This is a genomic window from Rhodanobacteraceae bacterium (assembly GCA_016713135.1).
Classification (GTDB): domain Bacteria; phylum Pseudomonadota; class Gammaproteobacteria; order Xanthomonadales; family SZUA-5; genus JADKFD01.
The window spans coordinates 807,400-865,070 of record JADJPR010000023.1; the positions used below are offsets into that span (position 1 = coordinate 807,400).

A 57,671-nucleotide genomic window follows, 5' to 3' on the forward strand; every position below is an offset into this window, starting at 1 on the left:
ACGACGATCTCGCCGAGGGTGGCGCTCATGGCGTGCAGGCGCGCGGCGTGGTCAGCATCTGCACCGGCACGTCGGCGGCAGTCCAGGCGCCGGCCAGCGGCGCCGCCAGGTTGACCGCCAGCGACCAGCGGCTGGCCGGCCCGCTGCCACCGGGGGCGGTGGGATCGAGGGTACGCGCATAGTCGCCGGCCGCCACGCGCGTGGTCGCCACCGCGGCGCAGGACGGACAGAAACCGCGGTATTGGTACATCGTCATCGGCGCTCCGAAGGTGCTGCCCTGGCCGAGCACCCAGCGCGGCTGGCCATCCGCAGCATAGAGGTAGAACACCGCCAGTTCGACCCCGGGCAGCGCCAGCAGGTTGGCGCCGTAGCCCGAGCGCGCCGGCTCGTACCACAGGCCGCCGATGTCCACCGGCGTGCCGCCGCTGCGGGCCACGCAGGCGCTGTTGGCGAGCAGGGTCATCGGCTCGCTGCCGCTGCGCCCGTCGAGCTCCCAGGAATAGACCAGCCGACCGTCCTGGCGGGTCAGCGTGGCGCGCCCGACGCGGGTGCCATGCGCCGACCCGTTGACCCAGGCGTAGCGGTACAGGTCGGTGCTGACCGCCGCGCTTCCGCCAGCCAGTGCGTCCGGGAAGCCGAGGTACCACACCGGCTGGCCGGCGTCGTCGTAGGTGTACCAGACCAGTTGTGCGGCGCCGCCGGCGCGAGTGAAGAACACCCCGTGGCCATCGCGCGCGCCGTTGTAGTAGACCCCGTATTCGAAGCTCGTGGGCGCGCTTGCGACCACCTCGGCGCGCAGGTCCACGGCGATCGGCACGCTGCTCTGGTTGCGTGGCACGACATACCAGCGGCCCGGTGTGAGCTGCGGCGCACTCAGGGTCAGGGTCTCGTTGGCCGTCGGGCCGGCCGCACTGACCGCAGCGGCCGACGGGGGCGGCGCCGACGGCAAGGCGTCGCCGATGGCGTTGCCTGCGGCAGGCGCGAGATAGACATCGGCATTGCCCTCCAGCCCGGTCATGCTGATCTGCAACTGGGTGGCACCGGCCGGCACATCGACGACGATGCGCTCGCGCGCGGCACCCGCCGGCAACAAGAAGCGGCGCACCACGCCAGGCGAAAGGTACTCGCCCGTCTCCGCTGCGACGGCGGTGCGGTCGAGGACCAGCGGGACTTCGCCGAAACTGCTGGCGTCAGCGCCGCGGCGCAGGATGACACTGGCGTAGCCGCGCTCACCCACCTGGATGCCACCGAGGTCGTAGCCAACCCGCAGCGATGCCGCCTGGTCCAGGCCGGGAACCGGGGGCAGGGTTGCGTGCCCACTCAGGTTGACGCCTTCGCTGGGCGGGATGGCCGCATAGTGCACGTTTCCGCTGTCGTTCGGATTCGCCGAGGCGAATGCGAGGATGCGCACGAAGTAGTTGCCGGCAGGCAATTCGGTCAGGCGGCACTCCTCGACCGAAACCGGGCCGATCGATTCGCACAACGCCTCGCTGTCCTCCGCCACCTGGTTGCCATTGCTGTCGCGTCCGACATACAAGTCCCAGTCGGTGGCGGTGGAACCGGCAATCTCCGCGCGCAACTCGCTACCGGCGGCGACCGGCACCCAGTACACGGATGCGGCACCGGGAGCCAGCGTGGGAACCTGGCGCGTCGCGATCACCGGTCCGCGCACGGTGGCGGTCACTTCGCTGCTGGGGCTGGCTCCGGTCACCGGCACGTCGACATGGCCGCGCTCGCGATCGATCGCGGTGGCCAGCTTCGCCGGGTAGGTCAGCAGCGGTTTGCGCACGGCCACCGTGAGCCGGCTGACCGGGATCGTCGGATCGCTGGCGGTCAGTACCACGCCCGCGTTGAGGAAGCGCTCGGCCCAGGTTCCGTCGCTGTTGTCGACGCGAATCGTCAGCTCCTGCTCTGCTCCCGCCGCCAGGCTGAAGCTGGCCGGCTGCACCGTGATCGCTGCATTGGCGGGCACATCCACTGTCGCAGTCCAGTTGCCACTGCGCCAGGCGCGCACGCGGCGAGTGAAGCTGCAGGCGTCGATGCAGCTTTCGTCGTAGAGGGCGGCTGTATTGAGACGCGTCGGGTCGCCACCCAGGCGCGGGTTCTCGCGCTCGTAGTCGCCCATCGTCAACGGCAACACCAGGCCGGCGGTCAACGCGCGATCGATCCTGGCCATGCCGGCACCCATCTCGACCGGCGTTGCGGGGCGTGCGCCGCCGTCGGCGCGCACACCCGGGTCCGCGGTGAGCTCCAGCGCCGACATCAGCACCAGCGGGCCTTCGGCAGGGTAGCGCTGGCGCAGCAGTGCGAACATGCCGGCGACGTGCGGCGCCGCCATCGAGGTGCCCGACAGGGGCACTTCGACCGCGCTGGTGATCGCCGCCGAGTAGATCGAGCTGCCTGGCGCGGACAGGGTTGGCCGCAACATCCCGATCCGGCGCAAATCCGGGCCGGTGGAACTGCTGTCGGACAGGATCGGGCCATAGGTACCGGACTGGCGCACTTCAGTCGCGAGCAAGCGTCCGCGCGCACTCCCCTGGCTGGCGCGCACCCAGGCGATCAGTTGCTCGCCGTCGGTTTGTCCCAGGTGAACCGTGGGCAGCACGTAGGAATCCGTGACCAGGCGCTCGGCGAACTCGGCGTCATTGACCAGGATGACGCCACCGCCGCCGGCGCGTTGCACGTTGGCAATTTTTGCCGCGCGCGCGTAGAAACCCCGCACGCAGACTACGATCTCGCCGTTGAACACCCGGCCGCTCCAGGGATTGCTGACGCCAGTTGCGGAGTTGTCGGGATCGGAGCCCTGGGCACATCCGGCGGAGCCGAACTGCTCACCCAGCACGATGCTGGTCGGGCCGAAGCTGCCGGACAGCCCAGCCCCCGCCAGAGTAGCCGCTGGCGGCGCCGCGCTTCCGCTGAACTCGCCCACCGCCGGGCCTGCACGCCGGTCGGCCGTGGTGTTGCCGACGGCCGCCACCCAGGGCAACGAGGCATAGGTCGTGAAGCCAGCTTGCGCGCCATTGTTGCCGGCCGAGGCAGCGAAGGCGATGCCCGCGCGCACCGCGTTGGTGACGGCCCGGGCGGTGGGCGACTCCGGCTGGTCGCCCAGCGCGCTCCATGGATCGGGCGAACCGCCACCCAGCGACCACGAGAGCACATGCACGCCGTCGGCAATGGCCTGGTCGACTGCCATTACCAACGCGCTCTGGGCAAAGTTCTCGACCCCGGCGCGGTAGACGATCAGGTTGGCACGCGGAGCCACCCCCGCCAGCCGGGTCGCGAGAGAAGACGCGCCGACCGGCAGATTGAATGGACGCAGATTGCCGGTGGCAATGCCGGCAGTGTGAGTTCCGTGACCGTTCGAATCGATGCCGAAATTCGGCGACGAGGAGAAGTCGTAAACCCCGATGCGCTTGCTGTTGCAGTAGCCGGCATTGGCAGCTTGCGCGCAGACACCGTAGAAGCGTCCGCGTGGATTGACATGGGTGTAGCCGTCAGCGTCGATCGCTGCGAAGGCAGCGTGATCATGCCGGATGCCGGTGTCGACGACCCCGATGATGACGCCTTCGCCGCGCGCACCGGTGGCCGTCGGCGGCAACTCCCAGGCAGCAGTGGCACCCACCGTCGCCGTGCTGCCATAGGTATCGGGGTACTCGATCCGGTCACGCATGACCGCACGAACGCCGTCCACGCGCGCCAGGTCAGCCGCAGCAGCGGGGTCCAGATCGATGGCGAATCCATTGAATCCGTAGCGATACTCGAACACCGGCCGGTGGGCAAGCTTGGACCGCTTGGTGAAGCGCGCAAGCACCGCGGAACGCTCGCGGTCGAGCATTTCCACGTATCTGCGCGTGCCTGGATCGTCGCTGTCGAACATCGCCGAGGGATGTGCCTGCTTCGCCTGTTCGTGCGCGAAGGCTGCGGCGGCGGCTGGCTGGTCCAACTCGACGATGTAGCGCGATGTTTCCGCGGCTTGGGCGGCAAATGCCACGGACAGGATCAATGCGGACACAGACACGAAGCGGCCTCCGATGAGGGACAATCAAGCAAGGCGTGGCGCAGGACCCGGGATGCCAAGAGCGATGTCAGGGATCACACCGGGACAGTTGCTTGCATTTTGCCATTCGATCTACGAAGTGAAACGCGGGCTCGGCTGGGAGGTACTCGACGCAGCACCGCCCGCAGAATCAGGCGTACCCGAGGATTCAACCCAGCGCTGGGCGTTGATCAGCGCCTGCAATCCGCTGTCAGCCCTGCTGCATGCGGATGTTAACCGCGCCCGGCATGATCGGCTGCACACAGTCATCAGCGCCGCCGGCGCGACATGTTTCCCGGGCCGCGGCCGCGCGCCGGATTCCAGCTGGAGCGAGGACAGCTGGCTGGTGCACGCGCCGTTGCCGCTGGTCGATGCCTGGGCAACCGCCTTCGACCAGCATGCGGTGTACCTGCCGCCGCAACAGGGCCAGGCGGCGGGCCTGCGCATCTACTCCCCCCCGGCGGACGGGCAACGCCCGCCATTCATGGGCAATCTCCGGCTCGAATGGGTAGGATGCGACCCGCCTTTCGCCACCTGACCCACCCCGCTTGTCGACCCCCGCATCCACCGATGCCGAAACACCGCTGCTCCGGGCGCGCGCGTTGACCTGCCTGCGCGAGGAGGAGCCGCTGTTCCGGCCGATCGACATCGAGTTGCCGCGCGGGCACTTGCTGGTGCTCGAGGGCCGCAACGGGGCCGGCAAGACCACCCTGCTGCGCGCCCTGCTCGGGCTGCACCCGCTGGAAGCCCAGTCGCTGCACTTCCTTGGCGAGGATGTGTTGCAGCAGCGCCACGCGTTGAACGCGGGCGCGCTCTGGCTGGGCCATTTGCTGGCGCTGAAGGGCGACCTGACCGTGCGCGAGAACCTCGAGTTCGCGCTGGCGATCGGTTCGGACGCGGCGCCCGGCGACATCGACGCCCTCTGCGCCGAGTTGGGCATCGCCGGCTACGAGGACACCCCGGCGCGCGCGCTGTCCGCCGGCCAGCGCAAGCGCGCCGCGCTCGCCCGCCTGGCCGCGAGCGGGCGCCCCCTGTGGCTGCTCGACGAGCCTTTCGCCAACCTCGACGCGCCCGGCATGGCGGTGGTCGAGCGCCTGCTCGCGCGCCACCTGGCCGGCGGCGGCGGCGCGGTGCTGACCAGCCACGGCGTGCTGCCGATCACCCTGCCCGCCGTCACCGTGCGGCTGGAGCACGCGCGATGACTCGGGAACGCTGGTCAACAACCTTGGTCCGCAAAGGACGCAAAGGAAAGCGAGGGTTGCGGGGATCGATCGCGACGCTGCTACGGGGTGATGGCGGGCAGCCAGCTTCACTCGAATCATTCCGCTCTTCTTCGCGTCCTTTGCGTCCTTTGCGGACAATGAAGCGCTCTTCCAGCACTGCCCAGGGAGCAGCCGAATGACCGCCCTGCGCCCCTACCAGGCCCTGCTCGCGCGCGACCTCAAACTGGCCTTCCGGCGCCGGGCGGACCTGCTGCTGCCGCTGGGGTTTGCGGTGCTGGTGGTGCTGCTGTTCGGCATCGCGCTCGGCGGCACGCCCGAGCGGCTGGCGCCGGTGTCGGCACCGGTGATCTGGGTCACCGTCCTGCTGGCCGGATTCCTGAGTCTCGATGGCCTGTTCCGCCCCGACGTCGACGACGGCACCCTGGACCATTGGCTGGCAGGACCCACGTCCATCGTCGGGTTGATGTACGCCAAGGCGCTGGCGCACTGGTTGCTGTACGGTGTCGGCCTGACGCTGTCGACTCCGCTGCTGGCAATGCTGTTGAACCTTCCCGTGGACCTGCTGCCGGTGATGCTGGCGGCACTTGCGATCGGTACCCTGGGCGCGACCCAGATCGGCATCGTTGCCGCGGCGTTGACGGCGCGCCTGCGCCGCAGTGGTATTTTGCTGGCCTTGATCGTGATGCCGCTGTACCTGCCGCTGCTGATCTTCGGCAGCGGCGCGGTGGACGCGGTGCGCCTGCGCGAGTCGCCCAAGGGCGCGCTGCTGTTGCTGGCGGCGCAAACCGTGCTGCTGCTGACGCTGGCGCCGCCGGCGGCTGCGGCGGCCCTGCGCATAGGATCGGACAATCCGCCATGAACCCCGTGCTGCGCTGGTTCCATCAACTCGGATCCCCGCCGTATTTCTATGCCTTCGCGACGCGCTGGATGCCGTGGTTCGGCTGGAGCGCGCTGGTGCTCACGCTGATCGGCATGTACATCGGGCTGCACCGCGCGCCGGCCGACTACCTGCAGGGCGACAGCTTCCGCATCATCTACATCCACGTGCCCAGCGCCTGGATGAGCATGTTCATCTACGTGGCGATGGCGGTGAACGGCGCCATCGCGCTGATCTGGCGGATCAAGCTGTCGGAGATCCTGTTTCTGGCCTGCGCGCCGATCGGCGCGATGTTCACCGCGATCACACTGATCACCGGCATGCTCTGGGGCAAGCCCACCTGGGGCGCCTACTGGGTATGGGACGCGCGCCTGACCAGCGAACTGGTGCTGCTGTTCCTGTATTTCGGCGTGATTGGCCTGGCCTCGGCCTACGACGATTTGCGCCAGGGCGCGCGCGCCGCGGCGGTGCTGGCACTGGTCGGCGTGGTGAATGTCCCGATCATCCATTTCTCGGTCAAATGGTGGAACACGCTGCACCAGGGTGAGACCGTGCGCGTGTTCGGCAAGAGCAGCATCGATGGCTCGATGCTGTGGCCGTTGCTGATCATGGCGCTGGCGACCAAGCTGTATTTCGTCTTCGCCGTCTTGATGCGCGCCCGTGGCACGCTGCTGGAACAGGAGCGCGGCAAAGCCTGGGTGCGGGAACTGGTCGGAGGAGCGCGCTGATGCTGGCCTGGCTGGAAAACCAGGGGCACTGGGGATTCATCTGGCTGTCGCTGGCGGTCACACTGGTCCTGGTGCTGGCCGACCTGCTGCCGCCCTGGCTGCGCCAGCGCAAGCTCAAACAGGACATCCGCGCGCGCATCCGCCGCGAACAACACCAAAGCGAGTAAGGCCATGCATCCGCTACGTCGTCGTCGGCTGTTCCTGATCCTCGGTCTCGTGGTCGGCATCGGCGCCGCCACCGGCCTGGCGCTGGTCGCACTGCAGGAAAACGTCAACCACTTCTACAGCCCCTCCGAGGTGCTCGCCGGCAGCGCGCCGGAAGGGCGCAATTTCCGTCTCGGCGGCGTGGTGCTGGAAGGCAGCACGCGGCGCGACGGCAGCTCGCTGAAAGCGCACTTCGTGGTGACCGACCGCTTCAAGGACCTGCCGGTGGAATACGAAGGCATCCTCCCGGACCTGTTCAAGGAAGGCCAGAGCGTGATCGCCACCGGCGTGCTGCAGGCCGGCGGCGTGTTCGTCGCCAGCGAGGTGCTGGCCAAGCACGACGAGAACTACATGCCCAAGGAGGTCGCCGAGGCGATCGCCAAGGGCAAGGCGCAGAAGGACAGCCAGGGAGCGCAGACGCCATGATGCCGGAGCTGGGCCAGGTCTTTCTGATCCTCGCGCTGCTGCTCGCAGCGGTGCAGGCCTGCGTGCCGCTGATCGGCGCCCAGATCAATGATCCGGCGTTGATGCGGGTGGCGCGGCCGGCAGTCTATGGCCAGTTCGTGTTCCTCGCCGCGGCCTACACCATCCTGACGCTCGGCTTCGTCAACCAGGATTTCTCGATCGCCTACGTGGCGCAGAACAGCAACCTGCAACTGCCGCCCGAGTACCGCATCAGCGCGGTGTGGGGCGCGCACGAGGGTTCGCTGCTGCTGTGGGTGCTGATACTGTCGATCTGGTCGGTGGCGCTGGCGGCCCTGAGCCACAAGCTGCCGCAGCGTTTCATGGCGCGTGCGCTGGGCACGCTCGGCGTCATCTCGATCGGCTTCCTGTCCTTCACCGCGCTCACCAGCAATCCCTTCGAACGGCATGTGCCGCCGCTGCCGGACGGCAACGACCTGAATCCCTTGCTGCAAGACTTCGGCCTGATCGTGCATCCGCCGATGCTGTACATGGGCTACGTGGGCTTCGCGATCGCCTTCGCCTTCGCCGTCGCCGCGCTGCTGGACGGCCGCGTCGACCGCCAATGGGTGCGCTGGTCGCGCCCATGGACCAACGTCGCCTGGGCCTTCCTCACCATCGGCATCGCGCTCGGCAGCTGGTGGGCGTACTACGAACTGGGCTGGGGCGGCTGGTGGTTCTGGGATCCGGTGGAGAACGCCTCGTTCATGCCCTGGCTGGTCGGCGCCGCACTGATCCATTCGCAGGCGGTCACCGAGAAGCGCGGCACCTTCGCCGCGTGGACCCTGCTGCTGGCGATCACCGCCTTCTCGCTGTCCCTGCTCGGCACCTTCCTGGTGCGCTCGGGCGTGCTCACCAGCGTGCACGCCTTCGCCAGCGATCCGGCGCGCGGCACCTTCATCCTCGCCTTCCTGGCGGTGGTCGCCGGTGGCGCGCTGACGCTCTACGCCATCCGCGCGCCGCGCCTCGCATCAGCTCCGCCGGTGGAACTGTACTCGCGCGAGAGCCTGCTGCTGGCCAACAACATCCTGCTCACCACCGCCTGCGCGATGGTCCTGATCGGCACCCTGTACCCGCTGGTGGCGGAAGCCTTCGACCTCGGCAAGATCTCGGTCGGGCCGCCCTATTTCGGGCTGATGTTCATCGTACTGATGACACCGCTCGTGCTGCTGGTCCCACTCGGCCCGCTGACCCGCTGGAAGGGCGACTCTGCCGGCGGCGTGCTGCTGGCGCTGCGCACCGCGCTGGCGCTCGCCGCGGTGACCGGCGCGCTGGCGTGGATCTTTTTCCGCGAGATTCCGATCCTGCGCGTGCTGGCGATCACTGGCGGCGTCTTCGTGATGCTCGGCACCTTGGCTTTCGTTGTCCGGCGTATCCGCCAGGCACCGGCGGGACGCCGCTTCACCGCGGAGATGGTCGGCATGTCGCTGGCGCATTTCGGCATCGGCATGTTCGTGGTCGGCGTGATGGTCACCGAATCGCTGAATGTCGAACGCGATGTGCGCATGCAGCCAGGCGACACCGTCGAGGTCTCCGGCTACGAGATCGCCTTCGTCACGCTGCGCCATCATGAAGGCCCGAACTTCATCGCCGACGAGGGCGTGTTCGAGATCCGCAAGGATGGCCGCGTGCTCTCCGAGCAGCACCCGCAGAAGCGCCAGTACCTGCGCGGCCAGGTGATGACCGAGGCCGCCATCGACGCCGGCTTCTTCAGCGACTTCTACATCGCGATGGGCGAGCCGCTGCAGGACGGCGCAGCCTGGGCGGTGCGCCTGTACTACAAGCCGATGATCCGCTGGGTCTGGCTCGGCGCGCTGCTGATGATGCTGGGCGGCTTCATCGCCGCCACCGCGCGCCGCCCGCGCCAGGCCGTGCCTGCGCGCGAAGGCGAAGCGGCCAACCCGGATGTGCTGCCGGTGGCCGCGCGCAGCGCGTCGGAGCCGGCATGAATCCACGTGCGCTGATCCCGCTGGTCGTGTTCCTGGCGATCGGGGCGCTGCTGTGGAGCGGCATCGGCAAGGACCCGACCGTGCTGCCATCGGTCCTGATCGGCAAGCCGGCGCCGGATTTCAGCGCGCCGGAGCTGCGCAACCAGAGCATCACCCACAGCAAGGCCTCGCTCGTCGGCAAGCCCTTCCTGCTGAACGTGTTCGCCAGCTGGTGCCCGAGCTGCCGCGTGGAGCATCCGGTGCTGGCGCGCTATGCCCGCGAGGGCAAGATCCGGCTGGTCGGACTGAACTGGAAGGACCAGGCTGGCGACGCGCTCGGCTGGCTGCAACAGTTCGGCGATCCCTACGAGGAAATCGTCTACGACCCGGATGGCCGCATCGGCATCGATTTCGGCGTCACCGCGGCGCCGGAGAGCTTCGTCATCGGCGCCGATGGATCGATCCTGTACAAGCACATCGGCCCGATCAGCGTGGAAGACATGGAAACCAAGATCCTGCCGCTGCTGCAGGGGAAAGCGTCTTGAACATCCGCCCCTTTATCCTCTGCGCCCTGCTGGCGCTGGCCTGGCTGTCGCCGGCGGCGGCGATCCAGCCGCTGGAATTCACCGACCGTGCGCAGGAGCATCGCTATCAGCAACTGCTGCGCGAACTGCGCTGCCTGCAATGCCAGAACCAGAGCCTGGCCGACTCCGACTCCAACGTCGCTGGCGGATTGCGCCTGGAGATCCACAAGCAGATGCTCGCCGGCCGTAGCGACGACGAGATCAAGGCCTTCCTGGTGGAACGCTATGGCGAGTTCGTGCTGTACCGCCCGGAAGTGAAGAGCGGCACCTGGTTGTTGTGGTTCGGGCCTTTCGCGATCCTGGTCGGTGCCGGCCTGGCCCTGGTGCTCACCCTGCGCAAACGCCGCGCAAAAGCGGCTGCGGTCGCCGAGACGACCCGCGATGAGGAGGATTGGTGACGACTGGTTTCTGGATCCTGGCCGCGCTGGCTGTACTGGCCGCGCTGGCCTTCCTGCTGTGGCCGATGTTGCGCGCGCCGCGCACCGGTGCGGTGGCGGCACAGACCGCACTGCTGCGCGAGCAGCTCGAGGCGCTGAAGTCCGCGCACGCCGCCGGCCTGGTCGATGACGCGAGCTTCCAGGCGCGCCAGCAGGCCCTGAGCGCCGCGGCCCTGAAACTGATCGACACGCCCGAGAGCGCCCGCCCGGCATTGTCGGGCGCCGCGAAGGTGACCGCCGTTCTGCTGCTGCTCGCGCTGCCGATCGCAACGATGTTGCTGTACGAACGCATCGGTACGCCGAATGCGATCGGCTTCTCTGGCCCCGGCCCTGGCACCGTGACCACCGCCAGCGGCGACCCGGCCGCCACCAACGCCCCGGCGCTCACGCAGGCCGCCGAAACTCTGGCCGCCAAGCTCAAGGACAACCCGAACGATGGCGAGGGCTGGGTGCTGCTGGCCCGCACCTACCGCGCCACCGAGAACTTCGCCGAAGCCGCCAAGGCCTACGATCGCGCGCTCTCGCTGGTGCCGGAGACTGCGGACCTGCTCGCCGAGGCCGCCGAGTCCAAGGGCCTGTCGTCTGAGCCGCGCACGCTGCAGGGCGAGCCCTTGAAGCTGATCGAGCGCGCGCTGCAGCTGGAGCCGGAGAACCAGAATGCACTGTTCCTCAAGGGTCTCGCGCTGGCGCAATCGGATGATCCGGCGGGCGCCGAGGCCGCCTGGGACAAGCTGCTCGGACTGATGGATCCGGGCACCCCGGCGCACACCGCGGTGGTCGAGCAGATGAACATTGTCCGCGCGCGCCTGGGCAAGGGTCCGATGGAAGCGGCGCCTGCCGCGCCCGCAACCGCCGGGTCCGCGCCTCCGCCGACGGCGCCCGCGACCGCCAGCGACGCCGCAGGTGTCGAAGTGAGCGTGCGCCTTGCGCCGGAACTGGCCGCGCAGGTGTCGCCCGACAACGTGATGTTCGTGTTTGCCCGCGCCGAGCAGGGCCCGCCCGCGCCGCTGGCGATCCAGCGCCTGGTCGCCGGCGCCCTGCCGCTCACCATCAAACTCGACGAAACCATGGGCATGATCCAGGGCATGTCGCTGGCGCAGTTCCCGCGCGTCGTCATCGGCGCCCGTATCTCCAAGTCCGGCAACGCCGCGCCGCAGCCCGGCGACCTGGAAGGCCTGAGCGCCGCGCTCGACTGGCGCGCCGCGGGCAAGGTTGAGGTCGTGATCGACCGGGTGCGGTGACGCGCGGGAGGGTACGGCGGGAGCGTGGACGGCGGTGAAGCGGAAGAGCGGGGCGGGGGGCAGGGGACCTGCCTTGCGGCATCTGCAAACTGCGCCGCGACGGGTTGATTGACGGGTTCAAAGGCACACTGTGCCTCGCTGCCATCAACGCCCCAGTCCAGTTCCCCTGCCCCGCTTCATCTTCCCCTGCCCCGCTTCACCGGCGCCCCCCGCCCCGCTTCACCTGCCCCCTGCCCCGCTTCACCTTCCCCCTGCCCCGCTCTTACCCTCCATGACTTCCCAGATCCGTCTCGTCCTCGCGCTCCTGGCAACCCTCGCCCTCGCTGCCTGTTCGCCGCCAGCCAACCGCGGCGACACGCGCGCCTTTGAGCCGCAAGCCGCGGCGCAGGCGCTGGTCGACCGGGTCGAGTCGCTCGGGATCGACGGGCTCCCGGATGACGCGCAGATGCGGGCGCTGGCGCCGCTGCTGGCGCCGGAGCTGCGCGCGGATTTCGAAGCTGCGCGCGCATGGCAACGCGGCGAGATCGAGCGGATGCAGCGCGAGGGCAGCGAGGACAAGCCGCCGTTCGTCGAAGGCGATCTGTTCAGCAGCCTGTTCGAAGGCGCCGACAGCAGCCGCGTGCTGTCGCTGACCGGAAACGACGCGCGCAGCGTGGCCGTTGTCGAGCGCGGTTACGGCAGCGGCGGCGACCGCGTGGTCTGGCGCGACCGCGTGGTCCTGCGCCGCTCCGGCGACCGCTGGCTGCTGGTCGACATCGAGTACGGTGGCGACTGGGCTTTCCAGGCGGGCACACGCTCGCTGGCGCAGACCCTGAAAGCCCGCGACTGATCAGGCCGGCTGGCCGACTACCACCACCGGCGCGAAACCACCACCCAGCGTGCGGAAATTGGTGGTCTGCCCGCTGTAGATCCGCGCCGCCAGCAGCAGGACCTCGCCGGCATAGGTGTAGGCGCGCAGATCGAACTTCAGGTCGCTGGCCTGACCGTCGAGATCGATCGCGCGTGCGCCAGGCGGCACCAGTTCCTGGGCAATGAAGCCGCCCGCGAGAATCTCGCTCCACACCCGCCGAGTGAGCTTGTCGCCACGGTAGGCTGCCTTGCTGCCGAAGCTGGCCCAGGGCTTGAAGAACCAGTCGCGCCGCCCGGCCCAGAGCGATTCGGCGTCGGCGGCAGACACCTCGCGGGTGCGCGGCACCACTGCGGCGAGCACGGCGCGATCCGCCGCGGGGACATCATGCGCCGCGAGCCAAGCCGCATCGCCCAGGGTTGCGAGGTTGCGCTTGTCCGCATGCAGCGCGTGCGCTCGCGGGTGCGGCGTCAGCACTACCGCACCGGCCTTCCACGCGGCATGCAGCGAGGCGTGCGCCGGGTCGTCGAGTTGGAAATCGGTGAGCCGGTTGTAGACCAAGTCGAGCGTGCGCCCGCCGGCCCACAGCCGGCCGTCGCGCCATTCCAGCGAACGCGCATCGGCAATCTGCGCGTCCAGGCCAGCATCCGCGAACAGCCGGCGGAACAGCGCGAATTCCGGCGCCAGGTACTGCGCTTCGGGCTCGTCGTCGATGATCGCCCCGCTGCGCACCGGCACCTCCCCCCGCTGCGCCCGCCACTCGGCCTGGAACATCGCGAGCACGCCCGCTTCCAGCCGCTCCAGGGGCACGCCCGCCAGCGAGGCATTGCGCAGCCCTGCGCAGCACGCCGCCTGAGCGCGCGCCAACGCGAGGTTCAGCAACAGCCCGCCGGCATTGGTGTTGATCTCGATGAGCCGCGGCCCTTGCGCTGTCAGGTGGAAGTCATAACCCATCAGCACACCGCGCGGGCCGCGGTCGATGCGCGCCGTGGGCGGTACGCGCGCCAGCGCCAGCGCCTGGAAGTCCGCCAGCGCGATGGTCCGCTCGATCGCAGCGATCGCCCGCCCGATGCCTGTGGCCACCGCCGGCGAGATGAACACGGTGGTCGCCGAGAACAGATGGGGGTGCGACTGCGACAGCCCTTCGCCCCAGCCGGCCCGGCCGGCCTCGGCGTCGAGCAGTCGCAACAGCTCTACGCGATCGAGCGTACGGCAACGGCAGGCCGCATTCAGCTCCTCCGCGGTCGGCGCCAGCAGCACCGGCCCTGGCAGTTCCAACGCCTGCATCAGGCCCTCCCTGCCTCGTACCAACCCTTGCTGCGATTGACCACGCGCACCACCAGCAGCATCACCGGCACCTCGATCAGCACGCCGACCACGGTGGCGAGCGCCGCGCCGGATTCGAAGCCGAACAGGCTGATCGCAGCCGCTACCGCCAGTTCGAAGAAATTGGATGCGCCGATCAGCGCCGAGGGACAGGCCACCGCGTGCGTCTCGCCGGCCCAGCGATTCAGGCCGTAGGCGAGGCTGGCATTGAACAGCACCTGGATCAGGATCGGTACCGCCAGCAGCGCGATCACCAGTGGCTGCTTGAGGATGGCGACGCCCTGGAAGGCGAACAGCAGCACGAGGGTGAGCAGCAGCGCGGCCGTCGACCACGGCGAGATCGTCGCGAGCGCGCGCTCCAGCGCCTGCGGCCCGCGTTTCAGCAGCGCCCGGCGCAGCGCCTGTGCGATCAGCACCGGGATCACGATGTACAGCAGCACCGAGATCAGCAGCGTCTCCCACGGCACGCTGATCGACGACAGGCCGAGCAGCAGCGCGACGATCGGCGCGAAAGCGAACACCATGATCAGGTCGTTGACCGCCACCTGCGACAGGGTGAACAACGGGTCACCGTTGGTCAGCCGGCTCCAGACGAACACCATCGCGGTGCAGGGCGCTGCCGCCAGCAGGATCAGTCCGGCGATGTAGCTGTCGATCTGTTCCGCCGGCAGCCAGGGTGCGAACCAGTGGCGGATGAACAGCCAGCCGAGCAGCGCCATCGAGAAGGGCTTGACCAGCCAGTTGATGGCGAGGGTGATGCCGATGCCGCGCCAGTGCCGGCGTACCTGCCCGAGCGCGCCGAAATCGATGCGCAGCAGTATCGGGATGATCATCACCCAGATCAGCATGCCCACCGGCAGGTTGACCTTCGCGACCTCCCAGCCGCCCAGGGTCTGGAACACGCCCGGGAAGACCTGCCCCAGGGCGATGCCGGCAACGATGCACAGCGCCACCCACAGCGTCAGGTAGCGCTCGAAGCGATTCATCGGCGCGCTCACAGCGACTCCAGCAGCACCTTCACGCGCCGGCTGATTTCGTCGCGCACCTCGCGATAGGCGTCGTCGTCCATGTGCTTGGGATCGGGCAGCGCCCAGTCCTCGCGCCGCTTCGCCGGAATCCACGGACAGTCGTCGCCGCAGCCCATCGTGACCACCGCGTCGAACTCGCCGGACACCGCGTCCAGCGATTTCGACGAATGCTGCGTGAGGTCGTAGCCAAGCTCACCCATGAAACGGATCGCCTTCGGATTGATCACGCCCGACGGGCGCGAGCCAGCGCTCTGCGCATCCACCGCCGCACCGCCGTGGACATGCGCGAAGGCCTGCGCCATCTGGCTGCGGTTGGAATTCTCGATGCAGACGAACAGAACGCGTTTCATGCGCAGGAGCGCTCCTGGTCGGGCGCGCAGGCGAGCGGCTCGCAGCAGACGGCAGTGCCGGCGCAACAGTTCTCGGTGAGGTAATCGACCAGCCCGCGCATCGCCGCGAAGTCCGCGCGATAGCGGATGTAGCGCCCGTTCTGCTCCGCCTGCACCAGCCCGGCGTGCATCAGGGTTTTCAGGTGGAAAGACAGCGTGGCCGGCGCAAATCCCAGCTGCGCCGCGATGTCCCCCGGGTTTCCGCCGGCCGGCCCGGCCTGGACCAGCCAGCGGAACACCGCCAGCCGGGACTTGTGCGCGATCGCCGCGAGCGCGGTGACGGTCTGATCTGCTTTCATATTTTTATAATTATCGAAATATTGGATGATGGCAAGGCCCAACCTATTCAACGCGGAGACGCGGAGAACGCAGAGAAGAGCTTCAAGACGCCTTTCGCGACCCTCGCCAGACCGCGCACCAACGCCCGTTGGCTCTCGCGTAGGGCGGTGTATCGGGCAGCGATTCACCGCCGGGGGCTGGCGGCAGGTACCCGGGGAACGCGCTGCGCGCGTACCACCGGGCTACGCGTTCACCGAAAGGATCGCGGACAGAGTCCGCGCCCTCAGCGCCCGACTCAGGACGCTTTTCTCTGCGTCCCTTTGCGTCCTTTGCGTCTCTGCGTTGAACTGTCCTGCTCAGACCCGTCAGCCACCTTCCCGCGCCGCGCGGGCTTGCGCGCGCGCGCTGCCAGGGCGAGCTCGCGCACGCGGGCGATGTCGGCGTCGCTGAACACGCCATTGACGCCGGAGATGGCGGCGAGCTTCATGCCGTGCTTGAGGCCCATCTGGTAGATCTCGCGCACCTTTTCCCATTCGATGGCGCGGCCGATGGTGAAGTTCTCGAAGCGGCCCTCGAGCGCCAGCACGATGGTCTCGGCGAGGCAGGCGTAGACCACATTCTTCGGCAGGCCGATGTTCTTGACCTTGACGTCTCCCGGCAGTTCGATTTCGCCGGATTCGATGACCAGCACGTCCGGACGCTTGGCGACTTCCTCCGGCGGCAGGTCCAGCGGACGCGCGACATCCGTGATCACGCAGCCGGGCTTGACCTTCATGATGTCGAGCACCTTCTTGCCGGCGCCCGAGGTGGCGGTCACCACCATGTCCATCTGGGCGAGGTGGGTGTCCGCGCGCGCCGACAGTACGATGTTGGCATCCGGGGTCTCCTGCAGGATCGATTCCTTCAGCGCCAGCAGCTTGGCGGTCTCCGGCGAGACCAGGGTGACTTCCTCGGCCGCGCGCACCAGCAGGCGCGAACAGGCCGAGCCGATCGCGCCGGTGGCGCCGACCACCATCGCCTTGAACTTGACCCGCGCCTTGCCCTTCGGCCGCGGCAGCAGGCCCAGCCGCAGCAAGGCATCGTGCGCCGCCCACAGCGCGCCGGAGGCGCTGTAGCTGTTGCCGGTGGTGATCGGCAGGCTGGCGCGCTTGGCCACGGTGACGCCGGCATCGCCCACCACCTTGGTGAACGCGCCCAGGCCCATGATCTGCGCGCCCAGGCGCTTGGCCATGTCGGCCGCGGCCAGCAGGCGGCGGTAGGTGAACTCGGGGCTGTGGCTCATGATCTCTTTCGGCGTGCCGCCGACCGAGATCAGCCAGCCCTCGGCCTCGACGCCGGTGGGCGACTGGATGCCCTCGATCTTCGAATAGACGAAGGGCGGCGCGTAGGCCATCACCTTTTCCAGCGAGTCCATCAGCAGCGGCGGCGACACCCGCGAGAGCAGGTCGACCGGCTTGAGCTTCTTGAAGTACTCCTGCGACAGCGGATGGATCACGAAGGCGAAGCGGTTCACCCGCTTGAAGCCGTTCGGATACAGGATCCGCGGCGCCATGCCGAGGCTGGTGATGATCTCGAGGATGTCCTCTTCGAGGATCTCGTCGGGCGCCTTGCCGGTCGCGGCGATGATCATCGCATCGAGCATCTCCGGGCCGAGCACATGCCCGTCCAGCACCGGGGCGCCGTCGATCACCATGTTGACGCCCTTGTCGCGGAAGCGCGCCAGGCGCTCGTCGTTGACGTTGCTGGTGATGACGGTCTTGCCGGCCAGCTCTTCCAGTCCGAAGTCGTCCAGCTCGTGCACCGGCGCGACCACCATGGTCGCCTTGGTCATCGCCTTGCCGAGCACGAAGCGCGTCCATTGCTTGAGCAGCAGCGCCGGGATCACCCGCGGCGGGGTCCAGTCGGACACGTAGTGCATGCCGCTGGCGTACAGCCCCAGCGCATCCAGCGAGGTCAGCAGCTTGGGCACCCCAAGCTGCAGCAGCGGGTCGGCGAACTGCAGGTTGGCGGTGTACTCGGACATCGACATCGCCAGCTTGTAGTTGGCCATGCCGGAGAAGAACAGCACGTTGGCGTTGTCGAAGTAGCGCCCGAGCTTCGACTGGGTGTGGCGCACCGCCCACTCGAGGAAGATGTCGGCCAGCCGCGCGCCGGTGGTCAGCGGCACGCGCGTGACCTCCTGCGACAGCCACAGGGTGTCCTGGTCGATCAGCCGCTGCGCGCCGATGCGATAGGTGTCCTTGACCACGCCCAGGCCGATGGCATCGGCGCGCGACTCCCAATGGCGCAGCAGCCTGGCTGCCCGCGCGCTGCTGCCATCGGTACCCAGGCGCTTGACCTTGAGCCGCTGGCCGAGAAAGGTGGTCGTAAACTCGAAGTCCTGTTTTTTCGACCCGAGACTGATGCTGATCACGGTCTTCATGGTGTGGGTGCGCCAGAGTAGGTTCCGGATGAATGATGGAGGTGACGCGTGAAAACGACCTTGATCGGCGACATGGCGCGGACCTACGCGCTGCCTGGACTGAAGCGCGCGGCCGGCCTCGCCGTCCGCTTGGTGCCGGTGCCGCAGCCGACCCTGCTGGTGGGCGCAGGATCGAGCCGGCGCCTGGGCGAGGCGATCGGCGCCTTCGCGCACGCCAAGATACTGCTGGTGACCGATGCTGTCGTGCTGAAGCTGGGCCTGGCCCAGGGCTTGATGGCGGCGCTCAAGGCCAGCCGTACGGATGTCGTGGTGTACGCGGAGATCACGCCGGATGCGCCCGTCGCGCTGGTGGAACAGGGCATCGAGATCTACCAGCGCGAGGATTGCGACGCGATTGTCGCCATCGGTGGCGGCTCGGTGATGGATGCGGCCAAGGTGATCGGCCAGGCGGTGGCGAACGAGCGCCATCCGCGCCAGCTGGTCGGCTATTTCCGCGGCTGGTCCGGCCCGCCGCCGATCTACGCCGTGCCGACCACCGCCGGCACCGGCTCTGAGGTCACCGTCGCTGCGGTGATCTCGGACCCTGCGCACCACCAGAAACTGGTGATCGCCGACTCGCGCCTGGTGCCGCGCATGGCAGCGCTCGACCCCGAACTGATGACCGGCTTGCCGCCGCCGATCACCGCCGCCACCGGCATGGATGCGCTGACCCATGCGGTGGAAGCCTTCATAGGCAACTGGGGCACCGAGTACACCGACAGCATGGCGCTGGCGGCGGTCGGCATGATCTACCGCAACCTGCCCACCGCCTATGCCGATGGCGGCAACCTCGCCGCCCGCGAGCAGATGGCGCTGGCCTCCGCCTACGCCGGCATGGCCTTTACCCGTGCGAATGTCGGCAATGTGCATGCCATCGCGCACCAGCTGGGTGGCCGTTACCACACGCCGCATGGCCTGGCCAACGCGATCATGCTGCCGCCGGTGCTGCGCTTCTCGGCTGGCGCCATCGAAGCAAAACTGGCGGTGCTGGCCGAGCGCGCCGGACTCGCGCGCAAGGGCGACTCGCAGGATCGATTGGCGCAGAAGTTCCTCGATTCGGTCGAGGCGATGAACCGACGGCTCGGCATCCCGCAGCAGCTCGATGCGCTGCGCGAGGAGGACATCCCGGCGCTGGCCAGTGCCGCGTGCTGGGAGGCCGACACCAACTACCCGGTGCCGCGGGCGATGTCGCCTGGCGACTGCGAGGCGCTGCTGCGCGAGGTGCTTCCCAGCGGCAACCCGCCCGCCAGGAAAGCCCGCCCGACGCGAGCCGCGCGGCCGGCAGGCGCCGACGGCGCGGCCGCGAGGCCCAGGACCAGGGCGCGCAAGGCGCCCCCCTGAGGCGCGTCTGCGCTGCGAGGCGAACGTGGCCTGCGCCGCGGTCGGTTTCAGGCGGCGACTGCCAGCTCCGCCGGCGCCGAGTGCCGGATCAGGTGGTCGAAGGCGCTGAGTGCCGCCTTGCTGCCTTCGCCCATCGCGATCACGATCTGCTTGTACGGCACCGTGGTCGCATCGCCAGCGGCGAACACGCCCGGCAGCGAAGTCTGGCAACGCTCGTCGATGACGATCTCGCCGCGCGCGGTCAACTCGACGCTGCCCCTCAGCCACTCGGTGTTCGGCAGCAGTCCGATCTGCACGAAGATGCCCTCCAGCTCCAGCGCATGCATCGCGCCGTTGTGGCGGTCCTTGTAGAGCAAGCCGCTGACCTTGCTGCCGTCGCCGCGAACCTCGGTGGTTTGCGCCGAGGTGATCACGCGCACATTGGGCAGGCTGCGCAGCTTGCGTTGCAGCACCTCGTCGGCGCGCAACTGGCTGTCGAACTCGATCAGCGTGACGTGGCTGACGATGCCAGCCAAGTCGATCGCCGCCTCGACCCCGGAATTGCCGCCGCCGATCACCGCCACGCGCTTGCCCTTGAACAGCGGGCCATCGCAGTGCGGGCAATAGGCCACGCCCTTGTTGCGGTACTGGTCCTCGCCGGGCACATTCATCTGGCGCCAGCGCGCGCCGGTCGACAGCACCACGGTGCGTGCCTTCAAGGTCGCACCGCTGGCGAGATCCACTTCGACCAGCCCCTCGCGGCTGCGCAGGGCCTGCGCGCGCTCAAGGTTCATGATGTCGACCTCGTAGCCGCGCACATGCTGCTCCAGCGCGCTGACCAGCCTCGGCCCTTCGGTGTGCGGCACCGAGATGAAGTTCTCGATGCCCATGGTGTCCAGCACCTGGCCGCCGAAGCGCTCGGCGACGAGGCCGGTGGCGATGCCCTTGCGCGCGGCATAAATCGCCGCCGACGCGCCGGCCGGACCACCGCCGACCACCAGCACGTCGAACACGCCCTTGCGCTTGAGTTGCTCGGCCGCACGCGCCGCCGCGCCGGTGTCGAGCTTGGCCAGCACCTGCTCCAGGCTCATGCGGCCCTGGCCGAAGACCTCGCCGTTGAGGTACACGGTAGGCACCGCCATCACCTTGCGACGCTCGACCTCCGCCTGGTTCAGCGCGCCATCGATGGCCACGTGGCGCACGCGCGGATTGAGCACGCTGATCGTGTTCAGCGCCTGGACCACGTCCGGGCAGTTCTGGCACGACAGCGAGTAATAGGTTTCGAACTGGAAATCCCCGTCCAGCGCGGCGATCTGCTGCACCTGCTCGGGGCTGATCTTCGGCGGATGGCCGCCGACCTGCAGCAGGGCCAGCACCAGCGAGGTGAACTCGTGGCCCAGCGGGATGCCGGCGAAGCGCACGGAGACATCTCTGCCGATCCGCGCGATGGCGAACGAGGGCCGGCGCGCGTCGTCGTCGACGCGGCGGTATTCGATCAGGCTGGACAGTTCCGAAAGCTCGCGCAGCAGGCTTTCGAGTTCACGCGACTTGGGGCTGTCGTCGAGCGAGGCACGCAGTTCGATCGGCAGCACCAGCTTCTGCAGGTAGGCCCGCAGCTGGGTCTTCAGGTTGGCATCGAGCATGGCGATCTCCTTGTCTGCGCCGGAACCATGACGCGCGTCGCGTAGCCCGGAATACGCGCGCAGCGCGTACTCCGGGTACTCGCGGCAAGCACCCGGAGAGCCGCTCCGCGGCACTCCGGGCTACGTTCGACCGGGCGTCAGATCTTGCCGACCAGGTCCAGCGACGGTGCCAGGGTGGCCTCGCCTTCCTGCCACTTGGCCGGGCACACCTCGCCCGGGTGGCTGGCGACGTACTGCGCGGCCTTGACCTTGCGCAGCAGCTCGCTGGCATCGCGACCGATGCCGCCGGCGTTGATCTCGACGATCTGGATGCGGCCCTGCGGGTCGATCACGAAGGTGCCGCGCTCGGCGAGGCCGGCTTCCTCGATCATCACGCCGAAGTTGCGCGTGATCGTCCCGGTCGGGTCGCCCACCATCGGGTACTGGATCTTGCGGATAGTCTCCGAGGTGTCGTGCCAGGCCTTGTGGGTGAAGTGGGTGTCGGTGGACACCGCGTAGATCTCGACGCCCAACTTCTGGAATTCGGCGTAGTTGTCGGCCAGGTCGCCGAGCTCGGTCGGGCACACGAAGGTGAAATCGGCCGGGTAGAAGAACACCACCGACCACTTGCCCTTGAGGTCGGCCTCGGTCACCTGGATGAACTCGCCGGCGTGATAGGCGGTCGCCTTGAACGGTTTGACTTCGCTGTTGATCATGGACATGGGGTATCTCCTGTCGAGGTTGGGTGAAGAAGTTGACGGTGACTCTAGCGCGCCATGCTGCAGTGCACCAATCAATTCTATGTGAAACCTCGATAGGCTGGATCTATCGCCCCGCGGCGGATCGCTGCGCCCTCCATTGCGCCTGCGACTGGCCCCAGGCCTCGACCTGAACCTGGTCGTGCGGCGGCGGCAGGCGCGTGGGCCCGAGCAGGGTGGAGCCCAGTCGCTGCGCCAGTTTCTGCGAGCCGAGATTCTGCGGATCGATGGTGTGGATCACCTGTTCCCAGCCGAGCACGTCGAAGGCGTAGTCCATGCATGCCACCGACGCTTCCAGCGCGAATCCCTGGCCCCAGGCATCGCGATGCAGGGTCCAGCCGACCTCATTGCCAGGCCAGCCCTCCGGGCACCATGGGCCGATACGACCGATCCACTGGCCGGTGTCCTTGCGCACCACCGAGAACATCGACACCCCGGTCTCGTGCCAGGCACCGATCATGCACATCAGCGCGCGCCAGACCATCGAGCGCGGCTGGCGCCCGCCGAGGTAGCGGGTGGTTTCGTCGTCTTCCATCGCTTCGGCCCAACGGTCGAGGTCGGCGGATACCGGCACGCGCAGCAGCAGGCGCGGGGTTTCGAGTTGCGGCAGTGTGCTCATCGGATCAATGCCCGGGTGTTGGATCCACCAGCATAGGCGATGGCAGATCGCCGGCTACGACGACCTCGCGCGACGCCGCCAGCCGTCCTGGGCGTAGATCGCCAGCGCCAGCCAGATGCAGCCGAAACCGATCGCGCGATCGCTGCCGAAGGGCTCGCCCAGCAGCAGCACGCCCGACAGCAACTGCAGGGTCGGCGAGATATATTGCAGGATGCCGACCAGCGAGTACGGGATCCGCCGTGCGCCGTAGGAGAAGCCGATCAAGGGCAGCGCGGTGAGCACGCCGCCGAGCACCAGCAAGCCGTCCTGACCGATCGCCCCGGTGAGGAATGCAGCGCGCTGCGCTGACGCCATCCACAGCAGCCAGCCGAGCGCCACGGGCGTCAGGATCAGGCTCTCGATGGCCACGCCCGGCACCGCCTCAACCGCCACCTGTTTGCGGATCAACCCGTACACGGCGAAGCTCGACGCCAACACCAGCGCGATCCACGGCAGCGCGCCCTGGCTCAGCGTCAGCCAACCCACGCCGACGGCCGCCAGCGCCACCGCGCTCCACTGCACCCGGTTGAGGCGCTCGCCGAGCACGCCGACACCGATCGCCACCGACAGCAGCGGATTGATGAAATAGCCCAGGCTGGCATCGACCACGCGTCCGTTGGTCACGGCCCAGATGTACACGCCCCAGTTGATGCTGATCAGCAGACTGCTGGCGATCAGCATGCGTCCCACCCGGCGCCCGGCGAGCGCGCGCCGCAACCAGCCGCGCCCATCGCTCCAGAACAGCCACAGCGACACGAACACCGCGCACCAGAGCACGCGGTGGGCGATGATCTCGAGCGCCGGCAGATGACTCAGCAGCGCCCAGTACAGCGGGAACAGGCCCCAGATCAGGTAGGCCGACACCGCCGCCGCAAGGCCGCGGCGGTCGACGGGCTGGGTTGGACTCATCCGGTGCGTGGCTCGTCAAAAACGGAGCGCGATTCTGCGCGGTCGCAGACTGGTGGATGACTCGGATTGGCATCCGCGGGACGGGCGGTTGTGGCGCCGTTTGGCAAGAGGGCACGAGGGCACGAGGGCACATGCGCGCAAGAGCCGGTTCGGTGCGAAAGTGCGCCCTTGCGTGCCCTCGTGCCCTCGTGGCCTCCGGATTTTTCCGCACCAAATCAATGTCTTATAGATTGTTCGGTGAGAGTCCTGGTCGCCCCTGGCCGGTGTGCTTATTCGCGCATCGAACCGTGATTCTCGCAAGATCGCGGACTGTGTTTTTGGACGCAAAGGACGCAAAGGACGCAAAGGAAATCAAACGCGATACAGCGCTGGGGTATCCCCGGCACTTGCTGTCTTTGCGTCCTTTGCGTCCCTTTGCGTCCTTTGCGTACTCAATCACAGGGTCGTCGTTTCGCACGGGCTGAAAATGTATGAAATTCAACATCTTGGCGCATGTTCGGTGAGAGTTCCGGTCGCCCCTGCCGGTCTGCTTTCTCGCGCATCGAACCGGAGTGCACGAGGGCAGGCGAGAGCCGGTTCGGTGCGAATGAGCGCCTTCGCGTGCCGTCGTTCCCTCCGAATTAACACCTAACAATCAATGCCTTGCGATAGGCTCGGTGGGAGCAGCTTCAGCTGCGAGCTTCTGCCGTCGGCCGCGGGGAGAGATCGCCGACGGAGTCGCAAGGACCTGCGCCTCGACGTCAAGGCCCGCAAGGTACGCGAGGGCGCCCTGTGGAGGCCTGGATCCTCGACCGCTACGGCAAGCGCAACCAGCTGCGACTGGCAGAGGTCGCGACACCGGCGATGCGCGAGACCGATGTCCTGGTCCAGGTGCGCGCCGCCAGCATCAATCCGCTCGATGCCAAGATCCGCGGCGGCGAGTTCAGACCGATCCTGCCCTACCGCCTGCCGCTGATCCTGGGCAATGACCTCGCCCGCGTGGTCGAGGTGGGTTCGCGCGCAAGCCGGTTCAAACCGGGCGACGAGGTCTATGCCCGGCCCGACAAGGACCGCATAGGGACCTTCGCGGAATTGATCGCGATCGATGAGTCTGACCTCGCGCTCAAGCCCGCGCGCCTTTCCATGGAAGAGGCCGCGTCCATCCCGCTGGTCGGCTTGACCGCCTGGCAGGCGCTGGTCGAAACGGCCGGGCTGATGCGCGGCCAGAAGGTGCTGATCCACGCCGGCGCCGGCGGCGTCGGCACGATCGCGATCCAACTTGCCAGGCACTTCGGCGCAGAGGTCGCGACCACCACCAGCACAGTCAATGTCGAATGGGTCAAGGCGCTCGGCGCCGATCACGTCATCGACTACAAACAACAGGACTTCTCCACTGTCCTGCGCGGTTACGACGTGGTCCTGACCAGCCTGGACAAGGGGACGCTGGAGAAATCGCTGCGCGTGCTCAAGCCCGGCGGCAAGCTGATCTCGATCTCCGGCCCACCGGACCCGGCGTTCGCTCGATCGATCAGCGCTTCCTGGCCGTTGCGGCTTGTGATGCGACTGCTCAGCCATCGCATCCGAAAACAGGCCCAGGCACGACAGGTCAGCTACTCGTTCCTGTTCATGCGCGCCGAGGGCGGGCAACTGCGCGAGATCACGCGCCTGATCGACGCCGGAATCATCCGACCAGTGCTGGATCGGGTCTTCCCTTTCGACGCGATCAACGCGGCCCTGGCCTATGTCGAACAGGGACGTGCCAAGGGCAAGGTTGTCGTGCGCACATGAATCCCTGACCGGCGGAGGAGATCGCCCGCACCTTCCCGCAGGCCGAAGTGGTCAAAGCCTTCATTTCCTTGTTCGCGCAGGTGATTGCCGCCGGCCCAGCATTCGCCGACGGCAGGACGGCCACCTTGTTGGTCGCCGCGGACCGGCGCGTGGCGCATGACCGCTTCCGCCTAACCGCAGGGACGGCGCCAACGGTGCGATCAGCATCGCCCGCATCTGTTCGCGCAGCCCCGGGGGCAGGAGGATTTCGGCCTCGCTGCCTGGCGTTGCACGTCCATCAGCAGCTCCCGCACGTGAGTGTTTGGCACCTCAGCTCCAGGCTGCCAACGGGCAGGCGGCGCTGGCGCTGGCGCGAAAGCGAATGCTCATCGGCCACCCAGCGCGCGGCGTACGGGCTGATGAGAATCACCGCCTCGTGCATCAGTCCTGGCAACGATGCCGCAGCCGGCGTCCTGATGCGCATCGAGCTGGGCGATTGGAAGGAGACCAAGAGCGCCCGACACAGCGGGAACTGGCCGAGATTGGATGGGCCGACACAGCCGCCGCGGGGCCGCGGTGGTCGACAGGCTGGCTTGGCCTCACTTGCGAGCAGTTCGTCCGAAGCTGGGCGCGCCAGCTGGGTTGATCCACGCCATGCCCCGGGGCACCCTTGCAAACCCATTCATAATTCTTTACCGTTGACGAACTCATGCGACGCCGGCGTCGTCGAGGGACTTGCGGCGGTTTGAATTCAACGACTGCGAGCAATTGCGCTCCGCGCAAACCTGGCGCCTGGCGCCGCAACAAGCGAGGCTGCGGATGCCCGAACATTCAGCGAAGCCAGCCCTGACGCTCGGAAAGATCGCCTGGAGTGTTGCGTTGGCGATGGCTGCGGCGACCTCGGGCCTTGCGGTGCTGTCCAACGCGACTATGGCTCGCGACGCGTATTGGGCCGGCCAGTTCATCGGCGGATTCATTGGCGCGCTGCTGCTCCCGTTGCTGCTCGCCTACATCGTCTGGTACCTGTCGGGCAGGCGCAATGATGCCGCGCGCGTCATCTTCCTGGTAATGCTCGTACTCGGACTTTTCGCGCAGTTGGGGCGGGTGGGCACGGCGACGTCAGAAGCGAAAACCAGGCGCCAACTCGGCGCGGCGTACATGGAACTGAATCAGTCGATATTGACCGCCGCGATGGACGTAGGCTTCACGCGTCGCGACGTGGCGGCGCGACTGTTGGCTTATGAGCGCCGTTTCGACGAATTGACCTCGCCCCAGCGAGGTATCGATCCACTGCGCGGCGCCATTCGCGAGCATTACCTCGACATCCTGAAGCGGGAGCTGGAATACGCCGCAGTGCTGCACGAAGTGTTTGGCGGCGATGTGATCAATGTTGCAAACCTGTACCGCGACGGCGAACTCGCGCGCTGCCGCGCGATGCTGCGTAACATGATCGAGGCCGGACGCGCCTACGAGCAGCACATAGATTCCTTGCCCGCGCGACTCGAGGCGCGGCTAAAGGACCACAATGTCGACCCCAGACGAGCCTCGGAAATTGTATCTGGCACACGTAACGACCTCCAAAAGCACGTGGCGTCGACCAAGTTGCTGTTGAAGGCGCGCGCGGAGTGGGCCGGCGCGGTGGACGCGCTGTACGACCACGTCGCAAGATCGATGAGCCGCTCACGCGTAGCCGCCGACGGCCTGATCGAGTTCGACGATGAAGCAGACCGATCACGATTCGAAGCGCTCGCCAAACGCGTTGATGCGGGCACAGATGTGCTGGTGAAGCTCGAGGAAGGCGTCATGAAGGAACTCGAGGTGCCGGTGCCGCCAGAGGAACCAGCGAAGACTGTTGCACAGCCACAATCCGTAAAAATCTGACATGTCAAATGGTGGCTCGCGTATCGGCGTCGCGCTGCTCATGCTGTTGGGACTCGCCGTGGCGGGCCATCGCATGTTCGTGGCGGCGACCGAGCACGCGCCGGAGCGCGAACCCACGCCGCCGGCGAAGACCGGGCAACCTGCTCTGTCGAGCGCCGCACGCCTGATCATTGGCTTCGTGGGCGTCGGCGCCAACGGTGACGGTGATGCGAGCGGGCTCGCGGCGCGCGTGCACGGCGTACACGCGGATGCCGTCGCCGTCGACGGCGAATGGAGCCCAAGTGCCGGCTTCGACTGTCGCGAAAAGGCGACGATCGCATTTGAACTCGCAGACGAGGCAGACGTGCGGGTCGTGGCACTTGGCCCGGACGGCGCGGCTGGCGAAACGGAGGAGCTGCGACTGCCGATAGGGTTGCACGTGCGCACGCTGCCGGCCGGCACCGCGACGGTTCGGATCGAAGCCAGCTCAGGCGCCCGTACCGACCGTCACGAAGCCGCCATCTGGCGCCGCGCGATAGCACCGGAAGTGTTGCCGCTGGGGCACACTTTAATCGAAGGCGTGCTGTTGTTCGACGGCCACCTCACGCATTCGGAAACGGACCTCGACTTGGAAGGCCTTGGTCCGGACCTGTCCTTCGAGCGCACCTACTCGAGCACGATCGGCGACGCGGTAGGCACCGTGGGCCGTGGTTGGCGATCGGTTACCGATGCGCGCGTGCGACATGACAGCTGCGGGCACATCCTGGCCGCGGCCGGGGGCACGTATGTGAACTATTTCGAGGCAAAGCGAGAGGGCCGCTTTCGGCCGCTGTACGGTCACCATTCAACTCTCGAGCGTCTTCCGGTTGGCTGGCGCATGACCGCGAAGGACGGCACGCGCTACGAGTTCAACGAGCCAGACGGCGCTTCGTTCCGGCTATCCACGATTACCGATCCGCACGGCAACCGAGTGCTGCACCGCTACGTTTTGCTCGAGGGCTGGACGGTGCTTGCCCAGATCGAGGATGCGACAGGCCGCAAGCTGGAATTCACCTATCGCATGCGGACGCTGCGTGCAGGCGAGCGTGTGCTCGAGCGCCGGCCGCTGCTGACGCAGGTCGACGGCCCCGGCGGCTGGCGCCTGATGCTAGAACACGATGCGAGCGGCAACCTCGTTGCAACCACGGTGAAAGATGACAGCGCACTAGGCACGAAGCAGCAGTCCTTTGCGTACGAGGACTTCGCCGACGCCGACGGCGAGCGCCTTGGTTTCCGCCTCGTGCGCATCGACGATCTATCGCAACAGACCTGGACCGGCTTCGGCTACGAGCGCGCCATGGGCATTGCGAGGGACGCCGACGCACGCCATGCGCTGACGCGCCTGGTCCGGCATCGCAAGCCCGACAATGGCGTAGTTGCGTTCGCCTACAAGGGAACGCCCGGCGCCGGCCCGGTGTCGACCGTGGTCACATCGGCACGAGGTCCCGCGACGACGTACGAGATGGACGTGAACGGTTTGGTCGTGGCGACGCGCAAACCCAGCGGCACCAGCACAAGCGAGTGGGATGTCGGTGAGCGCCTAGTCACGCAGAGCACTGATGCGAATGGGCGCATCATCGAATATGCGTACGACACACACGGCAACAAGCTGCGCGAAACGCTCCGCTTCGGGTCGAGCACTCCGGTGGTCCGCTCGTGGGACTACGTGCCCGCAAGCGAGTTCCAGGTACCGATCCGCAATCGCATCAAATCGGCGACCGACGGTCGTGGCTTGGTCACTCGCTACCACTACGACTCGCGCGGCAATATGTTGTCCAGCGAGCGCGCTGGCACCGCAGAGCGCTGGCGTTACGGCAAGCGCGGCGAGTTGCTCGCCGCGATCGCAATCGACGGCACCGAGGTGCGCTACGAATACGACACCAACGGCTATCTCGCATTGGAGACCGGCGAGGTAGGCGACAAGCGATTTCGCCACGACGCGCGCGGGCGCCTCCTCGAAGAGGTCGACGCAGGCGGCGCGACGCGCACCTGGCGCTACGATGTTCGCGACCGGGTTCTGCAACGTTCCATGCTGATCATCGACGATGAAGACGCCATCGCGTCGGTGATGTTCGACGACCGCGCTCGGCGCAAGGTCGCCACACATCGGAACGGCGGCAAGTCGGTATTCGACTACGACGAGATGGGGCGATTGTTGAAGCTTGTCGATCCCGACGGACGTGTGTACACCAAGCAGTGGGATCTCCACGGCAACCTGCTTCGGGAGATCGACTTCGCGCGCAGCATCACCACCTACCGATACGACGACTCCGACCGACTGGTCGAGCGCAAGGGCCCGGGCAAGGAGGACATCGTCGAGTACGCTTACGACCGCTACGGCAACATGACGGCCGAGCGCACGCGCGGAGCGGACAGGGATGAACTGGCCGAGCAACGTTTCGACCATCCCTTGTACAAGCCGACCTGGTCCCGCTTCACACGCAAGGGCGAGCCAACCGAAGTCTGGTTCAGGGAATTCGACGGCAACGGCAACTGCACTCGCCTGCGCGGCGACGACGGCCATGATGAGCGCTTCGAATACGACGCCTTCGACCGGCCGAGACCGGTCAGTCAGCGCACAACCTGATCGTCGACGACTTCGGCCTCAAGCTCCTGCGTACCCCGCACGACGAGGACTGCCACGAACTCAACGCCGAGCGCTACGAGCGCGCAGCCACCACCCGTCACCAGCAACGTCGACTTCGACGAATGGGCCGACGCCCGGCGGAGCCGAGCAGGTTGTCACCGTCGACCGCCTACGCCACGGCGCCGGCAGGTATCGCGACGCCGCACGCGACACCCTTGATCCGACAGGCGTGCATGAAGCACTCGAATGCCTCGATATCACATGGTTGCAGCCATCCGCGCCCCATCAGCCTTCGCCTTGGTGAAACTTGCCCTTGATCCAGTGGCCAACGACGCGTGGAACACCACCCTTCGGGTAGTGCCACTGCGGCCCGTTGTAGTTCGCGCCGCGCCCCGGAAAGAGGTATAGCCCGGATCGCTCAGCTCCGACATGCTCGAACATCGGATCATTGTTGCTTGGAATGCCGTCGTTGGTGCGGTTGTAGCAGTGGTCCGAGACGATCACGCTGTGGCGTGGGCAGCCACATTCCGCTGAGACCATCTCGGCAAGCTCCGCGCCGCGGAGTGGCTGCCCGGGATGCGCGTCGTTGAGCCGGCGGGCGACTCGTTCCAGCACATCAGCGATCTTTTCCCTGGCTGCCATGGCTCAACTCCGCGGTCATCTGCACGGTGCGGATGACCATGTTACTCGGCATCGATCCGCGGATGCCGTCATCCGCCGCCCCGCCGGATCCCGCGCGGCAGTCGAGGAAGGACGGAGCACAGCCATGCTCGGCCAGCATGGCGAGGCGTATGCTGGGTGCTAAATTCAGGGGAGTGCGGTACCGATGGCAAGACGAGTTGGTCCCGCACTGTCCTGCCTCGCCAGCGCCTTGATGGCGGCTGGCACTTTCGCGCCGGTCGACGGACACGCCCTGACCTGGGCCCTGCCAGCGTCGCTCCAGGCGCTGAGTGTCCAGGATGACGACGCCGAGGATGCCGACTGGCAGGACGAGAGCGGCGAGTCGGAGGGCGAGTTCGAGGAGAACGAATCCGCGGGCGAGGAGGAGCAGGCTGCAGACACCACCGAAGCCGAGGACGCGTCCTGGGAGGACGAGCCCGCGGATGAATCGGCGGAGGAATCCGAGAGTGAATCGGAGGAGTCCGACGCCAACGCGGAGGATCCGGCAGCGGAATCCGTCGACGAATCGAGTGCCCCGGAGGAGGAAGAGGCGGAGGACCCTGAAGCCGCAACACCGGACGAAGCGGCGGACCCGGCCTCGCCGCCGCCGGAGCCCCTGTCGCCACAACCACCTCCGCCCCCGCCTCCGCCAGACCCACCTGCCCCGCCCACTCCCGTGACTGCGGGGCGGGTCGCGTCCCGATCTTGGGATGACCCGGACGACAAGACCATCTACAGGGTCGTGATCAGCCACGATGAGCAGTACTCGATCTGGCCGGCAGACCGGGAGCCTCCCTTCGGCTGGAGAGATGCGGGCAAGACCGGCAGCAAGCAGGAAGTCCTCGACTACATCCAGGAAGTGTGGACGGACACGCGCCCCTCGTCCCTGCGCAAGAAGATGGAAGAGGCGGAGCGCGAGCGGCAGAAGGACGGTGGCCAGTAGTCTCCGGAGCAGTCGTCTTGACTGACGCGGACACGCCCGGCACTGAGAGCTGGGCATGAATATCGTCGGCGTCTCGGCCTTCTATCACGATGCCGGCTGTTGCCTGCTGCGCGACGGAATACTGGCGGCTGCGATCGAGGAAGAACGCTGCTCGCGGATCGAGCACGACGCGCGCCTGCCGGTGCAGGCATTCCGCCAGTGCCGAGGATGGACGTAGTCCGCCGGTACGCGCGCAGCGCATTCCCCGGGTACTTGCCGCCAGCCCCAGGCGGTGAGTCGCTGCGCGACACACCGCCCTACGCAAAATCAATCCCTGCGAGCGTTCACTGACCGCGCTTGCGCGTCGACTCCAGGTACTTGAAGAACTCCGAATCCGCGCCGAGCACCAGGGTGGTGTTCTCACCCATGGCCTGGTAGCTCTCGAGGGTGCTCATGAAGGCGTAGAACTCGGGGTCGGCGCCGTAGGACTCGCCGTAGATGCGGGTGGCTTCGGCGTCCGCCTTGCCGCGGATCTCGGCGGCCTGGCGCTCGGCCTCGGAGCGGATGGTGCGCAGCTCGCGCTCCATTTCGCCGAGGATTTCCTGGCTGCGGCCCTGGCCTTCGGAACGGAAGCGCTCGGCGATCGACTGGCGCTCGGAGATCATGCGGTTCTCCACCTGCGCGCGCACGCTGTCGATGTAATTGATGCGCTTGAGGCGCACATCGACCAGTTCGATGCCGAGTTCCGGCGTCTGCTTGGCGGCGGCGTGCAGGATTTCCTGCTCCAGCTTCTCGCGGCCCTTCTTCGGCTTGTCCAGGTCCACCTCGATCGTGACGCCTTCGTCTTTCAGCACCTTGGCATCCACCGCCCAATCGGCCGAACGCACGATTTCCTCGAGGTCGGTGCCGGAGATGATGTCGCGCACGGCCGAGTCGATGATGTCGTCGAGGCGCGTGCGCGCGCCGGCTTCGTCGCGCACCGACTGCATGAACTTCAGCGGATCGGTGATCTTCCAGCGCGCGGTCGCGTCGACCAGAATGAACTCGCGGCCGAGGGTGGGCACCTGCGAGACATCGCCGTCCCACGGCATGATGCGTTTGTCGAAGCGGCGCACGTCCTGGATGAAGGGCTTCTTCCAGTGCAGCCCGGGCTCGGTGATGACCTCGCCCACTGGCTCGCCGAACTGCACGATGATTCCCTGCTCGGCCTGGTCGATGACGAACATGGCCGGCTTCAACGCCAGCGCGACCAGCGCCAGCAGCACGATGATCGAAAACAGGCGCGTCATTGGGCATTCTCCTTGCGGGCCTTGTCACCCACGTTCATCAGCGGAACAGGCGACATCTGGCCGTCCTTGACCACCATCACGGTGCCCACCTTCGGCAGCACGTTGTAGATGGTTTCCAGATACAAGCGGGTACGGGTCACATCCGGCGCGCTGCGGTACTCGGCCAGGATGGCGTTGAAGCGCGCCGTCTGGCCCTTGGCGTAGTTGATGCGTTCAGTGGCGTAGCCCTGGGCCTCGGACAACGCGCGGTTAGCTTCACCGCGAGCCTTCGGGATTTCCTGGTTGGCCTGCTTGGTGGCCTCGTTGATCATCCGCTCGCGCTCCTGGCGCGCCTCGTTGACCTCGTTGAAAGCTGGCTTCACCGCAGCCGGCGGAACCACGTCCTGCAGCTCCACCGTGACCACGTGGATACCGTTATCGTAGGCGCTCATCGCCTTCTGGATCTCATCGCGCGCCAGCGCGGCGATCGCCACGCGCGCGGTGGTCAGCACCTCGCTGCCGAGGCGGTTGCCGACCACCCGGCGCATCACCGACTCGGAGATGTCGCGCAGGGTGCGGTCCGGATCGCGCTGCTGGTAGAGGTACTTCATCGGATCGGCGATGCGGTACTGCACAACCCACTCGACATCGATGATGTTGAGGTCGCCTGAGAGCATCAGCGACTCGTCCGGGAAGTCCTCGGTGGAATAGGAGGAGCGCTCGTCATCGCTGCCGGCGGTGCGGAAGCCGAACTCCTGCTTCATCACCCGCTCGGTGGCGACCTTCTGCACGCTGTCGATGCCGAAGGGCAGCTTGAAGTGCAGGCCGGGATCGTTGATCGACACCACCTTGCCGAAACGCTTGACCACGGCGCGCTCCTCCGGCTGCACCGTGTAGTAGGAGCTGAGCAGGCCCCAGACGATGAAGCCGAGGACGATGACCACCATCAGGCCGTAGCTGCGCGAACTGCCGCCACCCGCCGTCGATCCCTTGCTGCCGCCATTGGCCGCACCGCGTGCGGCTGCTTTTGAACAGTTCCGCCACCTTGTCGCCGGGATCGCTCATGCGCCTGTCTCCGAATGTGACTGGCGACAAGCATACGCAGGTATCCGCCATTTCGGCCCATGGATGTAGGCACCCTTTGCCCCCGCAGAGCCCAGCGTGCTCGAGTTTTCTCCGCTGCGGAGCCTGCGACGGTCGTGAGGGCACCCAGGCTGAGCAAGCCCGGCTCTACCCCTTGGCCAAGGTCTCAGCGCACCCTTTGCGCGCGCTGTTCGATGCCGCTCTGGTGCAGCACCACGGCGGTCACCTCGCCTTGCGCATCGCGTTCGAAGGCGAGTTCCGCATCGACCACCTTGTAGAAAAATCGGTCGGCGCTGCGCGGGTAGACCGGGAACACCGGTTGCCCCGCCAGCCGCGCCAGCAACTGTCGGTCGTCGAGGCTGACATCAAGATCGACGCCGGGCGCGAAGCGGTACTTGCCGACCAGCGTGGCGAGCGCCGTCGCGCCCACCTCGATCTCCTGGCGCTGCTGGCTGAGCGCCACCGGATGCGTGCGTAGTGCCTTCTGCAACTGGCCGCCCTGCGCCAGTTCGAGCGCCTTCACCTCGCCGCCCTCGCGCAGGAAATGCAGCGCAGCGTCGATCTCGCCGAGCGCATACCAGTCGTCGCCAAGTGCTTGCAGTTCGAAGGCCGGCTGGCCGCTGGCCTGCGCGACCAGCAGGCCCTGCTCGCGGTACACGCCGATGCCGAACTGCGGTGCGAGCTGGTACTGGCCGAAGACCGATTCGTCGACCGCGACTTCGCGCGGCTCGATAGGCGCGACGCCGAGCGCGCGCAGCGCAACGTCGGTCGGATCGGCGTCCCCGCTGACCAGCACGGCGACACCGACGCCGAGGTCGGGCCGGAATCCGACCACGCTGTGGAAGCCGGCGGTGCCGCCGTTGTGCCAGTAGACCGGCTGGCCGTCGGCGCGGGCGACGTGCCAGACGCGGGTGATCTCGAAATCGCCGGCTGCGCCGAGCACGCGCAGGTCCTCGGCCAGCGCGTGCTTGAGATCGTGCTGGTGATGGCCGAGGTAGGCTTGCACCAGCCGGCCGAGGTCGCCCGCGCTGCCCCACAGCGATCCGGCGCCGGCGAGCGCATCGTCGAAGCCCCAGGCCTGCACCGGCTTGCCGCCCTGGATCGCGCGCGCCGCCCGTTCTCCCGGTCGGAAACTGGTGTGGTCCAGCCGCAATGGCGCGATCAGCCGGTTCTCGATCGCCGCGTGGTAGCCCGCGCCATCGTGGCGACCAAGCAGGTAGCCCAGCACGCCGGCGCCGAAGTTGGAGTAGGCGTAGAAATCGCCGAGCGGCTGCTGCGCGCGCGCCATCGCCAGCCCCTGCAGCAACTTCGATTCGTCGTATCCGGCGTAAGGATCGACGGTGTTGCCGAGGTCCAGGTTGGGCGGCAGGCGCGGCAGGCCGCTGCGATGGCTCGCCAGCGCCTCGAGCGTGACCCGCGCGAGCGCCGGGTTGCCGAGTTGCGCGCCGTCCGGCAACAAGGCGCCGAGCGTCGATTCGTAGCGCAAGTCGCCCGCTGCCACCGATTCGGCCAGCAGCAGGTTGGTGTAGACCTTGGTGATCGAGCCGATCTGGAACTGGCTGTCGGCATCGGGCAGCGCATCCTGGCTGCCGTCGAGGCTGCCGTGGCCAGACACCTCGAGCGTGGCGCCATCGATGCGCGCAAGACTCGCGGCCGCCAGCCGACCGCCGGCCCGCTCGGCTTCGATCCAGGCCTTCAGCGAGGCAGTGTCGGGCATGCCGGCGTGACTGGTTCCGGCGAGGCCCAGGCTGCAGGCGACGGTGACAATGGCGATCGGGTTCATGGGTCCTGCTCCTCGTTGAGTTGGGTCAACCGGGTCTGGATCAGATCTGCCTGCGCGCGGAACTGGGTGCGTGCCGCGTAGCGGTTGGCCCAGCCGATCAGCATGCAGAACGCGATGACGATGGCGGCGTAGATCCACTTGCCCGGCGTGATCGGGCCGCTGGAGAAAGTCAGCCCGAGTACCCCGATCGCGCACGGCGCGAGGTACCAGAGCCAGATCGCTTCGAGCATGCGCGCCTGCTCCAGCAAGGCTGCGCGTTCGGCCTGCAGGTACTCGCGGAGCGGCCGGGTGGGATCGGGGCGCGGCCGCAGGCTGCGCGCGCGCCACAGCCGCAGCGGCACCCAGGCCGCCCACACGGCGAGCAGGCTGGCCCATCCGGCCGGCAGCCACTGCGCCTTCAGCCCGTAGCGCAAGGCGATGTAGCCGAAGAACGGCGCCACGATCAGCGCGCACAAGGTCTCCAGCAGGTCGCGTCGCCATACCTGGGCGTGCAACTTGCTCTCGCGCTTGCGCACTTCGGCGAGCGCCGCCTCGAAGGCCGGCGGTGCGCCGCCCTGCTGCCACTGTTGCCGGATCGATTGCCAGTCCATCAGTCGTGCTCCAGAAATCGTGCCTCGAAGAGTTGCCGCAGGCGGGTCATGCGGATGGCCACTGCGTTCACGCTCAGCCCGAGTACTTCGGCGATCTGCTCGCGCTCCAGTCCTTCCAGGTCGAGCAGCAGTAGCGCGCGCTGCAGCGGGTCGAGTTCGGCCAGGAAGTTCTCCAGCACCTGCAACTCGCCGTGCGCAGCGCCCGCATCGCCTGCCTCGGGGATGCTGTCCAGCGCTTGCTGCGGCGGTCGCGGCCGGCGCTGGTGGCTGAGCGCGGTGTTCAGAGCAACCCGGTAAACCCAGGTCGCCGCGCCGCTGCGCCCCTCGAATCCGCGGAAGCCCCGCCACAGTTGCAAGTGCATTTCCTGCAGCAGGTCGCGCACCTCGGCGGGTTCGGCGTAGTGCCGCGCAAGCCGCTGCAGCGTGCCGTGGTTGGCGCGCAGCAACTCGATGTAAGCCTGCTCGTCGGCTGGGGTGCTCATGCTGGGATTTCGTGGTTGCTTGCAGAGGATTGGTCGTAGCGGCGTCCGGATTTTTTCGCGCACTCGGGCATGCTCGTCGATTCACCGCCTGTGCGAACCCGCTGCGCGTGATCGATCTGCTCGAATGGCCGCAGCTCAGTTGGGTGAAGACGGGCGCTTGCGCGCCACTGGCGCGCGCCCGGCTGAACGCCCGGCGGCTGTGCCGACGGGCCGGATATCCAACCCTTGGGCTCGCGCCGGCGGCGTTCATGCGCCCGCGCTATGATTGGCGGCTCACTGCCCCCGTAGCTCAGTTGGATAGAGCGTCCCCCTCCTAAGGGGAAGGTCGCACGTTCGAATCGTGTCGGGGGCGCGCACTTTCGGGAGGGCACGAGGGCACGAAGGCACGAGGGCACGGTAGAGCAGGAGCTGGCCAGCTCTTGCTTTTACGTGCCTTCGTGCCCTCTTGCCCTCGTGCCCTCCTGCACCACGCAGGAGCCCCACCATGTCCCACGCAGTCCTCTCCGCGCTCGGCCTGTCGGCCGACAACAGCGGCACCTACCTCGGCAACGGCGAATGGTCGACGACCACCGATGCCGGCACGCTGACCTCGGTCAACCCGGCCACCGGCGAGGTGATCGCGCGTACTTACGCGTCCAGCCGTGCCGACTACGACACGATCATGGCGCGCGCGGAAGCCGCGTTCAAAATCTGGCGCACCACGCCGGCGCCGCGTCGCGGCGAGGCGATCCGCCTGTGCGGCGAGGCACTGCGCAAGCACAAGGACGCGCTCGGCTCGCTGGTCACGCTGGAGATGGGCAAGATCAAGCCGGAAGGCGACGGTGAAGTGCAGGAGATGATCGACATCGCCGACTTCGCGGTCGGCCTGTCGCGCCAGCTGTACGGCAACAGCATGCACTCGGAGCGCCCGGGCCACCGGATGTACGAGCAGTGGCATCCGCTCGGCATCGTCGGCGTGATCAGCGCCTTCAACTTCCCGGTCGCGGTGTGGAGCTGGAACGCCTTCCTCGCCGCGGTGTGCGGCGACATCACCATCTGGAAGCCCTCGCCGAAGACCCCGCTGTGCGCGATCGCCTCGATGAAGATCTGCAATGAGGCGCTGCGCGCGGCCGGCTTCCCGGACATCTTCTTCCTGTTCAACGACAGCGGCATCGAGCTGAGCCAGGCTTTCGTCGACGACCACCGCATCCCGCTGATGAGCTTCACCGGCTCCACCGCGGTCGGCCGCACTGTCGGCGAGCGCGTCGCCCGCCGCATGGGCCGCAGCTTGCTGGAACTCGGCGGCAACAACGCGATCATCGTCGATGCGTCGGCCGACCTGAAACTGGCGATCCCGGCGATCGTGTTCGGCGCGGTCGGCACCGCCGGCCAGCGCTGCACCACCACGCGCCGGCTGATCGTGCACCGCTCGCTGGTTGCCGACCTGACCGCCTCGCTGGTCAAGGCCTACAAGCAGGTCGAATCGCGCATCGGCAACCCGCTGGAGGCCGGCACGCTGATGGGCCCGCTGATCGACCAGGCCTCGGTGGCGCGCTACCTGAAGGCGATCGAATCGGCCAAGGCGGCCGGCGGCAGCGTGCTGACCGGTGGCGCGGTGGTCGAACGCAGCGGCAACTACGTGCTGCCGACGATCATCTCCGGCGTGTCGCCGGACTGCGACGCGGTGCAGACGGAAACCTTTGCGCCGATCCTCTACGTGATGCCCTTCGACACCCTGGACGAGGCCATCGCAATCCAGAACGGCGTGCCGCAGGGCCTGTCGTCGTCGATCTTCACCACCGATCTGCGCCATGCCGAGCGTTTCCTGTCCGCGGCCGGCTCCGACTGCGGTATCGCCAACGTCAACATCGGCACCTCCGGCGCCGAGATCGGCGGCGCCTTCGGTGGCGAGAAGGAAACCGGCGGCGGCCGCGAGTCCGGTTCGGATTCGTGGAAGATCTACATGCGGCGCCAGACCAACACGATCAACTACTCCGACGCGCTGCCGCTGGCGCAGGGGATCAAGTTCGATCTGTGATGGGCGGTTGCAGGTGATCGCTGCTGGAGCCGAGCAAGCTCGAGCTTGCTCCGCTGCTTCCGCGAGTTCGGAGCCGAGCAAGCTCGGCGTCGGGGTCACGGCAGCCGGCGTCACCGGAGATTCGCCATCCGCTCGCGGTAAACGCGCTCATCGCCAAGGTAGATGGTCTCGTCCAGCGCCGCGCGCATGCGCGCGAGCGCGGCGTCGCGGCCGGCCGCGTCGCCCTCGCACTCGGCGATCCGGACGCGTACCCAGTCGATCTCGAAGGAATGTACCAACCCGGCCTCTGCGCGCAGCAGCCACTCGCGCGCGATGGCCGGATCGTGGTCCAGCTCGATGCTGAGCAGTGCTGCCATCGCCGCGAGCGACTGGCGCAGCCCGTCCGGGATCTGCTGCCAGCCGGCCAGCGCGGGTTCCAGGATCTGCCGCATCCTCCGGTAGTCGCCACGATCACCTGCGACTGTCGCGTGGATCAGCTGCGCCGCCAATTTCTCCATGCCCTGGGCGCGGTCGATGTCGAGCGCGGCCAGGTCTTCCGGGTCAAACTCGCGCGGGCGCAAGCCATCGAGGCTGGCGCGGGCGATCCGCAGCGCGCGCTGACGCAGTTCCAGCGCTTGCCTGTCGGTGTACGCGCGGATCAGTTGCAACCCATCGGTCTGGAAGCCACCGCTGCGGAAGGGCAACAGATTGACCACTCCGAACAGCAGCCCCATCGCGGCAAGCACCGCGGCAAGCACTTTCAATGGCCACCAGGGCAGCAGCGGGAGCATCAGCCACGCGAGGCCTGCCAGCGCCAGGTTGGCAAAGGGCCCACCGAGCAACATCGCCGCGAAGGCACGGCGGAATCCCGGTCCGTCCGGCAATACCGACTGCGCCAGCCCGCCGATCCCCTTGAGCGAGCGCACGCGCGTAAAGCGGAAGCCGCGTGGCACCCGCTCCCAGCGCCACGGCCCGATGATCACCCGCAGGATCTTGCCGCCCATCCACTGACCGACCAGCGCATGGCCGAGTTCGTGCACCAACACCTGGGCAAACATTGCGAACAGCGCTGCGGGCGCCGCAATCAGCGCCACCAGCGCGGCGTTGGTATCGGGCGGCGCCACCAGCGACCCGCCTTTCAGCAACAGGATCATCGTGGCTGCCCCGGCGGCCGCACCGACCAGCATCTGCAGCAGCAGCGACAGCGATTCGCGCAAATTCATCTTCCGCTGCAATTGGGCCTTCATCGTGGCCGGTTCGATAGGTGGCAGGGCGATGCGTTCGCTCATGGCTTGCTTCCTCCGGGCCGTTTGCGGGTAGGCGCGCTGCCGGGACGGGTGGTTTCGGCGGGCGCGAGTTCGGTGGGGTACGCAGCCAGCGCGATGCCGTGGAACTCGCCGGTTTCGGGCGGCGTGGCAGCGCTGATGCGTTCGTACTCGAGGTAGAGGTCGTGCAGGCGCTGGCACAGCCGGTCGCGATCGGCTGGCGTCAGCTTCAGCACATTGCGATAGGCCAGCAGCGCCCCCGGTTGCGGCGGGCGCAGCGCCAGGTCGATGCGTCCCGCCGCGTGGCTGCGTTCGATGTCCTCGCGTGCGCGGTCGAACACATAGCCGAGGATGGTCTGCAGGGGATCGCCGCCCGGGGGCTCGGCACCGAAACTGGCGCGGTCCAGGCGCAGCCGCTTCGCCACCGCGCGGTAGCGCCGCTCGACGATCCCGGACACCAGGCGCTCGGCAACCACCCGGATCAGTCCGTGCTTTTCCAGCAGCTTGAGGTGGTGGTACAGGCGCGTGGTCGGGCAGTCCATCAGCTGCGCCAGTTCGGTGGCCGTGCGTGGCGCGGACACCAACGCCTGGTAGATGAACTCGCGGGTGGGATCGGCCAGCAGCTTCAGATCCCGCGGCTGGATCGCGCGCTCTTCGAGCAGGTCTTCTTTCGGCTTGGGCGACTTTGCTTTCATGATTCGCGAGACATTCAACAATGATTGAATGTTGAATGATCACTCAAAGCACGACCAGCCTGCCAGAGGTCATGGTTAGCCTGCTCGCAGCGCGAGCACGGGCCACCCGCCCGGCGCATCATGGCGACTCCAATCGAAGCAAGCCGCCGGGATGAACCCAGACCCCACCGCCCGCTTCTCCGACCGCGTAACCGACTATGTGCGTTACCGCCCGGACTACCCGATCGCGGTGGTCGACACCCTGGCCGCGCACTGCGGCTGGAGTGCGCCGGTCGATATCGCTGACCTCGGCTCCGGCACCGGTTTGTCGGCGCTCGGTTTCCTCGACCGCGGCCACCGCGTGTATGGCGTCGAGCCAAATGCGGAGATGCGCGCCGCAGCTGAGTCCCTGCTTGCGGATCGTCCGGGTTTCATCAGCGTCGCCGGCCGCGCCGAAGCCACCACGCTGGCGCCATCGAGCGTCGATCTGGTGATCGCCGCCCAGGCCTTCCACTGGTTCGATGTCGCCGCCGCCGCCAACGAAACCCGCCGCATCCTGCGCCCGGACGGCCATGCCGCGGTGGTGTGGAACCTGCGCCGCACCAGCGGCAGCCCTTTCCTCGATGGCTACGAGGCACTGCTCAGGCAATTCGGCACCGATTACGCCGCGGTGTCCGAGCGCTACGCCGATCCACTCGCGCTGGCGCATTACTTCGGCGGCGTCGGCTACCGCGAATACCGCTTCGATCATGTCCAGTTTTTCGACTACGACGGCCTCAAGGGCCGATTGCTGTCGTCGTCCTACACCCCGCCCCCGGGCCATCCGCGCCACGCGCCGATGATCGAGGCGCTCGAAGGCCTGTACGCCCGAACCGCCGTCGACGGTCGCGTCGCTTTCGAGTACGACACCTGCCTGTATGTCAGCGACTAGTGTGGTGTTCCGTAATTAAGTTGAAGAAATTTCCGATGAATTTTGCGGCGAGGCAAGGCGAGAGGAGGAGTCATAGCAGGGCTATGGCGACGACGAGCAACGCCGCATCGGCGCAAAAGGCGCGGAAATAATTCAAGGTAATTACGGAACACCACACTAATGTCCTGTCCCGCAAGTAGCGCGAAGAAGTTCCGGATGGATTTCGTCGCGAGACAAGGCGGGAGGAGGAGCCATAGTGGTTCTATGGCGACGACGAGCAACGCAGTATCGCGGCGAAAGACGCCGGAACTATTCGATGGTATTTGCGGGACAGGACACTAGACCGGGTAGCGCTGGTCCATCGCTTTCAACGACTCGCGGACCAGTTCGCGCAGCACCTCGCGGTCGACGTCCGCGAGGCGCTTGAGATACAGGCAGGATTTGCCGGTGCGGTGCCGTCCCAGTCGTTCCAGCAGGGCATCTCGCCCGTCGAAACCTGGCATCAGGTAGATCGTCAGGTCCTGCTTGCGCGGCGAAAATCCCAGCCGCGGCCACTGCAGCGCGCTTCCCTTGGCGTAAGCGGAGGTGTAGCGCCCGTAGCCGACGATCGCATCGCCCCACATCTCCGGCGCGTAGCCGCTCAATGCCTGCATCTCGTCGAGCAGTTCCAGTGCGTCCGCCCGCCGCTTCGCATCGGTCAGTCCCGCCAGGAACAACCGCGGATCCGCATCCGTCGGCCGCGTCTTGGGTTCACCCGCCATGGCACCTCTCCTGTCGTACCCGGTGGCGATAATGCCTCCACCGCGCGCGACAGACGCGCACCGGAGGACAGGTTCAACGCAGTGACGCGGAGGAACGCTGGCAGGCACAAGTCGTGGGGGACCTCGTGGTGTGGGTCCTTTGCGTGTCATGTTGAACAAGGCCCCCAAGCTTCTACGACGCCCCCAGCTCGGGTATGCTCCGCCGTCCACTCGCCGGAGTGGCGGAATCGGTAGACGCAGCGGACTCAAAATCCGCCGCCCTTAAAAGCGTGTGGGTTCGAGTCCCACCTCCGGCACCAGAGTGGCTTCTGACCATGCCCTCAACGTGCCGATCCACGGGCGCGAGGGCTCCGATGGCCACACCAAGGCGTGGTGCGTTGGACCAGCGCACCGACACCACGTTCAACACTTCGCCTTCGATCGTGCTGGTCTCGACCACGTCCTCGGTCAAGGCAAGCAGGCTGGCCTGATCGCGCAGTGCCATGCACGCATAGCCAATCGGCCAAGCAGCAACCCTTGGGACTGGCTGGCTTCGGCCTGAGGGCCAGTCAGTGCGATCGACCGCTTCCGGGACGCCCCAGGTCTGCGCGCACGGACCACGTCATGCAGCGGTGCTCGTTGCGAAGTCACTGGCCGATGTCAGCCACGCGAACGCCATCGAGCACATCGTGTTGCACAGGGTCGCGATACCGCGGGCGCGTTGGCGGCCGCCCTCGAACCCTGAACGCGGGCCAGCATGCGCTTGCAAGCATCGCTGCGGGCCGCAAGCATCCGATGTCGCTCACGTTCCTCGCCAACCGGAACCAACCATGGGCAGTGCCTCATTCCTGATCGTCGGCGACGACTGGCGCACCGCGATGTACCGCTTCCAGAGCATGGAATACGCGGACCCCCTGAGCCCGTTCATCGTGCCCGCGGACCGGCTCGCGCCCGCGCAGGCCCGCTACGCCAGCGACCTCAGCACGCGCATGCGCCTGGGCAATGGACGCGAGGTCGGCACGGCCGATGAAATCACCTCCGAAGAGATCGCGCAATACGGCGCGCAGGTCGAGTTCTTCAAGCGGCCGACCCGCGAGCTGATGCCATTCCACGAATGGGCGCGCCGCCTGTACGGCGTTGCCCTGCTCGAGGCAGGCGATACGCCGGACCTTGCCGGTCGGCACCGCAACGGCTGGTTCCGCCTGAACGCCGTCGGCGAATGCATCGAGCTGATCGAACGCGTCATCCCGGACGGGTTCTTTTTCCATTTTCGCGGCACTTGTCCGCGGTTCCTGCTCAAACCGGGCGCGACCGGCTGGGACGTCTCCGCCTCCGGAGAGCGCAGCGCCGTGCACGCCGGCCACGCAGGCAGCGCACGGCTCGCCGACATCGACCTCGAAGGCATGCGCCAGGCCAGGCGCGCCGGCTTCGAAGCGTCCTGGGACGCGGTGCACGCAGTCGCCGCCGGCGCGAGCTGGGAGCCCTTCGTCGAGATCCGCAAACGCTACCCGCCACAGACCGATCGCTACGACGAGAGCATCGAACACGCCGCCGTTCGCGAATGGTTCGCGCAAGCGACCTTGCAGAAGCTCTGGGAAGCCCGCTGCGCCAGCGATTTCACCCACGCGGCCCTGGACCGGATGCTGCTGTCGAGGACGGACTACGTGCAGCACTGCGCACGCGACTTGGCCTTCGGTCCCACCGAAGTCGTCGAGGACGGCCGCCTGTACCAGCTGGAAGACGAGCAGGCCTTCCTCGCGAGGCAAGACAGCAACACCTTGCTGACGCAGGTGGCGGTGAAGTGTTGAGGTGGGCTCTCACCGAAAATGTCGCAAAGCATTGATTCTTGGATGGAAAGATCGCGGCTGAAGCCGCTCCCACAGGAGCGCCGCGGGCTCTTGTGGGAGCGGGCTCCGCCCGCGAGCTGTTTGCAGCCGGGTGTTGGATGCGCGAACAAGCGCACCGGCAGGGGCGACCGGGACTCTCACCGAACATGTCGCAAGGCATTGATTCTTTGATGGAAAGATCGCGGCTGAAGCCGCTCCCACAGGAGCGCCGCGGGCTCTTGTGGGAGCGGGCTCCGCCCGCGAGCTGTTTGCAGCCGGGTGTTGGATGCGCGACCAAGCGCACCGGCAGGGGCGACCGGGACTCTCAGCGAACATGTCGCAATGCATTGATTCGGCTATGGAAAGATCGCGGCTGAAGCCGCTCCCACAGGAGCGCCGCGGGCTCTTGTGGGAGCGGGCTCCGCCCGCGAGCTGTTTGCAGCCGGGTGTTGGATGCGCGACCAAGCGCACCGGCAGGGGCGCCCGGGACTCTCACCGAAAATGTCGCAAAGCATTGATTCTTGGATGGAAAGATCGCGGCTGAAGCCGCTCCCACAGGAGCGCCGCGGGCTCTTGTGGGAGCGGGCTCCGCCCGCGAGCTGTTTGCAGCCGGGTGTTGGATGCGCGACCAAGCGCACCGGCAGGGGCGACCGGGACTCTCACCGAACATGTCGCAAGGCATTGATTCTTTGATGGAAAGATCGCGGCTGAAGCCGCTCCCACAGGAGCGCCGCGGGCTCTTGTGGGAGCGGGCTCCGCCCGCGAGCTGTTTGCAGCCGGGTGTTGGATGCGCGAACAAGCGCACCGGCAGGGGCGACCGGGACTCTCACCGAACATGTCGCAATGCATTGATTCGGCTATGGAAAGATCGCGGCTGAAGCCGCTCCCACAGGAGGGCCGCGGGCTCTTGTGGGAGCGGGCTCCGCCCGCGAGCTTTTTGCAGCCGGGTGTTGGATGCGCTTATCCGCGCATCAAAATTCTTCGCGACCCGCAGCCACTTTCTTGTCCGGAAGGGACGCAATGGAAGCCAAGGGGCGGCCGGGACTCTCGCATGAGCCGGAGAACGAACGGCTGTTCGCCTTGCGAGTCGCTGACCAGGTGCGGCGGACGGGCGTCATCGCAGCCATGACGCCCGCCCGCTTCGTTCACTGCTCGAACCCCGAACCGAACAGCGCGTCGGGCAATACCTGCACCTGCACGCTGGCGCTCGACGGCAGGAAGTGGGAGTCGCCGCTGTAGCTGACGGCGAAATCGCGCGCCCCTGCGGTTTGCGGCACAAGGTCGCAATGGTTGGCCGGAAGGACGATCGCGCAATTCTCGGCGCCCACCGCCGCCTGGACGGTGATCGTGCCGCCGGCCGTGCCGGCACCCGGGGCGAGCACGTCGATCGCCACCGGGAAGCGCAAGGGCTCGAACTGACGCGGCGGCTCGGCCGGGAACTGGGGCCAGAACGGCGCCCCTGCCACCGTCGCGGTGCCGGCGCGATCGATCTGGTGCGCGCTGCTGGCGCTGCTGGCGAGGTGGTTGGCATCGCCGGCAAAGTTGGCGTCGAGCGGTACTGAGCCTATACCCGTCGGGATCAGGTTGCAGTTGCCGCTGGCACCCGCCACCTGGCAGGACGCGCCGGCACCGTCGCTGACCACCACCGGCCCGGCCGGGGTGCCGACACCGCTGGACAGCAGCACGCTGACGTTGACCGGCTGGCCGGCCACGCTCGGATCGGGGGTGTGGGCTAGGATCGCGAGCGTACTCGCCACAGCCAGGACCTGGTGCGGCTCGCTGTCGCTGCTGGCGAGGAAGTTGCCGTTGCCCGGGTACTGCGCGCTCAAGGTGAGCGCCCCGCCCTGCGCCGGCGTCAGCGCGCAACTGCCACTGCCGGCGCTGAGCGCCGCGCTGCAGCTGGTCCCCAGCCCGTCGCCGATGGTCACGCTGCCGGTGGGTGTGCCGCTGGCGCTGGACACGCTGACGCTCACCGTGACTGCCTCGCCGAAGCTGGAAGGATCCGGCGTATCGGCAGTGATCGTGGTGCTGCTCGCCGCCAGGCCGATGCTGTGCGCCGCGCTGGCGCTGGCTGCGGCGTGGCTGCTGTTGCCGGCGTAGCTGGCCTCGATGGTGGTCGGCCCGGGGCTGGTGCCGGTCAATTGACACGCGCCGCTGCCGTTGGCGAGCACGGCGACGCAATTGCCGGCGCCGGCGGCGCTGACCGCGACGCTGCCGGTGGCCGGCGTGCCCGGATCCGCGCTGGCCACGCTGACCTGGACTTCGAAGGCCTGGCCGACTGTGGACGGGTCCGGGTCGTCGCTGTCGATGCTCAACGTGGTCGCGATGAGCAGGGACCGGACCGCGCTGAACTCCGAGGTGTTGCCGTCCTCGTCGGTGGCGGTCGCGCTGAGCCACTCGTCCGCTGCGATCCCTGAGAGACTGGTGGAGACGTTCGCGTGACCGCTGCCGTCGGTGCTGACCGCCAGTTCGCCGAGGAACCGGGCGCCCTCGCCATGGCCGCTGGCGTCGGCCTCGTCGCTGGCGAAGAACTCGATCACGAAGTCGGCGTTGGCGGTGCTTTCGAGGTGTCCGGTGACCACGACGGCGCTGCCGGTGTACAGCGCCGATTCGAGCACCGGGAAGTTCTGCAGGCCGTTGGCGCCGGTGTCGGCGTCGCCGGTGTCGTTCGCGGTGACGCCGTCCGCAACCGCGCCGGCGGCCACCAGGTCGATGCCCAGCCCGCCATTGCCGTCCAGGCGGTTGCGGCGCAGGTGCACCCCGTGGGCGTCGCTGGCGACCAGGACGCCGGCGCCCGCGTTGCCGCCCACGTGGTTGCCGTCGAGGTTCACGTCTTCCGGCACCCCGCTGACGACGACCCCGGCACCGGCGTTGTCCCGGATCTGGTTGCCGCGGGCGGTCAGGCCATCGGTCGCCGCGCCGGAGACGACCATGCCATGCGCCAAATTGCAGGCGATCAGGTTGCCCTCGACCCCACCCGGATCGTCCACGTCGGCGCCGACCAGCAGTTCGACCGAGTCGGCGATGATCCCGGCGGTGGCGTTGCCGATGCCGCAGGCGCCGCTGCTGTCCGGGCCGATCCAGTTGCCCGCGATCGCGCCGCCGATGCCGGTGACGTGGACCCCGCCGCCGTCGTTGCCGCTGATCAGGTTGCGCTCGGCGACATCGCCGACGCCGTCGCCGTCGGTCCCCACCAGCACGCCCACGGGGCTGCCGGAGATGCGCACGCCGGCGCCGCCGTTGCCGAGGTCGACGCTGCCATTGGCGCCGGTGCCGATGAAGTTGCAGGCAAGCCGGACGTCGCTCCCGCTGATGTCGACCCCGTCGCCCGGGAAGGAGTGGATCGCGAGACCGCGGACGATGGTGTCCGCGGCACCGATCGCCAGCCCGTCCTCGGCGCCCGAGAGAGCGCTGCCGTCGAGGACCACCTTCAGCGTCGGCGGCCAGCTCGTGCAGTCGGCGCCCGGCTGGGTCGTGCCATCGATCTCGACCGCGTCGGTGATCGCGGGCAGCGCGCTGCCGAGGTGGATGGTGAAGATCGGACCCACGCCCGTGACCGCGGACAGGGCCTTGTCGAGTTCGTTGGCGATCGGAAGCGGGTCGGGGATGGCGAAGACGATGCGATCGCGGGTCAGCGGCTCGCCGGGGAGGTAGGGTTGGCCCCACCCGCAGTCATCGACGAACCAACCCGGCGCGTTCGCGCGTCGGATGGCCTCTCGCAAGGTGCAGACGCCGTCGTTGGCGATGGCGTCGCCGGTGCCGGTGACGACGAGGGTGCGCTGCACGAGGGGGTCGTCGTTGAGGATGGTCCCGGTGGCCGTGGCGTCGCCCAGGACGGCGTTGGTCAGGTCGAACGACTGCAGAACGACGCTGAAGGTCTCGTCGAGCTCGTACAAGGGGTCGCCCTTGAGAATGACGTAGGCTGTGCCCGTGGTCTGACCGACAGCGAAGCTCACGGTCCCGTCGCGAGTGTTGTAGTCCTCGTTGAGCACCGCCGTCCCGTCGGCCGTCTCGAAGATGACCTCGACCGGAAGCACCGGCGGCTCGCTCAAGGTGACGGTAAAGAGCATGTTGCTCACGCCGCTATCGCCCTCGAGGATCTGTGCATCGGCAATCGATACCACCGGCAGCGGGCCGATCGCGGTCGACTCCGTGGCGCTCTCGTCGCCGGGCCAGGCCTCGACGTCGGCCGAGCTGACGCTGGCGGCCAGTTGCACTGAGGGGTTGACGCCGGCGTCCGCGGGCGCGGTCAGCGCGAGGGTCACGGTCGGCGCCGCGCCGACGGCCAGCGTCGCGCGCAGGCAGGTCACCGTGCCGGCGCTCTCCGAACACGGCCAGCCGCTGCCGGTGGCGCTCACGAAGCTGGTGCCGGCGGGCACCGACGCGCTCAGCACGACGTCGGTGGCGGCGCTCGGCCCGGCGTTGGTCACGGCCAGGGTGTAGCCGAGCGACCTGCCTTCCAGTACCGGGTCGGCCACATCGGCCACGGTCAGCGACAGGTCGACCGCGTCGCAGGCATCGCCGAGGCCGTCGCCGTCGCTGTCCTGCTGATCCGCATCCGGCAGGCCCGGACAGACGTCGCAGACATTGCCTACGCCGTCGGCGCTCGGCGGCGACGCCGCCAGGGCGGCGATCTCGTAGCCGGCCAGGGCCCTGCGGACCACGGTGATGCCGTCGATGGTTCCGGTCAATCGGGCCCCGATCCGGACGTTGGCCGTGTTCGAGGTCGACCCCGACAGCGTATTGGCGATCGTGTTGGTGAGGACTCCGTCGACGTAGGCCCGCAGATTGTCGCCATCGCCCACGAAGGCGAGGTGGTGCCATTGGTTGTCATTGATCGGAACCGAGCTCAGCAGCGTGATCGTGGTCGTCCCGTCGCCCTGCCGCAGCTCGACTTCGCCGGACCGCGCATGCGTCTGGTTGCGGACGAAGACACTGTAGGGAAAGACGCTGCCGCTCAGCTTGTCGAGGATGGGGTTCGCGTTCGAACTGGCGTCCACCTGGTTCGCAGGCAACTTCAGCCACATCGCCAGCGTCATCTCGTCGTGGGTGTCGAAGTCGAGATCGGGATGGTGAGGCACCACCACCGAGTCCCCGGAACCGTCGAAGGAGAGGGCGCCATCGGCCTGGCCGCTGACCCAGGCGGCCCCGGTCACGGTGCCGTCATGACCGCCCAAGGAATCGGTTGCCACCGCGCCCGCGCCGTCGTTGAAGCCCCAATGGGCGACGCTGCCCGCCGGCCGATCGAGGTCGGCATTGCTGGGGTCGGGGATCAGCGGACAGGTGTCGATCTCGTCCGGGATGCCGTCGCCGTCGGCGTCGGTGAGGGTCGTGAACGACCAGATCGGGCAGTTCAGCGCCGCCCCGAAGGCGTTCGCCGGCACCACCCGCCAGTAATGGATGGTGCCCTGCTGGAGATCCGGCATCGGGTCGAAGCTGGTTGCAGTACCCATCGCGGCGCCGTTGACGAGATTGCTCGGAGGCAGCAGCCCGCCGCCATCGGTGCCGAGGGACAGGCTGGCGCCGGTCGCCCCGCCGGGCAGGCTCCAGTTCAGGGTTGCCGCGACCGCCACATTGGTTGCGCCGTTCGCCGGCGAGACGAACGTGGCGCAGGGCAGCAGGCTGAAGCTCGCGCTTACCGTGCAGGCGGCGGTGATCGCCCCGGTGGTGTAGGTGCTGCCGGCCAGGCTGCCGCCGCAGCCGGTGACGGAGGCGATCTGGTAGCCGGGGGACGCGGTCACGGTGAACGCGATGGTCGCGCTGTGGTCCACCGACTGCGGCGTTGATGGCGACAGGCTGCCGTTGCTGCCGGCGCTCGGCGTGACCTGGTGCTGCACGTCGAGCACGGTGACGGTCAGGGCCGCATCGAAGCTCGCGCCGGCGGCGTCCGTGGTGCGGACCGTGATCGCATGGCTGGAGGCGGTCTCGTAGTCCAGCAGCGCCGCGGTGCGCAACTGGTTGCCCGCGCTGATCTGGAAGCGGTTGCCCGGGTTGCTGACGAAAGTGTAGGTGTGGGTGTCGCCCAGGTTGGGGTCGATGGTCGACAAGGTGCCCACCAGGGAGCCGATCGCCGCGGACTCGGGGACGGACGAGGGAGAGAGCTGGACGCCGGTCGGAGCGCAGTTCTGCCGCTCGGCGGCGCCGAGATCGACCTGCCCGCAAGCCACCCGGGCGAAGCCGGCGCCGCGGGTGTCGACGTTGATGGGCGCAGACGCGATGCTGCCGTCGCCGTTGACGTCGAGTCCGAGACTTGTCTCGGTCGGCAGGAAGGTCCCGTTGCCACCGTCCACGGCGGCGCCGTCAGCCAGCGGGTAGTAGTAGACGCCGTTGGCCGCCTGGGTCAGGGCGCCGAGCGGTGCCGACGCCGCGCCGCTGTTGCTGAAACCGCAACTGCTGTCGCTGGCGTAGTTGTTGGACTCGGTCACGGTGGCGCCAGAGATCCCGCAGGCAGGGGCCGCTGCCGGCGGAATGGTCGACGATGGTGTTGCGGAAGATCAGCGTGGGTAGGTTGTCCGCGGCATTGAGCGGGGTGAAACCGGTGTGGCCGGAGAAAGTGGTGTTGATGAAGGAGGTGGCGAGCCCGAAGGTGTCGTCGCTGTAGTAGGCGAAGTCGCCGTTGCCGGAGAAGGTGGTGTTGACGATCTGGTTGGATCCGGTGGTCACTTTCGTCCACAGCGCGCTGCCGACGTTGCCTGCCGAGTTGCCCACGAAGGAGCTGTTGACCAGGGTGTAGGGGCTCTCGGTGTAGACCGCCCCGCCGCCAGAGGCCTTGTTGCCGACGAAGTGGCTGCCGAGCACCTCGAGGGCGCCGGAGGCGACCAGGACGGCACCGCCGTTGTTGGCGAGGCTGGGGGTGGTGTCCTGGTAGGCGCAGCCGTTGCGCAGGGTGACGCCCTCGAGCGTGAGGCGGCCACCGTCCACCTCGAGGAGGCGGAAGCGCTGGCGGTTGTTCCCTGCGGCGCACGCCAACAGGCTGCTGCTGCGCTGGATCGTGCCATTGCGCAGGGTGACGTTGCCGGAGCCGGCGATCCGCGGCAGGCCGTTGTAGCCGTGGCCGTCGTAGAGCATCGGAGCGTCGGGCAGGGTGACGGTCTGCCCCGCCAGGTCGATGATCCCCACGGCGCCGGCGCGGTTACTGCAATCGAGTACAAAGCGCAGGTCGGTTACCAGGTCAGGCGGGGAAAAGATTGAGGTGCCCAGGACGTAGGGCGAGTCGTAGGCCCCGCAGGGGGTCGGATCGGTCACCTCGACCGCGCCGACGGTGCAGACGTCGCCGGCGACCAAGGGGCGGGCATTGGCCAACTGATCGGTGCTGTTGCCGTTGCACGCCAGGGTGACGCCGTTGATGTCGAGGGTGGTGCCGTTCGGGATGCGGATCGCCGGCGACGGTGCGTGCGGGCGATGGACCTGCTGCCCGGGTCCACTGCCGGACAGGAATGCCAGAGGGATCAAGAAATCTTCCAGGTCTGCAGAACTGGTGGCGCTGAAGCCGCAGGTTGGGCCGTCGGAAAGATTGTAGCCGTGGTCGACGAACTGTCCTCCACTCGAACTCGTACAGTTGCTGCCGACAGCATCCTCTCCGGTCACCAGGAGGTTTCCAGCCAGGTGCATCGTGGCAGCGTTCTGGACCCGCAGGCCAACGTATGCGTCATCGGGAAACGGGCCGTCTTGGTTGTCGGCGAAGGTGGAATGGACCACGGTCGCCGTTGCTCCACTGTCGGCGACGATCGGACTTCGCGCATTCCCGCTGAAGGTGCTGTTGGTCACCGTCAACACGCCCTGTTCCACTTCAACGATGCCGAAGTTCGTGCCTGCACTGTTGCCGACGAACGAGCTTCCCGAGATGGTGGTGGTTGCCCCGAGGCTGTAGATCACGCCGCGCGCGGTTCCCGAGTTCGACTCGAAGGTGCTGTCCGAAATGATCAGGGTTCCGCGGTTGTCGATGACCCCACCGGTTCCCGAGTTGTTGTGGTTGGTGAAAGTCGATCCGGTGATGGTGACGGTACCGAGATTGTTGTAGATCGCCCCGCCAATCGTCGACACATTGGATTGCACGACGCCGTCCGAGATCGTCACCGATCCGCCCTCGTTCTGGATGGCTGCGCCGCCGCCAAGGTCGGCCGCGTATCCGTTCCGGAGGTCCACCCCACGCAGTTCGAGGGAGCGTCCAGACTGCTGGATGCGGAAGATGCGGCGATTGCCTGCACCGCTGAAGACGACACCGGCGGTAGCGCTGGCGTCGAGAATGGTGTTCGAGGAGATGGTCACCGTCGCCGGCGGCGTGATGGTGCCGGCGCAGGCGAAGGTGATCGTCCCGCCGACCGGTGCGGCGCCGTAGACCGCGTTGAACCCGGCCCAGGTACAGGTGCTCACGGTGCCGCTGGCGGCCAGTGCGGGTGGCGAGGCCAAGCCGAGCCACAGGACGGCGACGAAGGCGAGTGGGACGGGGCGGGCGAGGTGGGCTCGTGCCATGGGATGTCCTCGGTCGGGATAGCGCTCGTTCATGGCGTCGGGGCCGGGGTCTCGAAACCGTTGCGGAAGATCGGGCACAGGTTGCTGGGGTCGTCGGGACAGGCGTCGCAGAGGTCGCCGATGCCGTCGAGGTCGGCATCGGCCTGACTGGGATTGGGGACCGCCGGGCAGTTGTCGCAGGCCGTGCCGACACCGTCGCGGCCGGGCCCGGACGCGGCCAGTTCGGCGATCTCGAGGTTCGAGAGGGCACGCCGCACCACGGTGATGCCGTCGATGTCGCCGGCCAGCCGGGTCCCGATCTGGACGTTGACCGTGTTCGAGGTCGACCCGCTCAAGGTGTTCGCAAGCGTGTTGCCGAGGGTCCCGTCGACGTAGGCCCGCAGTTCGCCGCCGGCGGCGACGAAGACGACGTGGTGCCATTGGTTGTCGTTGATCGCGACCCCGGTGTGCAGGGTGAGCGAGCCGACGCCGTCGCCACGGAACAGCGAAATCTCGCCCGGCCGCGTATTGGTCTGGTTGCGCAGGTACACGTGGTAGGGGAAGGCGCCGGTGCTGCGCTTGACCAGGATGGCGTTGGTCGGCGCGCTGGTGTCCACCTGGTTCACCGGCAACTTCAGCCACATCGCCAGCGTCATCTCCTCGTGGGTGTCGAAGTCGAGATCGGGATGGTGAGGCACCGCCACCGAGTCGCCGCTGCCGTCGAAGTGGAGGGCGCCGTCCACCGCACCGAGCGCCCAGCTGGCTCCGGTCACGCTGCCGTCGTGACCGCCCACCGAATCGGTCGCCACCGCGCCCGCGCCGTCGTTGAAACCCCAGTGGGCAACGGTCCCCGGAGGCTGGTCGAAATCGGCGTTGGTCGGATCGACGAAGTCGGGGCAGGCGTCCACCGAGTCCTCGACCGAATCACCTTCCTCGTCCCGGGACTCGAAGGCCCCGGAATCGCAACCGTCAGCGACATTGGCGATCTGCGCAAGGTCCAAGGGCCGGGTGAAACCGCGCGCGTCGGCGCTGAGGCCGGAGGCGGCGCAACTGCCGCCGTCGGCGGCCGCGCTGAGGATGGCGACGGGATGGGTCGGCAGGCAGCTTCCGTCTGGAAGCTGCAACACGCAGCCGCGGTGACCGACCGGCAGCAACGAGGGCGGCGCGCCGACCTGGTCGCCGATGGCGGCGAAGCTGCAGTTGCCGGGGGCCGAGACCACGTTGTAGCCCAGGCTGGTTGGAGCAGTGCCCACAAACCCGCAGTCCGCGGGTGTCACTGCCCCTCCGACCTCGACCTGATTGCCTTCCAGGAGGTTGGAGGCAAGCTCGACGCCAGAAGTGAAATCGACCCAGAACCCGCCGCCCTGCGCCACACCCGCACCGGCTCCACCAGCGCCGGCGATCGCCCGGTTGCCGGTCACGGTGGAGTGCTCGAGGCCTGGGGGTAATAGAAGAAGACGGCACCGCCTTGGGCCTTGCCGCCGACTCCGGAGACACTGTTCCCGCCGATGGCCCGGTTGCCCGAGAAGGTGAGGTTGCGCCGCTCGAGACCCTCGTCTCCGTCGAACGTCACGGCTCCGCCCAGGGCATCCCCACCCTTGCCGGTGGTGCCGGCGCCCCCTGGGCCAGATTGTTCAGGAAGGTCGCGTCGCGGAGGGGTCTCGAGGGCCGGGGTCCAGCCTTGATACAGTGCTCCTCCCACCGCATCTCTTCCGAGTCCGGCCACTGGATCGGGCCCGGCGACCGCCTCATTGCCGATGAAGCTCGCGCGCTCGAGGCGGCTCGGCGAGCCGACCGCCTCGAAGTGGACGGCTCCTCCGTAGGCGTTGCCCTCCGCACTGAGCGCCTGATTTTCTTCAAAGACCAGGCCCCTCCAGTCGACGGGGCCGGTGGTATCGATCCAGAGGGCGCCGCCCTCCACCTGCGAGGGAGCCCCCGCACTATTGCGCCGGAAGACGGTTTCGGTCAGCGTCGTGAGGGTGCCCTGCGTGTGCAAGGCACCGCCGTCCGCGTTCAAATCGCCCTGCGCCCGGTTGTCTTCGAAGGTGGAGCCGGTGATCGAGATCGTGGAGGACTCGGCACCGCGGATTGCGCCCCCGAGCGGCGAGGTGGAAACGGCGCTGTTGCCTCGAAAGATGGAATCGACCACCGTCAGCACGCCAGCCGTGCGCACCGCGCCACCCTCGCCCGCGCGCCCCCGCTGCAGCGTCAGCTCACGCAGTTCCAGCGAGGCGCCGGTGGCCACGTCGAACAGCCTCAGGCTGTCGGCGCCGTCGAAGATCACGGCGTTGCCGTTGCCGTCGAGGACGGTGTTCGAGGAAATGGCCACCGTCGCCGGCGGCGTGATGGTGCCGAAGCAGGCGAAGGTGATCGCACCGCCGACCGGGGCCGCGCTGTAGACCGCGTCGAAGGACGCCCAGTCGCAGGTGCTGACGGTGCCGCTGGCGGCCAGAGCTGGCCAGGGCGCCAGCGGAAGGATCAAGATCAGCGCGAGGCTGATGGCGAGGGCCCGACGAGGGATCATGGAGACTTCCTTGGCGATGCAGGCGCGCTCGACCCGGCGGAAAGTGCGGCGAACAGGGCGCATGGGTGCAGTCTCCGTTGACATGAAATCCGGGGATCGGCGCTGACCGGCGATCGGCAAGGGCTACCCGCCCATCGCAATCGGCGCCGCGCCTGCCTTTGCTGGCCATGGCGTCGAAACCCACATCGCCATGTGGTCAAGTTTGCGGAGCGGCGGCTCGGGCTTCCACTGGCAGATCTGCTAGTCCGCATTTCTCACGCCGGTCGCGGGGGCGCAATCCGGGCGCACGGGAGACCCAAGCGGCAGGCCCGGCCAGCAATTGAATCGAATGGCAAATCCGGTGCACCGGGGCGACAATGTTCGCGGCGGGCAAGGGGCCCGACAGGCAGGGAGACATGACCGAGGGTCTGCACAGTGAACTGCAAGCGCTGCTGCTGGCCGAGCCTGGATCCGGCGCCCGCGAGCGACTGATTGCCAGTTGTCGACTGCGGGCGGTCGCGGGCGTCTGTTGCTTCGAATACTCGCCTTGCGACGACAACCCCGGCGACATGCGGCCGCTGTGGGTGGAAGACATTTCAGGGGAACTCGCGGGTTTTGACGTCAACGAGGTTGCGGCTCGCAGCATGAATGAGTCGCCCGCCTGGCTGAAACGCTGGGTGCTGCGACGGCGCCTGCCCTTTCACCTGTGGCGCTTTACCCGATTCGTTCCGTTCTCGGCCGAAGTCATCCTGAGGTCGACCGCACCACCCGGCAGGCGACGCCTGGGGGATCTGATCGTGGTCCCGTACCGCCAGGGCAGCCAGGGTTTCGGGGCCACCATCGGGCTGTTCGAACCCGCCAGCAGGACCGTCGCCGATGAACTGGTGACGCTGGCCACCGCGTGCCTCGCCCGCCAGCCGTGGCGGGACCACGCCGAGCCGCCGCGCACGCTGCTGAGCGATCGGCAACTGGAATGTCTGCGGTGGATCGTGGCCGGCAAGTCACTGGCGGAAACCGCACAGGTCACCGGGATGAGCTATGCCAATGTGCGCTATCACCTCGATCGCGCCAAGGAGCAGACCGGCCTCCCGAGCCTGCCGCAACTGGTGGCGCACGCGGCCGTCGCCTACGGCCTCTCGCCGCTGGGCCCGGCACGAAGCGACGGCGGGCGCGGCTAGCCCGATCCCGGGCACGCCCGAAGCCTATCCTCCAGACTGACGGACAAGAGTCTTCGGACTTCCCGAAGTGGAATTCGCCGCGGCACACCCGGGTCGTCCGCGCCCCCATCGTTCGCCGCCGCGCGTCAGCGACCAGCCAGTTCGTAAGCCGTGCTGCGCCCGCCGCCAGGCGCCCTGGTCAACACACCCAGATCGAGCACCTGGGTGATGTCGCGCAACGCGGTATCCGGCGAGCATTTGGCCAGGGACGCCCACTTGCTGCTGGTGAGCCTGCCTTCGAGCCCATCGAGCGCGCGATTCAGCACCTTCACCTGGCGCTCGTTCAGCGTGATACCCGCCCAGCGTTGCCAGAAGCGGGCCTTGACCAGCACCGCGTCCAGGGTGCCGTGCGCGCTGTTGACGGCACGCTCGAGCGCGCCCAGGAACCATGCCAGCCAGCCGGTGACGTCGAGCGTGGATTTCTGGGTCCGCTCCAGCACGTCGTAGTAGTCCTTGCGCTCGCGCTGGATCTGCGCGGACAGACTGTAGAACCGCTGCGTGCTGCCGTCGGCGCGTGCCAGGAACAGATCGCCGATGGCGCGTGCGATGCGCCCGTTGCCATCGTCGAAGGGATGCAGGGTAACGAACCACAAGTGCGCGAGACCGGCCTTGAGGAGTGCCGGTTGGCCGGAATCGCCGTTGGCCCAGGCGAGGAACTGGTCCATCTCCTTGGGCAGCCGGTGAGCAGGCGGCGCCTCGAAGTGCACCTGGCGCCGCCCGACGGCACCGGAAACCACTTGCATCGGACCGTCTGCGTCGCTGCGCCACTGGCCGACGGCGATCCTGCTCATTCCCGAAAACCCGGTCGGGAACAAGGCCGCATGCCAGCCGCAGAGCCGCTCGACGCTCAACGGCGAAGCGGCGCGGGAGGTGGCGTCGAGCACCATATCGACCACGCCCTCGACGTGCCGATCCACCGGCGCGACCGCTCCGATGTCCACACCAAGGCGACGCGCGATGGACGAACGCACCGACACCACGTTCAACACTTCGCCTTCGATCTCGCTGGTCCTGACCACGTCCTCGGTCAAGGCAAGCAGACTGGCCTGATCGCGCAGCGCCACGCCCACATCGGCCAGTCGACCGAGCAGCAGACCCTGGGCCCTACTGGCTTCGGCCAAGGGGCCGGCCAGCGCCGCCAGGTCGTAGCGCCACGTCGGCCAGTCGCCGTCTTCCCAGATGTAGCGTTGTTCTCCGCTTTCCATGCGGAGATTAGAACCGGCATTCGCCGCAAGGGCAAGGCATTCGACGCACAGGATGCGGAGAATAGGCCGGCTATTCGCCGCATGCGACGCTGGCTGCTGCCCGACTCCGCCACGCTGTCGCGCACGCGCGCCCTCTGTTCGACCAGGAATTGCAGCTCATGCGCCTTGGCCACGCGCAGGCGCCGGTCCGGCAATGTCAGCGATACGACGGAAGTCCATCACCCAGTTGACTTCCCAGCTGGCACCCCCGTCGGTGGAGAACGCCTGCTCCCAGCGCGGTTGCCCCAGTTCCGAGCATCGAGTCCACAAGAAGCGAACTCGTATGGCTTGACCGTTGTGAGTGTCGTCGGCGTAGAAGCAGCCGTTGCCGCCGTCGAAGCAACCGACAACGGGCACATCGAGCCGACCTGGATGACGACCATCCAGCCACCATATCGACCACAAGCCACTCGCCGCGTCGAAGCTTCTGATGGTCAAGGCCCGGTAATCGCCATCGGGCAGGTGGATCACGTTGTCATCCACATTCGCATGGCCTCCGAGCAGCTTT

General features: G+C 67.6%; 46 protein-coding genes, 2 tRNA genes and 2 pseudogenes (2 of these 50 only partly in view). 23 read left to right on the plus strand and 27 right to left on the minus strand.

The annotated features are described in order from the left end of the window. On the minus strand, positions 1 to 29 hold the 5' end (the start) of the coding sequence (locus tag IPK27_23270) for an MOSC domain-containing protein (protein ID MBK8070425.1). Its footprint begins 769 nt before the window's first position; the window shows 29 of its 798 coding nt (coding positions 1-29); its start codon is at positions 27 to 29; the stop codon falls past the left edge of the window. Continuing rightward, positions 26 to 4,018: a S8 family serine peptidase gene (locus tag IPK27_23275; GenBank protein ID MBK8070426.1), complete on the minus strand. Its 3,993-nt coding sequence runs from the start codon at positions 4,016 to 4,018 to the stop codon at positions 26 to 28. Before IPK27_23275 ends, IPK27_23270 begins: the two co-directional genes overlap by 4 nt. A 64-nt stretch (positions 4,019 to 4,082) precedes the next feature. On the opposite strand from IPK27_23275, the gene IPK27_23280 reads away from it, so the two are divergent. The 11 genes from IPK27_23280 (at position 4,083) to IPK27_23330 (ending at position 12,549) form a co-directional block, all read left to right on the plus strand. Beyond that, on the plus strand, positions 4,083 to 4,574 hold the full coding sequence (locus IPK27_23280; GenBank protein MBK8070427.1) for a DUF3293 domain-containing protein: 492 nt from the start codon (positions 4,083 to 4,085) through the stop codon (positions 4,572 to 4,574). 10 nt (positions 4,575 to 4,584) lie between these two features. Next, on the plus strand, positions 4,585 to 5,238 hold the full coding sequence (gene ccmA / locus IPK27_23285; protein ID MBK8070428.1) for a heme ABC exporter ATP-binding protein CcmA: 654 nt from the start codon (positions 4,585 to 4,587) through the stop codon (positions 5,236 to 5,238). Positions 5,239 to 5,434: 196 nt separating this feature from the next. Beyond that, on the plus strand, positions 5,435 to 6,118 hold the full coding sequence (ccmB, locus tag IPK27_23290; protein ID MBK8070429.1) for a heme exporter protein CcmB: 684 nt from the start codon (positions 5,435 to 5,437) through the stop codon (positions 6,116 to 6,118). Continuing rightward, complete coding sequence (gene ccsA, locus IPK27_23295) at positions 6,115 to 6,864, plus strand: cytochrome c biogenesis protein CcsA (GenBank protein ID MBK8070430.1); 750 nt, start codon at positions 6,115 to 6,117, stop codon at positions 6,862 to 6,864. Before ccmB ends, ccsA begins: the two co-directional genes overlap by 4 nt. Then, a complete protein-coding gene (gene ccmD / locus IPK27_23300) occupies positions 6,864 to 7,031 on the plus strand; it encodes a heme exporter protein CcmD (protein ID MBK8070431.1) in 168 nt (55 codons plus the stop codon). The genes ccsA and ccmD overlap by 1 nt, the downstream gene beginning before the upstream one ends. Positions 7,032 to 7,035: 4 nt before the next feature. Further along, positions 7,036 to 7,494, plus strand: coding sequence for a cytochrome c maturation protein CcmE (gene ccmE, locus IPK27_23305; protein MBK8070432.1), 459 nt, complete (start codon positions 7,036 to 7,038; stop codon positions 7,492 to 7,494). Then, entirely contained in the window at positions 7,491 to 9,479 is a 1,989-nt protein-coding gene (locus IPK27_23310) for a heme lyase CcmF/NrfE family subunit (protein MBK8070433.1), read from the plus strand. Before ccmE ends, IPK27_23310 begins: the two co-directional genes overlap by 4 nt. Further along, entirely contained in the window at positions 9,476 to 10,003 is a 528-nt protein-coding gene (locus IPK27_23315) for a DsbE family thiol:disulfide interchange protein (protein ID MBK8070434.1), read from the plus strand. The genes IPK27_23310 and IPK27_23315 overlap by 4 nt, the downstream gene beginning before the upstream one ends. Further along, on the plus strand, positions 10,000 to 10,440 hold the full coding sequence (locus IPK27_23320; protein ID MBK8070435.1) for a cytochrome c-type biogenesis protein CcmH: 441 nt from the start codon (positions 10,000 to 10,002) through the stop codon (positions 10,438 to 10,440). The genes IPK27_23315 and IPK27_23320 overlap by 4 nt, the downstream gene beginning before the upstream one ends. Next, complete coding sequence (gene ccmI, locus IPK27_23325; protein MBK8070436.1) at positions 10,437 to 11,720, plus strand: c-type cytochrome biogenesis protein CcmI; 1,284 nt, start codon at positions 10,437 to 10,439, stop codon at positions 11,718 to 11,720. Before IPK27_23320 ends, ccmI begins: the two co-directional genes overlap by 4 nt. Positions 11,721 to 11,991: 271 nt before the next feature. Next, the gene (locus tag IPK27_23330) at positions 11,992 to 12,549 is read left to right on the plus strand and encodes a hypothetical protein (protein MBK8070437.1); all 558 of its coding nucleotides are present in this window, start codon (positions 11,992 to 11,994) and stop codon (positions 12,547 to 12,549) included. On the opposite strand, the gene IPK27_23335 is transcribed toward IPK27_23330, so the two are convergent. The 5 genes and pseudogenes from IPK27_23335 to IPK27_23355 all read right to left on the minus strand — a co-directional run bounded on the left by IPK27_23335 (position 12,550) and on the right by IPK27_23355 (position 18,011). Then, complete coding sequence (locus IPK27_23335) at positions 12,550 to 13,854, minus strand: hypothetical protein (GenBank protein MBK8070438.1); 1,305 nt, start codon at positions 13,852 to 13,854, stop codon at positions 12,550 to 12,552. Continuing rightward, complete coding sequence (gene arsB, locus IPK27_23340) at positions 13,854 to 14,879, minus strand: ACR3 family arsenite efflux transporter (protein MBK8070439.1); 1,026 nt, start codon at positions 14,877 to 14,879, stop codon at positions 13,854 to 13,856. The genes IPK27_23335 and arsB overlap by 1 nt, the downstream gene beginning before the upstream one ends. 8 nt (positions 14,880 to 14,887) lie before the next feature. Beyond that, entirely contained in the window at positions 14,888 to 15,271 is a 384-nt protein-coding gene (locus IPK27_23345) for an arsenate reductase ArsC (GenBank protein MBK8070440.1), read from the minus strand. Continuing rightward, positions 15,268 to 15,609 carry a helix-turn-helix transcriptional regulator gene (locus tag IPK27_23350; protein ID MBK8070441.1) on the minus strand — a complete coding sequence of 114 codons (342 nt, stop codon included), beginning with the start codon at positions 15,607 to 15,609 and terminating at the stop codon, positions 15,268 to 15,270. The genes IPK27_23345 and IPK27_23350 overlap by 4 nt, the downstream gene beginning before the upstream one ends. A 380-nt stretch (positions 15,610 to 15,989) precedes the next feature. Continuing rightward, positions 15,990 to 18,011: pseudogene (locus tag IPK27_23355) on the minus strand (dehydrogenase). A gap of 72 nt (positions 18,012 to 18,083) precedes the next feature. Between IPK27_23355 and IPK27_23360 the strand changes: the two are divergent. Then, positions 18,084 to 19,391, plus strand: a complete 1,308-nt coding sequence (locus tag IPK27_23360) for an iron-containing alcohol dehydrogenase (protein ID MBK8070442.1) — start codon at positions 18,084 to 18,086, stop codon at positions 19,389 to 19,391. 47 nt (positions 19,392 to 19,438) lie between these two features. Here IPK27_23360 and ahpF read toward each other — a convergent pair whose 3' ends face one another. The 4 genes from ahpF to rarD all read right to left on the minus strand — a co-directional run bounded on the left by ahpF (position 19,439) and on the right by rarD (position 23,317). After that, positions 19,439 to 21,013 carry an alkyl hydroperoxide reductase subunit F gene (gene ahpF / locus IPK27_23365; protein ID MBK8070443.1) on the minus strand — a complete coding sequence of 525 codons (1,575 nt, stop codon included), beginning with the start codon at positions 21,011 to 21,013 and terminating at the stop codon, positions 19,439 to 19,441. A 137-nt stretch (positions 21,014 to 21,150) separates the two neighbouring features. Then, positions 21,151 to 21,714, minus strand: a complete 564-nt coding sequence (gene ahpC / locus IPK27_23370) for a peroxiredoxin (protein ID MBK8070444.1) — start codon at positions 21,712 to 21,714, stop codon at positions 21,151 to 21,153. A 103-nt stretch (positions 21,715 to 21,817) separates the two neighbouring features. After that, positions 21,818 to 22,369, minus strand: a complete 552-nt coding sequence (locus tag IPK27_23375; GenBank protein ID MBK8070445.1) for a GNAT family N-acetyltransferase — start codon at positions 22,367 to 22,369, stop codon at positions 21,818 to 21,820. Between the two features lie 54 nt (positions 22,370 to 22,423). Continuing rightward, positions 22,424 to 23,317: an EamA family transporter RarD gene (gene rarD / locus IPK27_23380; GenBank protein ID MBK8070446.1), complete on the minus strand. Its 894-nt coding sequence runs from the start codon at positions 23,315 to 23,317 to the stop codon at positions 22,424 to 22,426. Positions 23,318 to 24,088: 771 nt separating this feature from the next. Between rarD and IPK27_23385 the strand changes: the two genes are divergently transcribed. The 3 genes from IPK27_23385 (at position 24,089) to IPK27_23395 (ending at position 29,549) form a co-directional block, all read left to right on the plus strand. Further along, on the plus strand, positions 24,089 to 25,084 hold the full coding sequence (locus IPK27_23385) for an NADP-dependent oxidoreductase (protein ID MBK8070447.1): 996 nt from the start codon (positions 24,089 to 24,091) through the stop codon (positions 25,082 to 25,084). A gap of 798 nt (positions 25,085 to 25,882) precedes the next feature. Next, the gene (locus IPK27_23390) at positions 25,883 to 26,944 is read left to right on the plus strand and encodes a hypothetical protein (GenBank protein MBK8070448.1); all 1,062 of its coding nucleotides are present in this window, start codon (positions 25,883 to 25,885) and stop codon (positions 26,942 to 26,944) included. 1 nt (position 26,945) lies between these two features. Beyond that, positions 26,946 to 29,549 (plus strand): RHS repeat protein, encoded by a 2,604-nt coding sequence (locus tag IPK27_23395; GenBank protein ID MBK8070449.1) that lies wholly within the window; start codon positions 26,946 to 26,948, stop codon positions 29,547 to 29,549. A gap of 285 nt (positions 29,550 to 29,834) precedes the next feature. On the opposite strand, the gene IPK27_23400 is transcribed toward IPK27_23395, so the two are convergent. Both IPK27_23400 and IPK27_23405 read right to left on the minus strand, forming a co-directional pair. Beyond that, a complete protein-coding gene (locus IPK27_23400; protein MBK8070450.1) occupies positions 29,835 to 30,191 on the minus strand; it encodes a hypothetical protein in 357 nt (118 codons plus the stop codon). Next, positions 30,166 to 30,330 (minus strand): hypothetical protein, encoded by a 165-nt coding sequence (locus IPK27_23405; protein ID MBK8070451.1) that lies wholly within the window; start codon positions 30,328 to 30,330, stop codon positions 30,166 to 30,168. Before IPK27_23405 ends, IPK27_23400 begins: the two co-directional genes overlap by 26 nt. A 93-nt stretch (positions 30,331 to 30,423) precedes the next feature. Between IPK27_23405 and IPK27_23410 the strand changes: the two genes are divergently transcribed. Both IPK27_23410 and IPK27_23415 read left to right on the plus strand, forming a co-directional pair. Beyond that, entirely contained in the window at positions 30,424 to 31,152 is a 729-nt protein-coding gene (locus IPK27_23410) for an MbtH family NRPS accessory protein (GenBank protein ID MBK8070452.1), read from the plus strand. 55 nt (positions 31,153 to 31,207) lie between these two features. Further along, complete coding sequence (locus IPK27_23415; protein ID MBK8070453.1) at positions 31,208 to 31,369, plus strand: hypothetical protein; 162 nt, start codon at positions 31,208 to 31,210, stop codon at positions 31,367 to 31,369. Between the two features lie 106 nt (positions 31,370 to 31,475). Here IPK27_23415 and hflC read toward each other — a convergent pair whose 3' ends face one another. The 5 genes from hflC to IPK27_23440 form a co-directional block, all read right to left on the minus strand. Continuing rightward, positions 31,476 to 32,420 (minus strand): protease modulator HflC, encoded by a 945-nt coding sequence (hflC, locus tag IPK27_23420; protein MBK8070454.1) that lies wholly within the window; start codon positions 32,418 to 32,420, stop codon positions 31,476 to 31,478. Beyond that, entirely contained in the window at positions 32,417 to 33,346 is a 930-nt protein-coding gene (hflK, locus tag IPK27_23425; protein ID MBK8070455.1) for an FtsH protease activity modulator HflK, read from the minus strand. Before hflK ends, hflC begins: the two co-directional genes overlap by 4 nt. A gap of 302 nt (positions 33,347 to 33,648) precedes the next feature. Continuing rightward, complete coding sequence (locus tag IPK27_23430; protein ID MBK8070456.1) at positions 33,649 to 35,265, minus strand: serine hydrolase; 1,617 nt, start codon at positions 35,263 to 35,265, stop codon at positions 33,649 to 33,651. Continuing rightward, a complete protein-coding gene (locus IPK27_23435; protein MBK8070457.1) occupies positions 35,262 to 35,855 on the minus strand; it encodes a hypothetical protein in 594 nt (197 codons plus the stop codon). The genes IPK27_23430 and IPK27_23435 overlap by 4 nt, the downstream gene beginning before the upstream one ends. Next, the gene (locus IPK27_23440) at positions 35,855 to 36,337 is read right to left on the minus strand and encodes a sigma-70 family RNA polymerase sigma factor (GenBank protein ID MBK8070458.1); all 483 of its coding nucleotides are present in this window, start codon (positions 36,335 to 36,337) and stop codon (positions 35,855 to 35,857) included. The genes IPK27_23435 and IPK27_23440 overlap by 1 nt, the downstream gene beginning before the upstream one ends. Before the next feature lie 278 nt (positions 36,338 to 36,615). Between IPK27_23440 and IPK27_23445 the strand changes: the two genes are divergently transcribed. Then, positions 36,616 to 36,689, plus strand: a tRNA-Arg gene (locus IPK27_23445). A gap of 132 nt (positions 36,690 to 36,821) precedes the next feature. After that, a complete protein-coding gene (locus IPK27_23450; protein MBK8070459.1) occupies positions 36,822 to 38,354 on the plus strand; it encodes an aldehyde dehydrogenase family protein in 1,533 nt (510 codons plus the stop codon). Between the two features lie 110 nt (positions 38,355 to 38,464). Here IPK27_23450 and IPK27_23455 read toward each other — a convergent pair whose 3' ends face one another. Both IPK27_23455 and IPK27_23460 read right to left on the minus strand, forming a co-directional pair. After that, positions 38,465 to 39,622, minus strand: coding sequence for a hypothetical protein (locus tag IPK27_23455; protein ID MBK8070460.1), 1,158 nt, complete (start codon positions 39,620 to 39,622; stop codon positions 38,465 to 38,467). Continuing rightward, on the minus strand, positions 39,619 to 40,293 hold the full coding sequence (locus tag IPK27_23460; GenBank protein ID MBK8070461.1) for a helix-turn-helix transcriptional regulator: 675 nt from the start codon (positions 40,291 to 40,293) through the stop codon (positions 39,619 to 39,621). Before IPK27_23460 ends, IPK27_23455 begins: the two co-directional genes overlap by 4 nt. A gap of 151 nt (positions 40,294 to 40,444) precedes the next feature. On the opposite strand from IPK27_23460, the gene IPK27_23465 reads away from it, so the two are divergent. Beyond that, a complete protein-coding gene (locus tag IPK27_23465; protein ID MBK8070462.1) occupies positions 40,445 to 41,203 on the plus strand; it encodes a class I SAM-dependent methyltransferase in 759 nt (252 codons plus the stop codon). Positions 41,204 to 41,520: 317 nt separating this feature from the next. Here the strand turns inward: IPK27_23465 and IPK27_23470 are convergent, their stop codons facing one another. Further along, entirely contained in the window at positions 41,521 to 41,943 is a 423-nt protein-coding gene (locus IPK27_23470; GenBank protein MBK8070463.1) for a DUF1801 domain-containing protein, read from the minus strand. A 212-nt stretch (positions 41,944 to 42,155) separates the two neighbouring features. Here IPK27_23470 and IPK27_23475 point away from each other — a divergent pair. After that, a tRNA-Leu gene (locus tag IPK27_23475) sits at positions 42,156 to 42,242 on the plus strand. 11 nt (positions 42,243 to 42,253) lie between these two features. Here IPK27_23475 and IPK27_23480 read toward each other — a convergent pair. Then, positions 42,254 to 42,427, minus strand: a pseudogene (locus IPK27_23480) (DUF4172 domain-containing protein). 325 nt (positions 42,428 to 42,752) lie between these two features. Between IPK27_23480 and IPK27_23485 the strand changes: the two are divergent. Beyond that, entirely contained in the window at positions 42,753 to 43,730 is a 978-nt protein-coding gene (locus IPK27_23485; GenBank protein ID MBK8070464.1) for a hypothetical protein, read from the plus strand. Between the two features lie 1,163 nt (positions 43,731 to 44,893). Here IPK27_23485 and IPK27_23490 read toward each other — a convergent pair. From IPK27_23490 to IPK27_23500, 3 genes are all read right to left on the minus strand, one after another. Then, positions 44,894 to 50,173: an Ig-like domain repeat protein gene (locus IPK27_23490; GenBank protein MBK8070465.1), complete on the minus strand. Its 5,280-nt coding sequence runs from the start codon at positions 50,171 to 50,173 to the stop codon at positions 44,894 to 44,896. 2,076 nt (positions 50,174 to 52,249) lie between these two features. Next, the gene (locus IPK27_23495; GenBank protein MBK8070466.1) at positions 52,250 to 53,620 is read right to left on the minus strand and encodes a LamG domain-containing protein; all 1,371 of its coding nucleotides are present in this window, start codon (positions 53,618 to 53,620) and stop codon (positions 52,250 to 52,252) included. Next, complete coding sequence (locus tag IPK27_23500) at positions 53,617 to 54,786, minus strand: hypothetical protein (protein ID MBK8070467.1); 1,170 nt, start codon at positions 54,784 to 54,786, stop codon at positions 53,617 to 53,619. Before IPK27_23500 ends, IPK27_23495 begins: the two co-directional genes overlap by 4 nt. Positions 54,787 to 55,118: 332 nt before the next feature. Between IPK27_23500 and IPK27_23505 the strand changes: the two genes are divergently transcribed. Then, positions 55,119 to 55,880: a helix-turn-helix transcriptional regulator gene (locus tag IPK27_23505; GenBank protein ID MBK8070468.1), complete on the plus strand. Its 762-nt coding sequence runs from the start codon at positions 55,119 to 55,121 to the stop codon at positions 55,878 to 55,880. A gap of 125 nt (positions 55,881 to 56,005) precedes the next feature. Here the strand turns inward: IPK27_23505 and IPK27_23510 are convergent, their stop codons facing one another. Together IPK27_23510 and IPK27_23515 are read right to left on the minus strand one after the other, a co-directional pair. Next, entirely contained in the window at positions 56,006 to 57,124 is a 1,119-nt protein-coding gene (locus tag IPK27_23510) for a Fic family protein (protein ID MBK8070469.1), read from the minus strand. 156 nt (positions 57,125 to 57,280) lie between these two features. Then, positions 57,281 to 57,671: the 3' portion of a DUF1579 domain-containing protein gene (locus tag IPK27_23515; GenBank protein MBK8070470.1), read on the minus strand. Its footprint extends 161 nt past the window's final position; 391 of the gene's 552 nt are visible here — the last part of the coding sequence; its start codon lies off the right edge, out of view; the stop codon is at positions 57,281 to 57,283.

Bases quoted from the DNA above. Each gene is read 5' to 3' on its own strand.
- ahpC (MBK8070444.1), bottom strand. From the start codon at position 21,714: ATGTCCATGATCAACAGCGAAGTCAAACCGTTCAAGGCGACCGCCTAT.
- ccmD (MBK8070431.1), top strand. From the start codon at position 6,864: ATGCTGGCCTGGCTGGAAAACCAGGGGCACTGGGGATTCATCTGGCTG.
- IPK27_23430 (MBK8070456.1), bottom strand. From the start codon at position 35,265: ATGAACCCGATCGCCATTGTCACCGTCGCCTGCAGCCTGGGCCTCGCC.
- IPK27_23500 (MBK8070467.1), bottom strand. From the start codon at position 54,786: ATGCGCCCTGTTCGCCGCACTTTCCGCCGGGTCGAGCGCGCCTGCATC.
- IPK27_23280 (MBK8070427.1), top strand. From the start codon at position 4,083: ATGTCAGGGATCACACCGGGACAGTTGCTTGCATTTTGCCATTCGATC.
- IPK27_23405 (MBK8070451.1), bottom strand. From the start codon at position 30,330: ATGCTGGCCGAGCATGGCTGTGCTCCGTCCTTCCTCGACTGCCGCGCG.
- rarD (MBK8070446.1), bottom strand. From the start codon at position 23,317: ATGAGTCCAACCCAGCCCGTCGACCGCCGCGGCCTTGCGGCGGCGGTG.
- IPK27_23395 (MBK8070449.1), top strand. From the start codon at position 26,946: ATGTCAAATGGTGGCTCGCGTATCGGCGTCGCGCTGCTCATGCTGTTG.
- IPK27_23455 (MBK8070460.1), bottom strand. From the start codon at position 39,622: ATGAGCGAACGCATCGCCCTGCCACCTATCGAACCGGCCACGATGAAG.
- IPK27_23390 (MBK8070448.1), top strand. From the start codon at position 25,883: ATGCCCGAACATTCAGCGAAGCCAGCCCTGACGCTCGGAAAGATCGCC.
- IPK27_23350 (MBK8070441.1), bottom strand. From the start codon at position 15,609: ATGAAAGCAGATCAGACCGTCACCGCGCTCGCGGCGATCGCGCACAAG.
- IPK27_23375 (MBK8070445.1), bottom strand. From the start codon at position 22,369: ATGAGCACACTGCCGCAACTCGAAACCCCGCGCCTGCTGCTGCGCGTG.
- IPK27_23465 (MBK8070462.1), top strand. From the start codon at position 40,445: ATGAACCCAGACCCCACCGCCCGCTTCTCCGACCGCGTAACCGACTAT.
- IPK27_23450 (MBK8070459.1), top strand. From the start codon at position 36,822: ATGTCCCACGCAGTCCTCTCCGCGCTCGGCCTGTCGGCCGACAACAGC.
- ccsA (MBK8070430.1), top strand. From the start codon at position 6,115: ATGAACCCCGTGCTGCGCTGGTTCCATCAACTCGGATCCCCGCCGTAT.
- IPK27_23435 (MBK8070457.1), bottom strand. From the start codon at position 35,855: ATGGACTGGCAATCGATCCGGCAACAGTGGCAGCAGGGCGGCGCACCG.
- arsB (MBK8070439.1), bottom strand. From the start codon at position 14,879: ATGAATCGCTTCGAGCGCTACCTGACGCTGTGGGTGGCGCTGTGCATC.
- IPK27_23470 (MBK8070463.1), bottom strand. From the start codon at position 41,943: ATGGCGGGTGAACCCAAGACGCGGCCGACGGATGCGGATCCGCGGTTG.
- IPK27_23345 (MBK8070440.1), bottom strand. From the start codon at position 15,271: ATGAAACGCGTTCTGTTCGTCTGCATCGAGAATTCCAACCGCAGCCAG.
- IPK27_23335 (MBK8070438.1), bottom strand. From the start codon at position 13,854: ATGCAGGCGTTGGAACTGCCAGGGCCGGTGCTGCTGGCGCCGACCGCG.
- IPK27_23505 (MBK8070468.1), top strand. From the start codon at position 55,119: ATGACCGAGGGTCTGCACAGTGAACTGCAAGCGCTGCTGCTGGCCGAG.
- IPK27_23330 (MBK8070437.1), top strand. From the start codon at position 11,992: ATGACTTCCCAGATCCGTCTCGTCCTCGCGCTCCTGGCAACCCTCGCC.
- IPK27_23460 (MBK8070461.1), bottom strand. From the start codon at position 40,293: ATGAAAGCAAAGTCGCCCAAGCCGAAAGAAGACCTGCTCGAAGAGCGC.
- IPK27_23315 (MBK8070434.1), top strand. From the start codon at position 9,476: ATGAATCCACGTGCGCTGATCCCGCTGGTCGTGTTCCTGGCGATCGGG.
- IPK27_23410 (MBK8070452.1), top strand. From the start codon at position 30,424: ATGGCGGCTGGCACTTTCGCGCCGGTCGACGGACACGCCCTGACCTGG.
- IPK27_23360 (MBK8070442.1), top strand. From the start codon at position 18,084: ATGGCGCGGACCTACGCGCTGCCTGGACTGAAGCGCGCGGCCGGCCTC.
- hflC (MBK8070454.1), bottom strand. From the start codon at position 32,420: ATGACGCGCCTGTTTTCGATCATCGTGCTGCTGGCGCTGGTCGCGCTG.
- hflK (MBK8070455.1), bottom strand. From the start codon at position 33,346: ATGGTGGTCATCGTCCTCGGCTTCATCGTCTGGGGCCTGCTCAGCTCC.
- IPK27_23400 (MBK8070450.1), bottom strand. From the start codon at position 30,191: ATGGCAGCCAGGGAAAAGATCGCTGATGTGCTGGAACGAGTCGCCCGC.
- IPK27_23440 (MBK8070458.1), bottom strand. From the start codon at position 36,337: ATGAGCACCCCAGCCGACGAGCAGGCTTACATCGAGTTGCTGCGCGCC.
- IPK27_23485 (MBK8070464.1), top strand. From the start codon at position 42,753: ATGGGCAGTGCCTCATTCCTGATCGTCGGCGACGACTGGCGCACCGCG.
- IPK27_23310 (MBK8070433.1), top strand. From the start codon at position 7,491: ATGATGCCGGAGCTGGGCCAGGTCTTTCTGATCCTCGCGCTGCTGCTC.
- ccmB (MBK8070429.1), top strand. From the start codon at position 5,435: ATGACCGCCCTGCGCCCCTACCAGGCCCTGCTCGCGCGCGACCTCAAA.
- ahpF (MBK8070443.1), bottom strand. From the start codon at position 21,013: ATGCTCGATGCCAACCTGAAGACCCAGCTGCGGGCCTACCTGCAGAAG.
- ccmE (MBK8070432.1), top strand. From the start codon at position 7,036: ATGCATCCGCTACGTCGTCGTCGGCTGTTCCTGATCCTCGGTCTCGTG.
- IPK27_23510 (MBK8070469.1), bottom strand. From the start codon at position 57,124: ATGGAAAGCGGAGAACAACGCTACATCTGGGAAGACGGCGACTGGCCG.
- IPK27_23415 (MBK8070453.1), top strand. From the start codon at position 31,208: ATGAATATCGTCGGCGTCTCGGCCTTCTATCACGATGCCGGCTGTTGC.